The organism is Bacillus sp. 1021 (assembly GCF_014534735.1).
GTDB classification, from domain to species: Bacteria; Bacillota; Bacilli; order Bacillales; family Bacillaceae; genus Bacillus; species Bacillus siamensis.
This window is the reverse complement of record NZ_JACVSR010000007.1, coordinates 1-54,679: the sequence shown is the minus strand read 5'-3', so window position 1 is coordinate 54,679 and position 54,679 is coordinate 1. Positions and strand designations below refer to the sequence as shown.

Genomic DNA, 54,679 nt, shown 5'->3' with positions numbered 1-54,679 from the left:
ATTATGCCAGCATACAGGATCTCCGGAAGCTCTCTGAACAGTATCGGGAGGATGTCATTCAAGCGGTCTCCGGCAAAGGAGCGGATCTTGTTAAGCCGGGCTGGATGGACCAAACCTTTCATAAAGATGATATTCTCCGCCACATCCTTGCGCATGAGATTCACCATATGGGACAACTATCGGTTTGGGCCAGAGAAATTGGAATAGAACCGGTTTCAGCTAATGTGATCAGCCGCCCGCAGTAAAAAGCCGCAAAAAAACAGCACCGGTGACGGGATGCTGTTTTTATATTTTGATGCTTCTGGTTACGGAGTATGTATTAATGTATTCATCCAGAACGAGGCCGCCCTTGTCCTCATAAAAGCCGGCAACCATGAAGCCTGCGTCAATCTGGCCTTTAATTTGATCCTCTAACGTATGGCCGAATTCAAATGCTTCATGATTCTCAATGAGTTCCTGTACTTTTTTCTTGCTCAGATCTTTTTCATCCGAAAACGGAATGGAATACTTTACTTTTAGGACGCCCTCCTGCTCTAAATCCATATCAAATAAGAACACGACGGGATTTACAAAACCGGAGACTAACGATCCGCCCTTTTTTAATACGCGATAGGCTTCTTTCCATACCGGAAGAACTGAATCAACAAAGCAATTCGATACCGGATGCACGATAAAATCAAATGACTCATCATCAAAACAGCTCAGATCATTCATGCTGCCTTTGACAGTCTGAAGTGTAAGGTGATCCCGTTCGGCAACCATTCTGTCTTGCGCAAGCTGCTTTTCCGAATTGTCAAAGACGGTGACATCAGCTCCTGCAGCAGCCAGCACCGGGCCTTGCTGTCCTCCTCCTGAAGCGAGACAAAGAACCTTCAAACCGTCTATGGACGGGAACCAATCCTCCGGCACGTCTTTTGCGGGGGTCATTTTGATGCTCCAATTGCCTTTTTTCGCTTCACCAATCGTATGGGAATCAACCGCTACCGTCCATTCATTGCCCGTTTCGACTTTTTTATCCCATGCCTTGCTGTTATGTATGGCTAACTGATTCATTATAACTGCGCTCCTTATTGGTAATGAATAGAGTATAACAAAACAATTCTAGAAAAACATTGGATAACCTCTTCGATATGAGAAAAAAATACAAAAAAACCACAACCAAGAAGTTGTGGTTTTTGCAATCCAAAACGATTAACGTTTTGAGAACTGAGGTGCACGACGAGCGCCTTTAAGACCGTATTTTTTACGTTCTTTCATACGAGCGTCACGAGTCAGAAGACCAGCACGTTTAAGTGTTGCACGGTATTCTGGATCTGCTTCAAGCAAAGCACGAGCGATACCATGACGGATTGCTCCAGATTGACCAGATAAGCCGCCTCCATGTACGTTTACTAAAACATCATAAGTACCAGCTGTTTCAGTTAAAGTTAATGGTTGTTTGATATCTTCGATTAGAGCTGGAGATGGAATGTGCTCGCTGATTTCACGATTATTAACGACGATACGACCTTCTCCTGGAACTAAGCGCACACGCGCTACAGAACTTTTACGACGGCCAGTACCGTAATATTGAACCTGTGCCAAATTGGTAACCTCCTTTTTAATTAACCGCGAAGTTCGTAAACTTCAGGTTTTTGTGCTTCATGTGGATGCTCAGAACCACGGTATACGTTCAATTTTTTGAACATTTGACGACCTAGAGAACCTTTTGGAAGCATGCCTTTGATAGCAAGCTCAAGCATTTTCTCAGGGTAGTTTGTACGCATTTCAAGAGCAGTTCTTGATTTCAGACCGCCTGGGTGCATTGTGTGACGGTAGTAGATTTTATCAGTTAACTTTTTACCAGTTAACTCGATTTTTTCAGCGTTGATGATGATCACATGATCTCCTGTATCAACGTGCGGTGTATAAGTCGGTTTGTGTTTTCCGCGAAGGATAGATGCAACTTCTGTAGAAAGACGTCCTAGAGTCTTGCCAGCAGCATCAACAACTAACCACTTGCGTTCAATAGTACTTGCGTTAGCCATAGGTGTTGTACGCATTGAATTTCCCTCCTAAATGATCTGTCATTTTCAATAAACTTCTGTTACGTTCTATTTCACAACACAATAAGTTCCGGGGCTTATCGTGGGGTTGAAATACATACCATATGATATCTTATAACTTTATGCAGACTCTGTCAAGAAAATGTTACACCTGGTTTAGTTGTCATAGCAAACGCTCCATAAATACAGCCCGTGCCCCGGTGCGGTGCGCCCCGCGGCTTCGCGATCCTTCGCTTCCAGCATTGCTTTTAGATCATCAGGAGAAAATTTTCCAGTTCCTGTGTCCAATAACGTTCCGGCAATGATTCTGACCATATTATACAGAAATCCGTTTCCGGTGATCCGCATTTGCAGGCCGTCTCCGGTCTCAGTCCAATCCAGTTCGTAAACTGTTCTGACTTTATCCTGAACCGCGGTATCAGCCGCGCAAAAACTTGTGAAATCATGTGTCCCAATAAGGTGCCTTGAAGCTTCCCTCATTTTCTGCACATTAAGCTGATATGCAAAATGGTAAGCGTAATGTCGTTTAAATACGTCCGGGTGTTTCTCCGTATATACAAAGTAGCGATATTCCTTTTGGACTGCGCTAAATCGTGCATGGAACCCATCATCCGCAATCTCTGCTGTTTTGACGGCAATATCATCAGGCAGCAGGGCATTGAGCGCAAACGGCCATTTTTCAGCCGGAATGGACAGCGGCGTATCAAAATGAATGACCTGCCCGGCAGCATGAACATCGCTGTCAGTGCGGCCCGATGAAATGACAGGCACCCTGCCGTCCGTTTTGTGGATGACGGCGAGCGCCTTTTCCAATTCACTTTGAACGGTCCGTTTTCCAGGCTGAACCTGATATCCGTTAAACAAATGCCCGTCATAAGCAATGGTACATTTCATTCTCATTCAGCAGCACCTCTAACTTCTTAAGAAAAACAATAATACGGCTAATACGATGATGAGCAGAATAGCTCCGGTATCCTTGCCGGTCCAGACAAGCTTTCTGTATTTCGTTCTCCCCTCACCGCCCTGGTAGCCTCTCGCCTCCATGGCGACCGCGAGCTCTTCCGCGCGTTTAAAGGCGCTGACAAACAGCGGAACAAGCAGCGGAACAACAGCTTTGATTCTGTCTTTCACCGGACCGCTTGTAAAATCCGCCCCCCTCGCCATTTGCGCCTTCATGATTTTATCCGTCTCCTCCATCAGCGTCGGAATAAAGCGCAGCGAAATCGACATCATCAACGCGAGTTCGTGTACGGGCAGCTTCACCTTTTTAAATGGATTCAAGAGCTGCTCCATTCCATCCGTTATTTCAATCGGCGTTGTCGTCAGCGTCAGCAGCGTCGTCATAAAGATGAGGTAGACGAAACGGAGAGAGATAAAAATCCCTTGTACAAGTCCGCCCTCATATACTTTAAACCAGCCAAGCTGAAAAATGACAGACCCTTCATGCGTCATGAAGATGTGCAGTAAAAACGTAAACGCCACAATCCAGATAATCGGCTTAAGCCCCTTCAGTAAAAAGCTGAAAGGCACTCGCGTTAAGGCGATCACCCCGAATGTAAATAAACCGAGCAAAGCGTACGTCTGCACGTTGTTTGCCAAAAAGACGATACATACAAAAAGAAAGATGCTGACAAGTTTTGTTCGCGGGTCCAATCGGTGAATAAGCGATGAACCGGGAACATACTTTCCGATAATCATGCTGTCCATCATTGGTCCTTTTCCTCCTGAAAGAAAGCCTTAATTTCGCTGGCGGCATCCTGCAGGGTCAGCATGGGTTTCTCATACTTGACGCCGAGAGCCGCCTCAAGCCGTCTCTGAAACTTCACCGATTCAGGAAGATCCAGGCCCATTTCGGCCATCTCTTCACCTTTTGCAAACAAGTCGCGCGGACTCCCCGTCGCTTTAATGGTTCCTTTGTGCATGACGATCATCTCGTCGGCATAGCGGGCGGCATCCTCCATACTGTGGGTGACGAGAACGGTAGTCAGGTTCCCGCGCTTATGAAGCGCATAGAACATGTCCATAATGTCCTGGCGCCCTCTGGGATCAAGGCCGGCCGTCGGTTCATCCAAAACCAGCACTTCCGGCTCCATCGCGAGAACGCCGGCAATCGCCACTCTGCGCATCTGACCGCCGCTGAGCTCAAACGGCGAACGATCCAAAATGTCTTCCGGGAGGCCCACAAGCTCCAGCATCTCTTTCGCCTTTCGTTCAGCGTCTTCTTTTTTCACACCGAAATTCATCGGTCCGAATGAGATGTCCTTCAGCACAGTCTCCTCAAACAGCTGATGTTCGGGAAATTGGAAAACGATTCCGACTTTTTTCCGCAAAGTCTTAAGATTTTTATTCTTTTTACCGGCTGCCAAAATCGTGCTGCCGAGTTCCAGCTGTCCTTTAGTAGGTCTCAGCAAACCGTTTAAATGCTGTAAGAGCGTGGATTTGCCCGACCCTGTATGTCCGATGACGGCCACATAGCTGCCCTCTTTTATCACTGCATTGATATCATACAGAGCAAGCCGTTCAAACGGTGTCTTCATTTGATAGCGATGTTCTACATCTTTGATTTTAATGTCCACAGCTCATTCACCAGCCCTTCCTGAGTCAGATGGTTTTTCGTTAACGCCAGTCCGCTTTCTTTCAAAAGCAGGCTGAGCTGGAATGAGAAAGGCAAATCAAGACCGATGCGAACCAAGTCTTCATTTAATTTAAAGATCTCTTCAGGCGGGCCTTCTGCATACTTCCTGCCGCCGTTCATTACAATGATTCTGTCCGCCCTTGCGGCTTCTTCCAGGTCATGTGTAATCGAAATGACGGTGGCCGTGCCCTGATCTTTTAAGCGTCTGACAGTATCAAGGACTTCTTCTCTCCCGATTGGGTCAAGCATGGATGTCGCTTCATCCAAAATCATAATATCAGGACGCGCAGCAATAATCCCTGCGATCGCCACTCTTTGTTTTTGACCTCCGGAGAGATGGTGCGGCTCTTGATCAAGAAAATCCTGCATATTGACTTGTTTGACAGCCCAATCTACTCTCTCGATCATTTCTTCGCGCGGAACACCATTGTTTTCTAAACCAAAAGCCACATCATCGCGAACCGTTGTTCCGACAAATTGGTTATCGGGATTCTGAAAGACCATCCCTATTTTTTTTCGCACATCCCACACGGTATCTTCAGTCAGTTTGATGCCGCCGACTTCAATATCTCCGGCCTCAGGCAAAATCAGTCCGTTCAGCGCTCTGGCCAAAGTCGACTTCCCTGAACCATTGTGGCCTACGATAGCAAGCCATTCTCCTTCGTATACCTCCAGACTCACACCGTCCAGCGCCGGCCTTTCTGCATCTTTGCGGTATCGAAATAAGATGTCTTTTACGGATATAAGCTGTTTTTGATCCACGGGTGCCTGGCCTCCTCTCAGCTATAGCTCTGCTTTTCTGTCTCATAATAAAAAGTTCTGGTATCTAAAAAAAGGGCATAGATCCAGTTAGAAACTGTCCCGCCCTTCTTTAGATACACAAAAATATGTGATTAAACCAATTCGATGATTGCCATTGGTGCACCGTCACCACGGCGAGGACCAAGCTTCATAATACGTGTGTATCCGCCTTGGCGCTCCTCGTAACGAGTTGCAATGTCAGAGAATAATTTTTGAAGTGCATCTTGGTTATTTTCTTCATTTGCAACCTCGTTGCGAATGTATGCAGCAGCTTGACGACGAGCATGCAAGTCACCGCGCTTACCAAGAGTGATCATCTTTTCAACAACAGAGCGAAGTTCTTTCGCACGTGTTTCAGTTGTTTCAATTCTTTCGTTGATGATCAAATCTGTTGTAAGATCACGAAGCATAGCTTTACGCTGTGAACTCGTACGTCCTAGTTTTCTGTATGACATGTGATGTCCCCTCCTTTAATGGAATGCTGTTTCTAAATAAAAAACACACGAAAATCCTAGTTCACATGGAAACTAGATCAATCGTCTTTGCGAAGGCCGAGTCCAAGTTCTTCTAGTTTCGCTTTCACTTCTTCAAGTGATTTGCGTCCCAGGTTGCGAACTTTCATCATATCTTCTTCCGTCTTGTTCGCAAGTTCTTGAACCGTGTTAATGCCCGCACGCTTCAAGCAGTTGTAAGAACGGACAGAAAGATCAAGTTCCTCAATCGTCATTTCAAGAACTTTTTCTTTTTGATCCTCTTCTTTTTCAACCATGATTTCAGCATGCTGAGCTTCGTCAGTTAAACCAACGAATATATTAAGGTGTTCAGTTAAAATCTTAGAACCGAGAGCAATTGCTTCCTTCGGTCCAGTGCTTCCGTCAGTCCAAACATCAAGTGTAAGTTTGTCATAGTTTGCAACCTGGCCTACACGAGTGTTTTCTACCTGATAAGATAAACGAGAAACTGGCGTAAAGATTGAATCGATCGGAATCACGCCGATTGGCTGATCGTCTCTTTTGTTCGAATCAGCAGGTGTATACCCACGTCCTCTTTGTGCAGTAAGGCGAACTCGGAAACTCGCATTCTCACCAAGAGTCGCGATATGAAGATCCGGATTAAGGATTTCAACATCGCTGTCGTGTGTAATATCAGCTGCTGTGACAGTTCCTTCACCCTGTACATCAATTTCGAGCGTCTTCTCTTCATCAGAGTAGATTTTCAATGCAAGCTTTTTAATGTGCAAGATTATCGTTGTAACATCTTCCACAACGCCTTCGATTGTCGAGAATTCGTGCAGTACACCATCTATCTGGATCGATGTTACAGCGGCACCAGGGAGTGAGGATAAGAGGATACGACGTAAGGAGTTACCCAGAGTTGTACCATATCCACGCTCAAGCGGCTCTACGACAAACTTACCAAATTTGGCATCGTCGCTGATTTCAACCGTTTCGATTTTTGGTTTTTCAATCTCGATCATTACTTAAAACCCTCCTTCAAAACGTCGAAACCTCGAATAGAATCATATGAGATTCCATCCGAAATTCCCCATTGTTTAGTCCCGTATGTGCTCAGGCAACGAGTCGGTGCATTCGTTTCATAAATAACTGTATCATAACCCATTATTGACAGGGACACAAAATCTATACAAACAAATTACACGCGGCGACGTTTTGGTGGACGGCATCCATTATGAGGAACAGGAGTTACGTCTCTGATAGCTGTAACTTCAAGTCCGGCAGCTTGTAAAGCGCGGATTGCAGCTTCACGGCCAGAACCTGGTCCTTTAACAGTTACTTCAAGAGTTTTAAGTCCGTGTTCAATTGAACCTTTAGCAGCTGTTTCAGCAGCCATTTGCGCAGCAAAAGGAGTAGATTTACGAGAACCTCTGAATCCTAGAGCTCCGGCACTTGACCAAGAAAGAGCATTACCATGAGTATCAGTGATCGTAACGATCGTGTTATTGAAAGTTGAACGAATATGAGCGATTCCTGACTCAATATTCTTTTTCACGCGACGTTTACGCGTGTTTTGTTTACGAGCAGCAGCCATTGTTTAGGTACCTCCCTTACTTACTTATTTTTTCTTGTTAGCTACAGTACGACGCGGACCTTTACGAGTACGCGCATTGTTTTTAGAGTTTTGTCCGCGAACAGGCAAACCTCTGCGATGGCGGATTCCGCGGTAGCTTCCGATTTCGATCAGACGCTTGATGTTAAGAGAAACTTCACGGCGAAGGTCACCTTCTACTTTCAGTTTGTCAATAACATCACGGATTTTACCAAGTTCTTCTTCAGTAAGATCACGCACACGAGTATCTTCAGAAACACCAGCCTCTTTCAAGACTTGCTGAGCCGTTGTGCGGCCAATTCCGAAGACATATGTTAAAGAAATAACAACACGTTTGTCACGTGGGATATCTACACCAGCAATACGAGCCATTCTCTGGGCACCTCCTTATTAATTATCCTTGTTTTTGTTTATGCTTTGGATTTTCACAGATCACCATTACTTTTCCTTTTCTGCGAATAACTTTACATTTCTCGCAGATTGGTTTAACTGATGGTCTCACTTTCATGTGTTTCCAACCTCCTTCAGTTTCCGGAGTGCTTTATTTGTAACGGTACGTAATCCTGCCACGAGTTAAGTCATATGGAGATAATTCTACCGTAACTTTGTCTCCAGGTAAAATGCGAATGAAGTGCATGCGGATTTTACCAGATACGTGAGCCAAAACCGTATGGCCATTTTCGAGTTCAACTTTGAACATCGCGTTTGGCAGAGTTTCGACTATCGTACCTTCCACTTCAATTACATCGTCTTTCGCCATTCAAGTGTTCTCCCTTCTTCAAATCAGTAACTTGCTCTCTGACAAATTTCAAAAGAGAAAATCTCAGTTATCCGTTTGTCACACGCCCTGTTTCGTTTATACTGTTCTGAACTTCCGGAGATACGCAATCATAAAGGGTGAATGATTGATATTCTTTTTCTAAGGAGAATGAAATGTACGCTTTTCTCCGTCTGCTTTAGTACATGATGATGAATCGTCATTCCGATAACAGCAGCTAGCCGGTTTTTCCTCCGACCAATTGTAAACCTACAATCTGCCCAGGTGCGGAATGAAAAACATGTGTCACGGAATTCATTTCATCATCTAGACTTTTGTCAGTATATCAAAACCCGTTTCCGTAATCGCAATCGTATGTTCAAAATGAGCACACTTTTTCCCATCTACCGTTACAACCGTCCAGTTATCAGCCAATGTTTTCACATACCGGCTGCCAGCGTTAACCATCGGTTCTATAGCGAGAACCATACCAGGCTTCAGCCTAGGTCCTTTGTTTGGCGGACCATAATGAGGAATTTGCGGATCCTCATGCAAGTCTTGACCAACACCATGTCCGACATACTCCCTAACAACTGAAAACTGCTCATTTTCGACATACGTTTGTATTGCGTGGGAAATATTCGACAAACGTTCACCTGGTTTTGCTTCCTTCAAGCCTTTATATAAAGACTCCTCTGTCACTTCCAGCAGTCGTTTATCATCATCACTGATGTTTCCTACCGGATATGTCCAAGCAGAGTCACCATGATAACCATTTAATTTAGCACCGATATCAATGCTGATAATGTCACCGTCACGCAAAACCCTTTTACCGGGAATTCCGTGAACGAGTTCTTCATTAACTGATACACAAATGCTCCCGCGAAACCCATTATACCCCTTAAAAGATGGGATTGCACCCTGCTTCTCAATAAAACGTTCGGCAATTTGATCCAATTCTTTTGTCGAGATTCCTGGTTTAATGTGCTTTTTCATCTCTTCATGAGTCAAAGCCACGATTCGCCCTGCTTCCCGCATGATGCTAAGCTCACGAGGGGTCTTACAGATAATCATTTGCTCAATCCTCCAAGAAGCTCTTTCACATCTTTGTACACGTCATTAATGTCCTGCTGGCCATTGACGTTGACAAGATATCCTTTCCCGGAATAAAAATCCAGTAAAGGCTGAGTCTGCTTCATGTTGACCTCAAGCCGTTTTGAGACGGTTTCCTCATTATCATCTGCCCGTTGATAAAGGTCTCCTCCGTCTTTATCACAAACACCCGGCGTTTTCGGCGGATTGAAAACCAAATGATAGGTTGTGCCGCAAACACTGCAAATTCTGCGTCCAGTCAAACGTTCCATTAAAGAGTCTTTGTCTACTTTAATGTTGATGACATAATCAATCGGCTTGCCGTATTCCTCAAGAATGTTTTCAAGAGCTTCAGCCTGAGCGACTGTTCGCGGAAATCCGTCCAGAAGAAAACCTCTTTCACAATCATCTTTGCCGAGTCTTTCTTTGACAATGCCGATTGTGACTTCGTCCGGTACGAGCTCGCCTTTATCGATATAAGACTTTGCTTCGAGTCCGAGTGGTGTTTCTTCTTTCATAGCAGCACGGAACATATCTCCCGTTGAGATATGAGGTATCCCATAATCCTCAACAATTCGTTCTCCCTGTGTGCCTTTACCGGCTCCAGGAAGTCCCATTAAGACTAAGTTCATTCGGATTTCCCCCGTCCTCTCTTATTTAGAGGAATGGTTAAAACCAGTCCTCTAATTTTTCATAAATCCTCGGTAATTACGTTTCACTAACTGGCTCTCCAGCTGCTTCATTGTCTCCAAGGCTACCCCCACGACAATTAACAAAGATGTTCCGCCAATCTGTGCACTTTGAGGCAATCCAGCGAATTGAATGAAAAAGATAGGAAGAATGGAAATCACGGCTAAGAATATAGAACCCACAAACGTAAGTCGATACAAAATGCTCGTAATTCTATCTTGAGTCATTTTCCCTGGACGAACCCCCGGGATATAGCCACCCTGTTTTTTAAGGTTATCTGCCATTTGTTCAGGGTTTACCTGCACAAAAGCATAGAAGTACGTAAAGGCGATAATTAATGCGACATAAACCGTCATGCCCACCGGATGTGTATTGTCAAAGTTGGCTTGAATCCACTTTGTCACATCGTTTGTTCCGAAAAATGACGCGATAGTACGCGGCGTTATAAGAAACGCAACCGCAAAGATTACCGGAATAACCCCTGCCGGATTCACTTTAAGCGGAAGGTGAGTTGACTGGCCTCCCCCAGCAGGTGAACGACCTTGCCCTTTTGCATATTGAATCGCGATTTTGCGTACGGCCTGCTGAATGAAAATAACACCAACAATTACGGCTAAAATCGCAATCACCAGTAAGGCGATTTTTACAATATGAATAAACAGCTGATCGCTGCTGCCGACAAATTGAGTCTCATAAATCTGCCCAACAGTTTTCGGAATACTAGCCACAATCCCCGCGAAGATGATGATCGAAATTCCGTTTCCTACTCCATTGGAAGTAATTTGTTCTCCCAGCCACATTAAAAAAGCAGTTCCTCCAGTGAGTACTAAAGCAATAATCAGATATGTCGATATGCCGGATTTCTCAATCAGCATACCGTTTGCCAGGTTGTTAAACCCGTAAGACATACCTAATGCCTGGATAAAACCAAGCACAATCGTAGAATATCTCGTGAACTGAGCTAATTTACGGCGGCCGACTTCACCTTGCTTAGACCACTCGGTAAACTTCGGCACAACATCCATCTGAAGCAGCTGAATGATGATCGAAGCAGTGATGTAAGGCGTAATTCCCATCGCAAAGATGGAGAACTGATAAAGCGCACCGCCGCCAAATGTATTAAGGAGATCAAAAACCCCCATCGAACTTTGTGTCTGCAACGCCTGAGCATTAACATATGGCACAGGGATAAACGCACCTATGCGAAAGACGATAAGCATGAGTAATGTGAAAATGATTTTATTCCGAATATCACTCACACGCATAAAGTTGGAGATTGTCTTAAACAAGTTAGATCACCTCAGCTGTACCGCCAGCAGCTTCAACAGCTTCTTTCGCAGAAGCAGAGAATTTATTGGCTTTTACAGTTAATTTTTTCTCTAATTTACCGTTGCCAAGAATCTTTACTCCTGCATTTAGTTTGCTAATAACACCAGTCTCAAGAAGAAGTTCAGGAGTGACTTCCGTTCCTTCCGCAAAACCGTTCAATTTGTCTACGTTCACAATAGCGTATTCCTTGCGGTTGATGTTTGTAAAACCACGCTTAGGAAGACGTTGGAATAAAGGCATTTGTCCCCCCTCGAATCCAGGGCGCACACCGCCGCCGGAACGAGCGTTTTGACCTTTGTGACCTTTACCAGCTGTTTTACCGTTACCAGAACCAATACCACGACCTACGCGATTGCGCACTTTGCGTGAACCTTCTGAAGGCTTTAATTCATGAAGTTTCATTAGGACACCTCCTTAGCCTATAATTTATTTTTATTGTTCTTTAACAGAAACTAGATGAGATACTTTATTAATCATACCGCGGATCGCAGCGTTATCTTCATGAACGACAGTTTGGTTCGTTTTCTTTAAACCAAGTGTTCTGACAGTAACGCGCTGATCTTCCGGGCGACCGATTACACTGCGTTTGAGGGTAATTTCTAATTTAGCCATTAATGTTCCCTCCTTATCCTAACAGTTCTTCTACAGATTTTCCACGAAGCTTCGCAACATCTTCGGCACGTTTAAGCTCACTTAAACCTTGAAGTGTTGCACGGATCATGTTGATCGGTGTGTTAGAACCTAAAGACTTAGAAAGGATATCAGCAACGCCAGCAAGCTCAAGTACCGCACGTACAGGGCCTCCAGCGATAACTCCAGTACCTTCAGAAGCAGGTTTCAACAAGATATTGCCTGCACCGAAACGTCCGATGATTTCGTGTGGAATCGTAGTTCCAACCATTGGTACTTCAATCAAATTCTTTTTCGCATCTTCAACAGCTTTGCGGATTGCTTCAGGTACTTCTTGTGCTTTACCAGTACCGAAACCTACGTGACCGTTTTTGTCACCGACAACGACTAGAGCTGCGAAACGGAAACGACGACCACCTTTAACAACTTTCGCTACGCGGTTAACCGTAACTAAGCGTTCTTCTAACTCTAATTTGCTTGGGTCAATACGACGCATAATCATGTGTCCCTCCTTTTTTTATTAAAATTTCAGTCCGGCTTCACGAGCTGCATCGGCCAGAGCTTTTACACGTCCATGGTATAAGTATCCGCCGCGGTCAAATACTACGTCAGAAACACCTTTCTCAGAAGCGCGTTTCGCAACGAGTTCACCGACTTTAGCAGCAGCAGCGCTGTCACCAGTGCTTTCCACGTTCAAATCTTTGTCGAGAGTAGAGGCACTAACAAGTGTAACGCCATTTACATCATCGATGATTTGAGCATAAATGTGTTTGTTTGAACGGAACACATTCAGACGAGGTCTTTCAGCTGTGCCTGAAAGTTTAGCACGAACACGAGCATGTCTTTTTTGACGAGCAGCATTTTTGCTAGTTTTCGTAATCATCCTTGGTCACTCCTTTCTTCACTTTAAGCGGTCTTACTTAGCAGATTTACCTTCTTTACGGCGAACAACTTCACCTTCGTAGCGGATTCCTTTACCTTTGTAAGGCTCTGGAGAACGTACAGCGCGGATGTTAGCAGCAGTAGCTCCTACACGCTCCTTGTCTGTACCTTTTACAACTACTTTCGTTTGAGAAGGAACTTCGATTTCGATGCCCTCTTCAGGAACCATCTCAACAGGGTGAGAGTATCCAACGTTTAAAACAAGTTTGTTACCGGATTTAGCCGCACGATAACCGACACCGACTAATTCCAAACCTCTTTCAAATCCTTTAGATACGCCTTCAACCATGTTTCCAAGCAGACTGCGAGTCGTACCATGCAATGCACGGTGCTCTTTATGATCAGATGGACGAGTGACTGTAAGCACGTTGTCCTCAATTTTGATTTCCATATCAGGATGGAAAGTACGAGTTAATTCTCCTTTTGGTCCTTTTACAGATACAGTGTTGCCTTCGTTCAGCGTTACTGTAACTCCAGAAGGAATCTCAAGCAGTTTTTTACCTACACGAGACATACTAAAACACCTCCATTCTTGTTAAACTTCTTACCAAACGTATGCTAGAACTTCTCCACCAGCTTGTTTTGCACGGGCTTCTTTGTCCGTTAAAACACCTTGTGATGTAGAAATAATCGCGATTCCAAGACCGTTAAGTACGCGAGGTACTTCATTTGATTTAGCGTATACACGCAAACCTGGTTTGCTGATTCTTTTAAGACCAGTGATAACGCGCTCGTTGTTTTGTCCGTATTTCAAGAAAACGCGGATGATACCTTGTTTGCTGTCTTCTACGAACTCAACGTCACGAATGAAACCTTCACGCTTTAAAATGTCAGCAATTTCTCTTTTCAATTTAGAAGCAGGAATTTCAAGCTTCTCATGACGTACCATGTTTGCATTGCGAATACGAGTCAGCATATCTGCAATTGGATCTGTCATAACCATTATATAATTACCTCCTTCCCATTCTTGGGGATTACCAGCTGGCTTTTTTCACGCCAGGAATTTGTCCTTTATATGCAAGCTCACGGAAACAAATACGGCAAAGTTTAAATTTACGAATGACTGAGTGCGGACGTCCGCAGCGTTCACAGCGAGTGTACTCTTGCACTTTAAACTTTGGTGTACGTTGTTGTTTCGCAATCATTGACTTTTTAGCCACGATTTCGCCTCCCTTTCATTGATTATTTCTGGAACGGCATACCTACTTGAGTTAATAGCTCACGAGCCTCTTCGTCAGAGTTAGCAGTCGTTACGATAACGATGTCCATTCCGCGAACCTTTGTTACTTTATCGTAGTCAATTTCAGGGAAGATTAACTGTTCTTTGATACCAAGAGTGTAGTTTCCGCGACCGTCGAAAGATTTCTTAGAAATCCCGCGGAAGTCACGTACACGCGGTAAAGATACAGAAATAAGTTTATCAAGGAAATCATACATGCGCTCTCCGCGAAGAGTTACTTTCGCACCGATAGGCATTCCCTCACGAAGACGGAATCCAGCAATTGATTTCTTCGCACGAGTAACGACAGGTTTTTGACCTGCGATAAACGTTAATTCTTCAACAGCACTGTCAATTGCTTTCGCATTTTGAACAGCATCACCAACACCCATGTTGATTACGATTTTTTCGATTTTCGGCACCTGCATAACAGAGTCGTAGTTGAACTTCGTCATTAAAGCAGGTGAAATTTCTTTATTGTACTTTTCTTTAAGGCGGTTCATGAGATAGACCTCCCTTCCTTTAATTACTATTTATCTAAAACTTGCCCAGATTTTTTAGCAATACGAACTTTTTTGCCATCTTCCACTTTGTATCCTACGCGAGTCACTTCACCTGTTTTAGGATCGAGCGGCATAACGTTTGATACATGAATTGGCGCCTCTTGATTAGAAATACCGCCTTGAGGGTTTGTTTGAGTCGGTTTAGAGTGTTTCTTCACCATGTTTACGCCCTCAACTAGAACGCGGTCCTTTTTAGGGAAAGCAGCAAGGATCGTACCTTGTTTGCCTTTATCTTTACCAGAGATAACCATAACTTTATCGCCTTTTTTCACATGCATCCTGATCGCACCTCCTTGAGTAAGGCATTTATTTCATTAGATAACTTCTGGAGCCAGAGAAACAATTTTCATGAAGTTGTTTTCACGTAATTCACGAGCAACCGGTCCGAAGATACGAGTTCCACGCGGGCTCTTGTCGTCACGGATGATAACACATGCATTCTCATCGAAGCTGATGTATGATCCGTCAGTTCTGCGTGCTCCGCTTTTTGTGCGAACGATAACAGCTCTTACGACTTCACCTTTTTTGACAACGCCTCCTGGTGTTGCTTGTTTAACCGTGCAAACAATTACATCACCAATGTTAGCCGTTTTACGTCCAGAACCGCCAAGAACTTTAATAGTAAGTACCTCACGCGCACCGGAGTTGTCAGCAACTTTTAAACGAGTCTCTTGTTGAATCATTATTTGTTACCTCCCTTCGGAAAAAGAATTCCGAACTTTATTAGATAATAACAGCTTCTTCGACAACTTCTACTAGACGAAAACGTTTAGTTGCAGATAATGGACGAGTTTCCATGATCTTCACGATGTCTCCGATTTTAGCTTGATTATTTTCATCATGTGCTTTTAATTTCTTTGAGTATTTTACGCGTTTACCGTAAATAGGATCCTTTTTGTATGTTTCAACAACAACAGTGATGGTTTTATCCATTTTGTCAGAAACAACACGGCCTTGGTAAACCTTGCGTTGGTTACGTTCGCTCATGCTCACGACCTCCCCTCAGTGATTATTTGTTAGCAGCAATTTCTCTTTCACGAATCACAGTTTTCATGCGCGCGATAGCTTTGCGCACTTCACGAATGCGAGCAGTATTTTCAAGTTGTCCTGTCGCTAATTGAAAGCGAAGATTGAAAAGTTCTTCTTTAAGAGACTTTACTTTTTGTTCAATTTCAGCAGTGGTAAGGTCACGAATTTCATTAGCTTTCATTTGATTCACCACCAATTTCTTCACGTTTTACGAACTTCGTTTTAATTGGCAATTTGTGAGATGCAAGACGAAGCGCTTCACGAGCTACCTCTTCAGACACACCAGAAATCTCAAATAAAACTTTGCCCGGTTTTACAACAGCTACCCAGCCTTCAGGAGCCCCTTTACCGGAACCCATCCGTACCTCAAGCGGTTTAGCAGTGTAAGGTTTTGAAGGGAAAATTTTAATCCAAACTTTACCGCCACGTTTCATGTAACGAGTCATCGCAATACGTGCAGCTTCGATTTGGCGGTTCGTGATCCAAGAAGCTTCAAGAGCCTGGATACCGTACTCACCAAAATGTACTTCAGTACCGCCTTTAGCGCGACCGCGCATTTTTCCGCGATGCTCTCTGCGATATTTAACGCGTTTTGGTAATAACATATTATTTTCCTCCTTCCTCAGTTTTCTTCTTAGTAGGAAGAACCTCTCCACGATAGATCCAGACTTTCACACCGAGCTTACCGTAAGTTGTGTCAGCTTCAGATGTTGCATAGTCGATGTCAGCACGTAAAGTGTGCAATGGAACAGTTCCTTCACTGTAGTATTCAGAACGAGCGATGTCAGCTCCGCCAAGACGGCCGGAAACCATTGTTTTCACACCTTGTGCTCCAGCACGCATAGTGCGTTGGATTTGTTGTTTCTGCGCACGGCGGAAAGAAATACGGTTTTCTAGTTGACGAGCGATGTTGTCAGCTACAAGCTGAGCATCAAGATCTGCTCTTTTGATTTCAAGAATGTTAATGTGTACACGCTTGCCAGTTAGGCTGTTAAGGGCTTTACGAAGTGCTTCAACTTCAGATCCGCCTTTACCGATTACCATACCAGGCTTAGCAGTGTGGATCGTAATGTTAACACGGTTTGCTGCGCGCTCGATTTCTACTTTAGAAACAGAAGCGTCAGAAAGGCGTTTGCTAATGAATTCACGAATTTTTAAATCTTCGTGCAGGAAGTCAGCGTAATCTTTACCAGCGTACCACTTAGATTCCCAATCACGAATGACTCCGATACGAAGACCGACTGGATTTACCTTTTGACCCACTACTTATCCCTCCTTCTTTTCTGATACAACGATTGTAATGTGGCTCGTACGTTTGTTGATTTGGCTCGCACGTCCCATAGCACGCGGGCGGAATCTTTTTAACGTTGGGCCTTCGTCAACAAATGCCTGAGAAATAACCAGATTGTTAGCGTCCATCTCGTAGTTGTGCTCAGCATTTGCGATAGCAGATTTTAAAACTTTTTCGATGATTGGAGAAGCAGCTCTCGGTGTTAGGTTCAAGATAGATACTGCTTCGCCTACTTGCTTACCTCGAATCAGGTCCATTACTAGACGTGCTTTACGAGGAGCAATACGGACTGTTCTTGCAACAGCTTTAGCTTGCATTTAAAAGCCTCCTCTCTTAGCGTCTTGTTTTTTTATCGTCACTGGCGTGGCCTTTGTAAGTACGAGTCGGTGCGAATTCGCCCAACTTGTGGCCTACCATGTCTTCAGAAATGAATACAGGCACGTGTTTACGTCCGTCATATACTGCGATTGTGTGACCGATAAATTGTGGGAAAATAGTTGAACGGCGAGACCAAGTTTTTACAACTTGTTTCTTGTCCGTTTCATTTAATTTCTCGATTTTTGTCATCAAGTGTCCATCGACAAATGGTCCTTTTTTCAAGCTGCGAGCCATTTTGGAACCTCCCTTCGTGATTGCACTACGGTCCGAAATGAACCGTAGACAACCCCGTTATTTATTTTTACGACGACGTACGATAAATTTATCAGATTTGTTCTTTTTCTTACGTGTCTTGAATCCAAGAGTCGGTTTGCCCCAAGGAGACATTGGTGATTTACGTCCGATTGGCGCGCGACCTTCACCACCACCGTGCGGGTGATCGTTAGGGTTCATTACAGAACCGCGGACTGTAGGGCGGATGCCTTTCCAGCGAGAGCGTCCTGCTTTACCAACGTTGATAAGTTCGTGCTGCTCGTTACCTACTTGACCGATAGAAGCGCGGCAAGCAGAAAGGATCATGCGAACTTCACCAGAGTTAAGACGTACAAGAACGTATTTGCCTTCTTTACCAAGAACCTGAGCAGATGTACCAGCTGAACGTACAAGCTGTCCGCCTTTACCAGGTTTTAATTCAATGTTATGCACAACAGTACCAACAGGGATGTTGATAAGTGGAAGTGCGTTACCTACTTTGATGTCAGCTTCAGGGCCGGACATGATTTCAGTACCTACTTGAATTCCTTTTGGTGCAAGAATGTAACGTTTTTCTCCGTCTACATAGTTGATTAGTGCGATGTTAGCTGAACGGTTTGGATCGTATTCAACTGTAGCAACGCGTCCAGGTATACCATCTTTATCGCGTTTGAAGTCGATAACACGGTATTGGCGTTTGTGTCCGCCACCTTGGTGACGTACAGTCAATTTACCTTGGTTGTTACGTCCGCCTTTTTTGTGAAGGGGAGCAAGCAAGGATTTTTCCGGCTGGTCAGTCGTGATTTCAGCAAAATCTGAAGTTGTCATGCCACGACGTCCGTTAGAGGTCGGTTTATACTTTTTAATCGCCATTTTGAATTTCCCTCCTTCTTTTTACAGATAATTAAGCTTCAAAAATTTCGATTTCTTTGCTGTCTGCAGTAAGTTTTACGATCGCTTTTCTGCGACGGCTAGTCATACCAGTATAGCGGCCGACACGTTTTGATTTCCCTTTGTAGTTCATGATGTTGACTTTGTCAACTTTCACTCCAAAGATACTTTCAACTGCATCTTTCACTTCTGTTTTATTAGCTCTTACATCAACTTCAAAAGTATATTTCTTTTCAGTCATTAAATCAGCAGAACGTTCAGTAATGACGGGGCGCTTAAGAACATCACGAGGATCTTTCATTATGCAAGCACCTCCTCTACTTTTTCAACCGCAGCTTTTGTAATCAGAAGCTTCTCGTGGTTGACAACGTCTAACACGTTGATTCCGTTAGCTTGAACAACTGTAACTCCAGGGATGTTGCGTGCAGAAAGAGATACTGCTTCGTTTGCATCCGCAGTTACGATTAAAGCTTTTTTCTCAACAGACAATCCTTTAAGGATAGCTGTCATTTCTTTTGTTTTAACCGTATCAAGAGTAAGATCTTCAAGAACAATAATGTTGTTGTCGTTCACTTTAGAAGACAATACTGATTTGATTGCCAAGCGGCGAACTTTTTTAGGTAATTTGTAAGAATAGCTGCGTGGTGTTGGGCCGAATACGACACCACCTCCGCGCCATTGCGGTGAACGGATTGAACCTTGACGGGCACGACCTGTACCTTTTTGACGCCATGGTTTGCGACCTCCGCCGCGTACTTCAGAACGATTTTTTACTTTGTGAGATCCTTGACGTAAGGAAGCTCTTTGCATAAGAATAGCGTCGAATACTACGCTCTCATTTGGCTCAATTCCAAATACAGAAGCGTTTAATTCGATATCACCAGCAGTAGAACCGTTTTGGTTGTATAATGCTACTTTTGGCATGATCAATTTCCTCCTTTCCTAAGAGACTTATTTAGATTTAACAGCACTTTTTACAGTGATTAAAGTTTTTCTCGCACCAGGTACGTTACCTTTAATCAAAAGAAGATTGCGCTCAGCATCAACTTTTACGATTTCAAGGTTTTGGACAGTGATTTGATCTCCGCCCATGCGTCCAGGTAATAGTTTACCTTTGAATACACGGTTAGGATCTACAGGTCCCATTGAACCAGGACGACGGTGGTAGCGTGAACCGTGAGACATAGGTCCGCGAGATTGTCCGTGGCGCTTGATTGCACCTTGGAAACCTTTACCTTTAGATACTCCTGTTACATCTACGATTTCTCCTGCAGAGAAAATTTCAACCTTGACTTCCTGACCAATTTCATACGCATCCATATCCACGCCGCGTAATTCTTTAACGAAGCGCTTAGGAGCAGTTTCCGCTTTTGCAACGTGTCCTTTTTCCGGTTTGTTTGAAAGCTTTTCACGCTTATCGTCAAAACCAAGCTGGATCGCTTCATAGCCATCGTTTTCAGCTGTTTTCTTTTGAAGAACAACGTTTGGAGCTGCTTCAATAACAGTTACCGGGATAAGATCACCGTTCTCTGCGAATACTTGCGTCATACCAATTTTTCTTCCTAAGATTCCTTTGGTCATTCGTCACACCTCCTATTAAGATCATTCTATATTTTTGAATTAAAGTTTGATTTCGATATCGACACCAGATGGTAAGTCTAATCGCATGAGAGCATCAACAGTTTGTGGTGTTGGGTTCACAATGTCGATTAAACGTTTATGTGTACGCATTTCAAATTGCTCACGAGAATCTTTGTATTTGTGCACCGCACGAAGGATTGTGTAAACTGATTTTTCAGTTGGCAACGGAATCGGACCAGATACGCTGGCACCAGAACGTTTTGCCGTTTCAACAATCTTCTCTGCAGATTGATCAAGGATTCTATGATCATATGCTTTTAAACGAATACGAATTTTTTGTTTTGCCATTATTTTCCCTCCTTTTCGCCTACATCACGTTAGACAGTTCTCCGTGAGAAAAACCTGATCACCTTGCCATGGCAAAGCGGCCGGGTGTGTCAGCAACCTCTCACTTCATCGCAGTCAAAGACCAACATACACTATTATACAGAAAATAGACGTATGTTGCAAGGTTTATTTGAAGAACCTTGTGGTTTTCACACTTTGATTATTATACAGGTGATGTCTTGATTAATCAAGGATATGCCTGTTTTCTTTCAGAGATGGAAAGATGCGAACCGGCTGACAACTTCGGCAAAGCGCTCAGGCTCCTCCAAGTGAGGCGAATGGGCTGAGTTTTCAAACCAGTGCCATTCTTTATACGGCGCTTCAACCTTCTGATAATATTCGTAAGATGTCGTTCCCGGAACCGTCAAATCGAATTTGCCTGACATAAAACAGCATGGTATTTCAATAGAAGAAACTGATTCCCCGGCATCAAAGAAAATGAGATCCTCCCACAGATGTTTCAGGCTGAACATTTGTCCCCGCGCAGCCAAAAAGCTCCCTCTCACACCGTACGGTTCCCCAAACAGCATTCGTCCGCCTGCTTTGAGAGCGCCGATCGGATTGTGGGTGAAGCCTCCTCCCTTCATCTCGATACAAAGCAGAAACAGCGACCGCTGCAGCTGTCCGTTCCATGGAGGGGCACCGATAAATTCCAGTGTCTTTTGCATCAGGCGGTGTTTACGCTCCCTGCTCCATGCTGCCAGCTGCCGGTAAGCTTCTGCTTCCTCTTTTTGAATATTAACCACTTGACTGATACCGATATACGCATAATACAAATCAGATCTCTTTTGGAGAGCGTGAAGCGCCAAAACTGATCCCCACGAGTAGCCTGCGATATATACTTTTTGCCTGCCGAATTGCTTACATAAACGTTCGGTCAAATGAATGGTGTCGGCCGTCAGCTGATCCAAAGTCATAGATGATTCCGGAATATCTTTTGAATACGAGAGTCCCGCCCCTCTCTGATCCCAGTTCACAACAGTGAAATGCTTTTCCAGCTTGTTTTGGTATTTTCTCGCATAGCCGATTTGAGGGGTGCCGGGGCCGCCATGCAAAAACAGAAGCAGCGGATTATCCCTGTCGTCGCCATTAATCATAATGGTCTGTTCGCTGTCGTTAATCAGCAATTGCTGAAGCATTGAAATCCGTTTGTTTGTCTTGAAGTTATCATTCATCGCACTGCTCCTAAAATTTGTATAATCTCTATTATACATTGAATCAGCCGGGAAACAAAAAAACGAGGCCCCATAAGGGACCCCGCATGTATGAACGAGTCGATTACTCAGTGATTGTAGAAACAACGCCTGAACCAACTGTACGTCCGCCTTCACGAATAGAGAAACGAGTTCCTTCTTCGATAGCGATTGTAGAGATAAGTTCAACGATCATTTCAGTGTTATCTCCAGGCATAACCATTTCTACGCCTTCTGGAAGATTGATGATACCAGTTACGTCAGTTGTACGGAAGTAGAACTGAGGACGGTAGTTAGAGAAGAATGGAGTATGACGTCCACCCTCTTCTTTAGAAAGAACGTAAACTTCAGCTTTGAATTTGCTGTGTGGAGTGATTGTACCTGGTTTAGCAAGTACTTGCCCACGTTGGATGTCTTCACGAGCTACACCGCGAAGAAGTGCACCGATGTTGTCTCCAGCTTCAGCGTAATCAAGAAGCTTACGGAACATTTCAACACCTGTAACAGTTGTTTTGCTGTTTTCTTCTTGAAGACCGATGATTTCAACTTCGTCACCGACTTTAACTTGTCCGCGTTCTACACGGCCAGTAGCAACTGTACCACGACCAGTGATTGAGAATACGTCCTCAACTGGCATCATGAATGGTTTTTCAGTGTCGCGTTCTGGAGTTGGGATGTACTCGTCAACTGCAGCCATAAGTTCAAGAATTTTTTCTTCGTACTCAGCGTCGCCTTCAAGAGCTTTAAGAGCAGAACCTTTAACAACTGGTACATCGTCACCAGGGAAGTCGTATTCGCTAAGAAGATCGCGAACTTCCATTTCAACAAGCTCAAGAAGCTCTTCGTCGTCTACCATGTCGCATTTGTTAAGGAATACAACGATGTATGGTACACCAACGTTTTTAGAAAGAAGGATGTGCTCACGAGTTTGTGGCATTGGGCCATCAGCAGCAGATACTACAAGGATAGCTCCGTCCATTTGCGCAGCACCAGTGATCATGTTTTTAACATAGTCAGCGTGTCCTGGGCAGTCAACGTGTGCATAGTGACGAGTGTCAGTTTCGTACTCAACGTGTGCAGTAGAGATTGTGATACCGCGCTCACGTTCTTCTGGAGCACCATCAATTTGATCGTACGCCATAGCTGTACCTTTACCAGATTTCTTATGAAGTACTGTTGAGATAGCAGCAGTTAATGTTGTTTTACCATGGTCAACGTGTCCAATTGTACCGATATTGGCATGTGATTTGGAACGGTCGAATTTTTCTTTAGCCATTCTAAAATCCTCCTTAAGAGCTTTTAATTAGTGATGTATAGAGTGATAGAAAGTGAAAGCAAGCTTTCACTTCCTCATCTTACAATAGTAGTTATACTTGAGTTAAGTGGCAAAATCAATTATTCGCCTTTATTTTTTTTGATAATTTCTTCAGCAATGCTCTTCGGCACTTCTTCGTAGTGATCCATGAACATAGTGAACGTACCGCGACCTTGCGTGTTAGAACGAAGGGCAGTAGCGTAACCGAACATTTCAGCAAGAGGTACCATCGCACGCACAACTTGAGCGTTACCGCGCGCTTCCATACCTTCTACGCGTCCGCGGCGAGAAGTAATATCGCCCATGATGTCTCCCATGTATTCTTCAGGAATAACCACTTCAACTTTCATGACTGGTTCAAGAAGAACTGGGTTACATTTGCTGACTGCATTTTTCAATGCCATAGAAGCAGCGACTTTAAACGCCATTTCGTTTGAGTCAACATCATGGTAAGATCCATCAAAAAGTTTCGCCTTGATGTCGATTAGCGGGAATCCTGCTAGGACACCATTTTCAAGAGAGTCTTCGAGACCTGCTTGTACGGCTGGGATGTATTCACGAGGAACAACACCACCGACGATTGCGTTTTCGAATTCAAAGCCTGCGCCTTCTTCGTTCGGTTCAAATTCGATCCAAACGTGACCGAACTGACCGCGTCCGCCTGATTGACGTACGAATTTACCTTCAACTTTTGCACCGCTACGGAATGTCTCACGGTACGCAACTTGAGGAGCACCAACGTTAGCTTCAACTTTGAACTCACGCTTCATACGATCAACAATGATATCAAGGTGAAGCTCACCCATACCAGAGATGATTGTTTGACCCGTTTCAGGGTTTGTTTGTGTACGGAATGTAGGATCTTCTTCAGCAAGTTTTGCTAAAGCGATACCCATTTTATCTTGGTCAGCTTTTGATTTAGGCTCAATCGCTACGTCGATAACTGGCTCTGGGAATTCCATGGATTCAAGGATTACAAGATCCTTCTCATCACAAAGAGTATCTCCAGTAGAAGTATCTTTTAGACCTACAGCAGCTGCGATGTCTCCAGCGTAAACAGTAGAGATCTCTTCACGGCTGTTAGCGTGCATTTGAAGGATACGTCCTACGCGCTCACGCTTGCCTTTTGTAGAGTTCTTTACATATGAACCGGAATCAAGTGTACCGGAATATACGCGGAAGAACGTCAGCTTACCGACATAAGGGTCAGTCATAACTTTAAATGCAAGTGCAGAGAATGGCTCTTCATCAGAAGAATGACGAACGATCTCTTCATCTGTATCAGGACGTACACCTTTGATTGCAGCAACATCAGTTGGCGCAGGAAGGTAGTCAAGAACAGCATCAAGTACAAGCTGAACACCTTTGTTTTTGAAAGCAGAACCAACAAGTACAGGGTAGAATTCAACATTCAGTGTACCTTTACGGATTGCAGCTTTCAGTTCAGGGATAGTGATTTCTTCACCTTCAAGGTACTTTTCCATAAGCTCTTCATCAAGCTCAGCTACAGCTTCAATCAGGCTGTTGCGAAGCTCTTCAGCTTGTTCTTTGTACTCTTCAGGGATTTCTTTCGCATCTGAACGAGTTCCAAGGTCATCTTCGTAGAAATACGCAACGTTTTCTACTAAGTCGATGATACCTTCGAAGTTGTCTTCAGCACCGATCGGCAATTGAATTGCGTGAGCGTTAGCTTGAAGACGGTCTCTTAAAGTTCCTACAGAGTAAAGGAAGTCTGCGCCGATTTTGTCCATTTTGTTGACAAATACAACACGCGGCACTCCGTAAGTTGTTGCTTGGCGCCATACAGTTTCTGTCTGAGGCTCAACACCTGATTGAGCATCAAGTACAGCAACCGCACCATCAAGTACACGGAGTGAACGTTCAACTTCAACTGTGAAGTCCACGTGTCCCGGTGTATCGATGATGTTTACACGGTAACCTTTCCACTGTGCAGTTGTTGCTGCAGAAGTGATTGTGATACCGCGTTCTTGTTCCTGCTCCATCCAGTCCATTTGCGAAGCACCTTCGTGAGTTTCGCCAATTTTGTGGATACGGCCTGTGTAGAACAAGATCCGTTCTGTAGTCGTCGTTTTACCGGCATCGATGTGAGCCATGATCCCGATATTACGAGTTTTTTCTAAGGAGAACTCTCTTGCCATTGGGTAATTTCTCCTTCCTTATTAGGGAATTATTATTTTGATTATATGAATCCTACCAGCGGTAGTGAGCAAATGCTTTGTTCGCTTCTGCCATCTTGTGAGTGTCTTCACGTTTCTTAACGGCAGCACCAGTGTTGTTAGCTGCATCAAGAATTTCGTTAGCCAGGCGCTCTTCCATTGTTTTTTCTCCGCGAAGACGCGCATAGTTAACCAACCAGCGAAGACCAAGAGTTGTACGGCGTTCTGGACGAACTTCTACAGGCACTTGGTAGTTAGCTCCACCTACACGGCGTGCTTTTACTTCAAGTACAGGCATGATGTTTTTCAATGCTTGTTCGAAAACCTCCATTGCATCATTGCCAGTGCGTTCTTTAATGATATCGAATGACTTGTATAGGATTGTTTGAGATTTACCTTTTTTACCGTCGATCATCATTTTGTTGATCAGGCGGGATACCAGCTTAGAGTTGTAAAGCGGATCAGGTAAAACATCTCTTTTTGCTACAGGACCTTTACGTGGCATCTGAATATCCTCCCTTCATAGTTTTAATGATTTATTTAATTACTTTGCTTTAGGGCGTTTCGTACCGTACTTAGAACGGCCTTGCGCACGGTTTTCAACTCCGGCAGTATCAAGCGCACCACGAACGATGTGGTAGCGTACCCCCGGTAAGTCTTTTACACGTCCGCCGCGGATCAGTACAACGCTGTGCTCTTGCAGGTTGTGGCCGATACCAGGAATGTAGGCAGTAACCTCGATTCCGTTAGTCAAACGAACACGAGCATATTTACGAAGTGCTGAGTTCGGTTTTTTCGGTGTCATTGTACCCACACGAGTACATACCCCGCGTTTTTGTGGAGAAGATACGTTAGTGTGCTCTTTTTTAAAGCTGTTGTATCCTTTGTTTAGTGCAGGTGACTTAGAGTTTTCAACTTTGCTCACGCGTCCCTTGCGAATTAGCTGATTAATTGTAGGCATGTTGTGTTCCTCCCTTCATTACGTTTTATAACCCACATACCCAGGTGGTTCATCATTAGGCAAAAAACAATGTCTTTACACAAGATCGAAATCTTATATAAAAACAAAAAGTACGCTATAACATAATGGCAACAGCTGCTGCTCCCACTTCAATTCCGCAGGCTTTGCCGAGCTTTTTCATGGAATCTACCATACAGACGTCGATGTCCCGGTTCTTTGCAAGCTGGATAACGCCAGCCGTAAGAACTGTATCCGCGTCTTTTGCCACGACGACTTCCTTTACTGAACCTCGTTTCAGAGCTTTCACTGTTTGCTTCGTACCAATAATAATTGATTTGGCCTGTGATACTTTATCATAAGACATAAACATATCCTCCAAAGTAACAGGTTTTATTTCGAGCACCTTGGTTATATTATCACTCCGCGGAACGGATGTCAACATCGTATGACATTTTTTAGTGCGGTCCGCCGCCAGAATAATTGTAATACTGAGGAAAAGCTGTCGAGACAGCCTTTCCTGCAGCAGTTTCCATTATTCAGCCGGAACCATATCTTCCGAAGGCTGAACGTTTGAAACAGGTTTTACTTTTCTGTAATTCATCATACCGGTACCGGCCGGAACCAGTTTACCGATGATAACATTTTCTTTCAGGCCGAGAAGCTCATCGCGCTTGCCTTTAATCGCAGCATCCGTAAGAACGCGTGTTGTTTCTTGGAATGATGCGGCAGACAAGAATGAATCTGTCTCGAGTGAAGCTTTCGTGATACCGAGAAGGACAGGACGCCCTGTAGCAGGCCGGTTGCCTTCAAGCAGCACTTTTTTGTTCGCTTCTGTGAATTGGTGAATATCAAGCAATGTGCCAGGAAGAACATCAGTATCTCCGGCATCGATCACACGGACTTTGCGAAGCATCTGGCGAACCATTACTTCTACGTGTTTATCGCCGATTTCAACCCCCTGCATACGGTAAACCTTCTGAACCTCGTGCAGAAGATATTCTTGAACCGTTGTCAGGTCAGTGACTTTCAGAAGTTCTTTCGGATCGATAGAACCTTCTGTCAGCACTTGACCGCGGGTAATCTGATCACCCTCAGCCACTTTCAAGCGTGAGTTGTAAGGTGCTGTGTATGAACGTGTCTCAACAGCGCCTTGAACAACAATTTCCTGCTGTTTGTCGCGGACTTCATTGATTTCGGCAATTGTACCGTCAATCTCAGAAATCGTCGCTTGACCTTTAGGATTACGCGCTTCGAAAAGCTCTTGGATACGCGGAAGACCTTGTGTGATATCGTCTCCGGCAACCCCGCCTGTGTGGAACGTACGCATTGTTAACTGTGTTCCAGGCTCACCGATAGATTGGGCAGCGATAATACCTACTGCTTCGCCGACTTCAACATCAGTTCCGGTTGCAAGGTTTCGTCCGTAGCATCGTTTACATACACCATGAGGAGTGTTACATGTGAACGCAGAACGGATCCACACTTCTTCGATTCCGGCTTCAACGATTTCCAGCGCTTTATCTTCATCGATCAATTCGTTTTCGTTAATGAGCACAGCACCCGTTTCAGGATGTTTGATCTGTTTTCTGGCGAAACGTCCGATCAGACGCTCTTCCAGACGCTCGATGATTTCCGTACCTTCTTTAAGCGGTTTTGCAAGAATACCGCGGTCAGTTCCGCAATCTGTTTCACGAATGATAACATCCTGCGCAACATCAACAAGACGGCGTGTAAGGTAACCTGAGTCAGCTGTTTTCAGGGCGGTATCGGCAAGACCTTTACGCGCACCGTGAGTGGAGATAAAGTACTCCAATACCGTCAGACCTTCACGGAAACTTGATTTGATAGGCAATTCAATGATTCGTCCAGCCGGGTTGGCCATCAGACCGCGCATACCCGCAAGCTGCGTAAAGTTAGATGCGTTACCACGGGCTCCTGAGTCACTCATCATGTAGATCGGGTTGACTTCGTCTAATGATTTCATCAGTTTGCCTTGGATAACATCTTTCGCTGAACTCCAAATTGAAATGACTCTTTCATAACGTTCTTCTTCGGTGATTAAACCGCGTCTGAACTGTTTCAAGACATTATCAACTTTGCTTTGTGCTTCTTCGAGGATTTCCTGCTTATCATCGAGAACGACGATATCAGAAACCCCTACCGTGATACCAGCTTTCGTTGAATATCTGAAACCGAGGTTTTTCATGCGGTCAAGCATCTTAGACGTTTCCGTGATATGGAATCGTTTAAAGATTTCCGCGATGATTTTACCCAAAATACCTTTTTTAAACGGTGCGTTGATCGGCTGCTCTGCAATCACAGCTTTTACGTCAGCACCTTTATCTAAGAAGAAACGGTCAGGTGTTTTCTCTTCAATGTTGCTCTTCGTAGGTTCATTCATGTAAGGGAATGACTCAGGAAGAATTTCATTGAAGACCAACTTACCGACTGTTGTAATTAACAGTTTTGAACGCTGCTCATCCGTAAATGTCACATTCTTCAGGGAGTTCGCTGCAACAGCTACTCTCGTATGAAGGTGGACATAACCGTTTTGATAAGCAAGAAGCGCTTCGTCCGTATTTTTGAAGACCATACCCTCGCCGACTGCTCCGGCGCGCTCAAGTGTCAGGTAGTAGTTTCCTAATACCATATCCTGAGACGGCGTAACAACCGGTTTACCATCTTTAGGGTTCAAGATGTTTTGGGCCGCAAGCATCAGAATGCGGGCCTCAGCTTGAGCCTCAGCTGATAAAGGTACGTGAACCGCCATTTGGTCACCGTCAAAGTCAGCGTTATAAGCTGTACATACTAACGGGTGAAGACGGATGGCGCGTCCTTCAACAAGCGTAGGTTCGAAAGCCTGGATACCTAATCTGTGAAGCGTAGGGGCACGGTTCAGTAAGACCGGATGCTCCTTAATGACAGATTCAAGTACATCCCATACTTCTGGCTGCACACGTTCGATTTTGCGTTTTGCGCTCTTGATGTTGTGAGCGAGACCTTTTTCAACAAGCTCTTTCATAACGAATGGCTTGAAGAGCTCAAGCGCCATTTCCTTCGGCAATCCGCACTGATACATTTTCAGATGCGGACCTACGACGATAACGGAACGCCCTGAGTAGTCTACACGTTTACCAAGAAGGTTTTGACGGAAACGTCCTTGTTTCCCTTTCAGCATGTGAGAAAGAGATTTTAACGGTCTGTTACCAGGACCTGTTACAGGACGTCCGCGCCGGCCGTTGTCAATTAAAGCATCGACAGCCTCTTGAAGCATACGTTTCTCGTTCTGAACGATGATGCTTGGCGCACCAAGGTCCAAAAGGCGTTTCAAACGGTTGTTACGGTTGATGACACGACGGTAAAGGTCATTCAGGTCAGACGTTGCGAAACGTCCGCCGTCAAGCTGAACCATCGGTCTTAATTCAGGCGGAATAACCGGAAGCACGTCGAGAATCATCCAAGACGGCTTGTTTCCTGAATTACGGAAGGCTTCAAGCACTTCAAGGCGTTTGATCGCACGTGTGCGGCGCTGGCCTTGAGAAGTTTTCAGCTCTTCTTTTAACATATCAACTTCTTTGACAAGGTCGATGTCCTGCAGAAGTTTATTAATGGCTTCCGCACCCATAGAGGCTTGGAATTTGTTTCCGTACTTATCCAGATACGCACGGTATTCCTTTTCGGATAAAAGCTGTTTCTTTTCGAGCGGTGTATTGGCCGGGTCAGTTACGACGTAAGAAGCAAAGTAGATGACTTCTTCCAGCGCACGCGGTGACATATCCAATACAAGACCCATACGGCTCGGAATACCTTTGAAATACCAAATGTGAGAAACCGGGGCAGCCAGTTCAATATGCCCCATTCTCTCACGACGGACTTTAGCCCGCGTTACTTCAACTCCGCAACGGTCACAAACTACGCCTTTATAACGAACCCGCTTGTACTTGCCGCAATGACATTCCCAGTCCTTAGTCGGTCCGAAAATGCGTTCGCAGAACAGGCCGTCCTTTTCAGGTTTCAATGTACGATAGTTTATCGTTTCAGGCTTTTTCACTTCACCAAAAGACCATGAACGGATTTTATCCGGTGAAGCAAGACCGATGTTCATATACTCAAAATTGTTCACATCTAGCAAGGGGCCTACCTCCCTTTTTATCTTCGGATTAACCGATGTCACTTGCCTTTATCAATCACAGACTATTCTTTCGTTACTGCGTCACGTTCAACGTCTGGAGATGCTGTTTCTTCCGGCGCTTCATCACCTGATAATGCAAGGCCGTCAGCTTGTTTCGCATCTTCCTCGTCTTCTAGATCTCTCATTTCTATTTCTTCTTCATCGCCTGAAAGGATTTTCACGTCCATACCTAAGCTTTGAAGCTCTTTGATCAATACTTTGAATGATTCCGGAACACCAGGCTCTGGAACATTATCGCCTTTGACGATGGCTTCATATGTTTTCACACGTCCGACCACGTCATCGGACTTCACAGTCAGGATTTCTTGAAGCGTGTAAGCTGCGCCGTAAGCTTCAAGCGCCCAAACCTCCATCTCACCGAAACGCTGTCCGCCGAATTGGGCTTTACCGCCGAGAGGCTGCTGCGTAACAAGTGAGTAAGGACCTGTAGAACGGGCATGAAGTTTATCATCAACCATGTGTGCCAGTTTGATCATGTACATGATTCCGACAGATACACGGTTGTCGAACGGTTCTCCCGTACGGCCGTCATAAAGAACTGTTTTAGCGTCTCTTGACATGCCTGCTTCTTCAAGTGTTTCCCACACATCTTCTTCACGCGCGCCGTCAAATACAGGTGACGCGATGTGAATGCCGAGGTAGCGGGCAGCCATACCCATGTGAAGTTCTAATACCTGACCGATATTCATACGTGATGGTACACCCAGCGGGTTAAGCATGATATCGATCGGCGTGCCGTCAGGAAGGTAAGGCATATCTTCTTCAGGAAGAATCTTCGAGATAACCCCTTTGTTTCCGTGACGTCCGGCCATTTTATCACCTTCAGAAATCTTACGTTTCTGAACGATATATACGCGTACAAGCTGGTTCACTCCCGGAGGAAGTTCGTCTCCGTCTTCACGGTTGAAGACTTTTACGTCGTGGATAATTCCGCCGCCGCCATGAGGCACACGGAGGGAAGTATCACGGACTTCACGCGCTTTTTCTCCAAAGATTGCGTGCAGAAGGCGTTCTTCAGCCGTAAGCTCAGTTACACCTTTAGGCGTTACTTTACCCACGAGAAGGTCTCCGTCGTTGACTTCCGCGCCGATACGGATAATTCCGCGGTCATCAAGGTTGCGAAGCGCGTCTTCCCCTACGTTTGGAATATCGCGGGTGATCTCTTCCGGTCCAAGCTTTGTATCACGTGCTTCTGATTCATATTCTTCAATGTGAATTGATGTGTATACATCATCTTTCACAAGGCGTTCACTCATGATGATGGCATCCTCATAGTTGTAGCCATCCCATGTCATGAAGCCGACCATTACGTTGCGGCCGAGAGCAAGTTCACCAAGCTCCATTGAAGGGCCGTCAGCAAGGATTTCTCCTTTTACTACTTCATCGCCGACACTGACGATCGGACGCTGGTTGTAGCACGTACCTTGGTTGGAGCGGACAAATTTCAGCAAGCTGTACTTATCCAGGTTGCCTTTTACTTTTTGGCCGTCAATTTCTTCATAGCGGCGCACCCATACGTTTTTCGCTTCCACCCGTTCAACGATACCAGGGTGTTTACAAATAACGGCTGCACCGGAGTCTTTACCGGATACGTATTCCATACCCGTTCCGACGATCGGAGCTTCCGGCTGCATCAAAGGCACAGCCTGACGCTGCATGTTCGCTCCCATAAGGGCACGGTTCGAGTCATCGTTTTCCAAGAACGGAATACATGCTGTCGCAGCAGATACAACCTGTTTAGGAGATACGTCCATGTAATCCACGCGGTTGCGGGCTACAACGGTGTTTTCCCCTCTGAAACGGGCTACGATGCTGTCATCCAAGAAAGAACCGTCATCGCTCAGCTTAGCGTTCGCTTGGGCTACGACATAGTTATCCTCTTCATCAGCAGTCAGGTAGTCGATTCTAGGCGTTACTTTTCCTGTTTCAGGATCAACGCGGCGGTATGGCGTCTCAATGAAACCAAAGCGGTTTACTTTCGCAAATGATGACAATGAGTTGATCAAACCGATGTTCGGGCCCTCAGGCGTTTCGATCGGACACATACGGCCATAGTGAGAGTAGTGAACGTCACGTACTTCCATACCTGCACGCTCACGCGTCAAACCGCCCGGTCCGAGAGCTGACAGACGGCGTTTGTGCGTCAATTCAGCAAGCGGGTTCGTCTGGTCCATGAATTGAGAAAGCTGTGAGCTTCCGAAGAACTCTTTAATAGACGCAATAACAGGTCTGATGTTAATCAGCTGCTGTGGCGTGATTGTATTTGTGTCTTGAATAGACATTCTTTCACGTACGACACGTTCCATCCGGCTTAAACCGATACGGAATTGGTTTTGCAGGAGCTCACCTACAGAACGCAGGCGGCGGTTTCCGAGATGGTCGATATCATCAGTGTCGCCCACTCCGTGCAGCAGGTTGAAGAAGTAGCTGATAGAAGAAATAATATCAGCAGGCGTAATGTTTTTAATCGCCTCTTCAATGTAAGCATTGCCGATCACATTGATCGTCTGCTCTCCTTCTGCATCAGTAGGAGCATAGATTTTAATGGATTGAAGCATCACTTCATCCTCGACAACGCCGCCGTTAGGATAAAGTTTTCTGAAGCCGATTCCATTTTCTAAGTATGGCAGTACTTTATCAAGTGTTCTTCTGTCAAGAATCTGCCCTTTTTCAGCAAGGATTTCACCTGTTTCAGGATCCACCAGTGTTTCTGCAAGGCGCTGGTTAAACAGACGGTTCTTGATATGAAGCTTTTTATTAATTTTATAGCGTCCTACATTCGCAAGGTCGTATCGCTTAGGATCAAAGAAACGAGAATCCAGCAAACTTTTTGCGTTTTCTACTGTAGGCGGCTCTCCCGGACGAAGGCGCTCATAGATTTCAAGAAGCGCTTTGTCACTGTTTTCAGTGTTGTCCTTATCCAGTGTATTGCGGAGATATTCGTTCTCACCAATGAGATCGAGAATCTCTTGATCGGAACCGAAGCCGAGAGCACGCAAAAGAACCGTAACCGGCAACTTACGTGTGCGATCAATGCGGACATACACAACATCTTTCGCATCAGTTTCGTATTCTAACCATGCGCCACGGTTTGGAATGACAGTCGCGGTAAAACCTTTCTTACCGTTTTTGTCTACTTTACCACTGAAATATACACTTGGAGACCGAACAAGCTGAGATACGATAACACGTTCTGCACCGTTGATGATAAAAGTACCGGTATCTGTCATAATAGGGAAATCACCCATGAAGACATCCTGGTCTTTTACCTCTCCAGTTTCTTTGTTAATTAAACGAACCTTCACTCTTAGCGGAGCTGAGTAAGTCACATCACGTTCTTTTGACTCTTCAACGGGATACTTAGGATCTCCTAAACTGTAGTCAATGAACTCAAGAGAGAGGTTACCAGTGAAATCCTCAATTGGTGATATGTCTTGAAACATCTCTCTAAGACCCTCATCAAGAAACCACTGATAAGAAGAGGTTTGAATTTCAATGAGATTTGGTAATTCTAACACTTCGCTAATGCGAGCATAGCTTCTGCGCTGGCGGTGTCGTCCATACTGAACTAGTTGACCTGTCAACTGATTCACCCCTCAAATCATGCGTATTATATGTGTAATAAGCATTCCTTACGATGAAGAAATACTTTTACAAGACAAAAGAAAAAAGGGTTTCTAATTAAGAAAACCACATCCAAAAACAAATACCGATTTTATTAGCATTTCCATGTTTGTATAATTTATACATGCACTATGATTATTCAGCATATCATGCAAAATATATACATTGGCATTTTACAATATTAACATAGCTGAAAATTCAAGTCAAACTTTTTTTGCTTTTATGATATAATAGCCTTTCTTTTTTTGAACGACGGAAACTTCGTCAAAAAGCTCCTTCAGTTTTTCAATGGCAGAAGGCCCGCCCTGTTTTTTCTGTATAACGATCCACAACTCACCTGAAGCCCTTAAATGCTCAGCGCTTTTTTCAAAAATGGCATGGACAACTTTTTTTCCGGCGCGGATTGGGGGGTTTGTAATAATAGAAGCAAATGTTTGAGCAGAATCAATATTTGAAAATAAATCACTCTGATAAATCCGAACGTTTTTTATTCCGTTTTTTTCTGCATTTTCATTTGACAGCTCTACGGCTCTTTCATTCACGTCAATCATGTGCACGGTCCGGTCTGTAAATTCACCGGCGAGCGACAGACCGATCGGGCCGTAGCCGCAGCCTGCATCCAGGAAGTCACCATCAACCTCAGGCTCTTCAAACGCTTCAATTAAGACACGCGAACCGAAATCAACTTCCTTTTTTGAGAAAACGCCGCTGTCACTTGTGAATGTATAAGATCTGTTCCGCAGTGTAAATGACCATGTCTGTTTATCGCTTTTGACTGAAGGTTTTTCTGAATAATAGTGTTCACTCATTATTAGAACCTCCTTTTTTAATGGCGCTTAAAGAAAAGCAAAGAAAAAGCCCGCCTCATAAAAGCGAGCTTCCCCTACAGGCAAGTGAAGATTACTTAACTTCTACAGAAGCGCCAACTTCTTCAAGTTTAGCTTTAAGCTCTTCAGCTTCTTCTTTCGCAATACCTTCTTTAAGTGGTTTTGGAGTGTTGTCAACAAGTTCTTTAGCTTCTTTCAAGCCAAGACCAGTGATTTCACGAACAACTTTGATAACTTTGATTTTCTGAGAACCTGCACCAGCAAGGATAAGGTCGAATTCGCTTTGCTCTTCAGCAGCGCCGCCAGCAGCAGCTCCGCCAGCTACAGCTACAGGAGCAGCAGCAGTTACGCCAAATTCTTCTTCGATTGCTTTTACTAGGTCGTTCAATTCAAGTACAGTTGCTTCTTTAACGGAAGCAATGATTTCTTCGATATTTAAAGCCATTTGAAATTCCTCCATTTGTTTTATTTTAGGGTAAAATCAGATTAAGCGCCTTGTTCTTCCTTTTGGTCTGCAACTGCTTTAGCTGCAAGTGCAAGGTTGCGAACTGGAGCTTGAAGTACGCTAAGCAACATAGAAAGTAAGCCATCGCGTGAAGGAAGTTCAGCAAGAGCTTTCACTTCTTCAACAGAAGATACTTTACCTTCGATAACGCCCGCTTTGATTTCCAGAGCTTCGTGGTTTTTCGCGAACTCGTTAAGAACTTTCGCCGGAGCGACAACATCTTCAGTACTGAATGCGATCGCATTCGGTCCAGTTAAGACATCATTCAAACCATCAAGTTCAGCTTGTTCAACCGCACGGCGAGTCATTGTGTTTTTGTACACTTTGAACTCTACGTTAGCTTCGCGAAGCTGTTTACGGAGTTCAGTTACTTCAGAAACGTTAAGTCCGCGGTAGTCAACGATGATCGTTGATTTGCTTTCTTTCAGTTTAGAAGCAATCTCTTCAACAACAACTTTTTTTGTATCAATTGCGCTGCTCATGGTTACACCTCCTGTAGATTTTGTGTAACACTTATACCGCTAGGTGATCACGACTGTGACGACGATTTCATATAAAAAGCCTCCATGTGGACATGGAGGCTGTATATACAAGCATACGTAACGTAATAGCTGTGATATATATACACCTCGGCAGGATATTAAGCCTCAGCGGCCCCTGCTGTCTACGGTATAAATGACATATTATATTTTACAACATTTTGAATCATATCAGAATGCTGATCTAAAGTCAAATATTATTTTACGTTGAAAGTTGAAGCGTCTACTTTGACACCAGGTCCCATAGTAGATGTTACAGCAACGTTTTTCACGTAAACGCCTTTAGCTGCAGCAGGTTTAGCTTTCAGGATTGTATCGTACATTGTTGTGAAGTTCTCAACAAGTTTTTCGTCCTCGAAAGAAACTTTACCGATAGGAACATGGATGTTACCAGCTTTATCAGCACGGTATTCAACTTTACCAGCTTTGATTTCGCCGATTGCTTTTTCAACTTCGAAAGTAACTGTACCAGTTTTAGGGTTTGGCATTAAACCTTTTGGTCCAAGTACACGACCGATTTTACCAACCTCACCCATCATGTCAGGTGTAGCTACGATTACATCGAAATCGAACCAGCCTTGTTGAATTTTGTTGATGTAGTCAGTATCCCCAACGAAATCTGCACCGGCAGCTTCAGCTTCTTTTGCTTTTTCGCCTTTAGCGAATACAAGCACGCGCTGAGTTTTACCAGTTCCGTTAGGAAGCACGACTGCTCCGCGGATTTGCTGATCGTTTTTACGAGTGTCAACCCCTAAACGGAAAGCAACTTCAACTGTAGCGTCGAATTTAGCTGTGTTTGTTTTTTTAGTAAGCGCCACTGCTTCAGCGACGTCGTAAGCTTTTGCACGGTCTACAAGCTTCGCAGCTTCAACGTACTTTTTACCTTTTTTAGCCATTTTAAAATTTCCTCCTTATGTGGTTATAGCGGAATAACCTCCCACGAATAAGGGTTGCGAACTTGTGAAAACTCGCAACCCGACAAGAAACAAATTAATCCTCGATAACGATACCCATACTGCGGGCAGTACCTTCAACCATGCGCATTGCCGCTTCAACGTCTGCTGCGTTTAAGTCAGGCATTTTCGTTTCAGCGATTTCGCGAACCTTATCGCGCTTAACGGTTGCCACTTTATTACGGTTTGGTTCACCAGAACCAGACTCAATTCCAGCTGCTTTTTTAAGCAATACTGCAGCAGGCGGAGTTTTTGTAATAAATGTAAATGAACGGTCTTCGTAAACCGAAATTTCAACAGGAATGATTAAACCAGCTTGGTCAGCTGTACGAGCGTTAAACTCCTTACAGAATCCCATGATATTTACACCGGCTTGACCTAGTGCAGGTCCAACTGGCGGCGCTGGGTTAGCTTTTCCAGCAGGAATTTGCAATTTTACAACTTTTACTACTTTTTTAGCCACGAGACACACCTCCTTAAGTCCGTGATGTGGTAATAGGGTAAACCCTCCCACTCAAGGTTTCATTCTTTATATGAATGACGAAATATCAAGCTAGCTGCCTTGGATTAGTCCAAGACGTACCTTTGCTATATTATCATTAATATATAGCAATTTCAAGTTTTTTCACATTACAATTTGTCGATCTGGGTAAATTCCAGTTCAACCGGCGTTTCACGGCCGAACATGTTAACGAATACCTTCACTTTGCTCTTATCATAATCAATCTCTTCAATTGATCCTGTAAAGTTGGCGAATGGCCCGTCTATGACTTTGACTGTCTCATTCAATTCAAAATCAATGTCGGTTTTCCGCTCATCCATGCCCATCCGTTTTAAAATGGTTTCCGCTTCGCCAGGAAGAAGCGGAGTCGGCTTTGAGCCTGAACCGGCTGATCCGACGAAACCGGTAACGCCCGGCGTGTTGCGGACTACATACCAAGAATCATCAGTCATGACGATTTCAACAAGCACATAACCCGGGAACACTTTCTTTTTGACTACTTTTTTCTTGCCGTTCTTAATATCAGTCTCTTCTTCTTCAGGAACGACCACGCGGAAAATTTTATCCTGCATTCCCATTGATTCCACACGTTTTTCAAGGTTTGCTTTTACTTTGTTTTCATAACCGGAATACGTATGAACAACATACCAATTCTTTTCCATTCTATCAGGACTCTGCAGTCCTTCCCTCCCCGCATTTAAAAATGAAGTGTAAAACAAAAAATAGGCTCAGAGCCTATGAATCCTTTTTTCAACACAATAAAAAACCCGCTGAACGGGTTTTGGCAAACGATATTATGATCTATTATAGCACGTATTGCTGATCATTATTCAACTATTAAACGAATTAATTGAGAAATTCCTGTATCAAGGAGGGCAAAAAAGATAACAAAAAAGATAACCGTTGAAATCACCGTGATCGTATAGCGCGTTAACTCTTTGCCTTTAGGCCAGCTAACCTTTTTCATTTCTTTCCCAACATCTTTAAAGAAACTCATCATGCGCATGTAAAAGACCTCCACAATTTAAAAAGCGAACACTATTTTGTTTCTAAATGAGCTGTATGTGAATTGCAAGTGCTGCAGTACTTCTTAACTTCTAACCGCTCAGCCGCTGATGCAGAGCTTTTCATTGTCGTATAATTACGATTTCCGCATGTTTTGCATGCCAGCGTAATCTTTTTTCTCATGTCGATACACCTTTTCCTAAATAGACATTCATTTATCTTAATAAAATAGCACAGTCAGAAAAATTCTGTCAATATGACATAGAAACCCGCTACAGGCTGATTTCTCTTATTTCTAAATACTTCTCAAGCTTGCGCTTCACGCGCTGCAGGGCATTATCAATTGATTTTACGTGTCGGTTTAAGTCATCTGAAATTTCTTGGTAACTTCTTCCGTCCAAGTACAAAACAAGCACCTTTCTCTCCAGATCACTCAGCAGTTCTCCCATTTTCATCTCAATATCATCGAATTCTTCCTGATTAATAATCATTTCTTCAGGGTTTAACGTTTTTGCGCCTGAAATGACATCAAGCAGTGTTCTGTCTGATTCTTCATCAAAAATTGGCTTGTCTAAAGAAACATAAGAATTTAAAGGAATGTGTTTCTGACGGGTAGCTGTCTTTATTGCGGTAATAATCTGGCGGGTAATGCATAATTCTGCAAAAGCTTTAAATGAAGTAAGCTTGTCCTCCCTAAAGTCTCGGATAGACTTATATAAGCCTATCATCCCTTCCTGTACAATATCTTCTCTGTCGGCCCCTATTAAAAAATAAGACCTGGCTTTCGCCCGTACAAAATTACGGTACTTCGTAATCAAGTAATCTAACGCATCACTATCCCCAACATGAACCTTTTCAATGACCTGCTCGTCCTCCAACTGGCAAAACTGCACTTTGTTGAATTTTCCCTTGCTGTTCTGTAGATTCACTGCGATCCCCCCGGCGCACGTAGATAGAAATATTATACATTAATGGGCGAAAAAGCGTCAACCTAATCCAGGCCGCCGCGCCGCCACTTTTCAAACGTTTTCAAAACCTCTTCGGACAGCTCGATTTTACCCGGGGGTTTTTCGGAAGTGATCTTTGAAACCCGTCTTTGAATCCGTCGTTCTATCGCATCCACTTCCCTCAGCAGCTCCCGGGCGGATTTGCGGAGAGCCCCTTGTCCGAAAATCGCCCACTGCTCCGTGTAATCAGAGGTTGCGACATGAATCTGTGTCGCAATATTATTCAGCGCCTGTGCAAGCTTCTCAATCCGCTCATCCGCCGTTTCATTCTCCCGTGTGAAAATCACTTCGACTCTGTGATTCGTGTGTTTTTTCTCTATGCCTTTTACCAGATGTGCGTCAAACACCACAATGACTTTAATTCCCGTGTACGACTGATACTCCGCCATCTTCTGAATCAGCACATCTCTCGCTTCTTCAAAACTGTTCGCTTTTAAATCCTTTAGCTGCGGCCAAGCTCCTATCATGTTGTATCCGTCTACTAATAGGATGTCCATTTGTCTTTATTCCCCTAAAGGATTGCGTTTCCGATAGACTTCATACATCAGAAGGCCGGCCGCTACCGATGCATTCAGAGACGTGACTTTTCCGGCCATCGGAAGTTTAATGAGAAAATCACATTTCTCTTTCACAAGACGGCCCATTCCTTTGCCTTCGCTTCCGATAACGAGCGCCAAAGGCATGTTGCCGTCCATAGAGCGGTAGTCTTCCCGGGCGGATGCATCCGTTCCCACGACCCAAATGCCCCGCTCCTTCATTTCATCAAGTGTCCGGGCAAGATTGGTCACCTTCACGACGGGAATATGTTCAATGGCACCGGTCGATGCTTTTGCGACCGTCGAAGTCAGTCCGACCGCTCTGCGTTTCGGAATCACGATGCCGTGCGCGCCGACAGCGTCAGCCGTTCTCATGATGGAACCGAGATTATGAGGGTCTTCCAGCTCGTCCAATATGAGAAAGAAAGGCTGTTCGTTTCTCTGTTCCGCTCTTTTATATAATTCGTCTAATTGTGCATATTCATATGCCGCCACCTGAGCGACAACTCCCTGATGCTGCCCCTCCACCATCTGATCGAGTTTTTTTCTCGGCACAAATTGAATGGTGACGCCGCGCTTTTTAGCAAGTTCCATAACTTGCTGCGCCTGTCCTTTTACTGTGTTTTCCGCCATCCATAACTTATAGAGTTTGCGATCCGACTTTAACGTCTCAATTACCGCGTTTTTTCCTATGACGTAATCATGTTGCTGACTCATTTGTTTTCCTCCCTGACGTCCCGACTTGTATAGCTTCTGTAATCAGCTGATTCAGTCTTTCTTCTCTTTTCTCAAGAAAAAGATATCCGAGCAAAGCCTCAAAAGCTGTACTATGGCGGTACGTCTGTACATCTGTGTTTTTAGGCGTCGTCCCTGATTTCGCGTTTCTTCCCCTTCTCACCACGGCTTCCTCTTCCTCCGTGAAAAAGGATTCTTCCTGAAGGCGGAACAGAATGTCTGCCTGTGATTTTGCCGATACGATCCGGCTTGCCTTCTTATGAAGGTCATTCGGTTTCGTATGGCCCTGCTTAAGCAGGTGATGCCGGACATATATTTCAAAAATGGCATCACCCATATAAGCGAGCGCAAGACCGTTTAACTGCTTTGAATCTTTGATTTGTTCAAATTGAAGCATCCGCTTACTCTCCCCGCTTCCAGCGAGTTCCCTGAGCCGTATCTTCAAGAATGATATTCATGCTTTTCAGCTGATCGCGAATTTGGTCTGACAAAGCAAAATCGCGATTACGGCGGGCTTCATTTCTCTTCTCGATCAATTCTTCTATCTCTTCATCGACAAGCTCTTCTTCGCCGAGCGTAAGTCCGAGAACGGATCCGATTCGGTCAAACATGCTGATGAAGGCTTTAATGACGTGATCCGCCGTATTGTCCTCCTGCATGTAGTAGTTGGCAAGCTTCGCCAAATCAAACCAAACGGAAATCGCATTCGCCGTATTAAAATCATCATCCATCGCTTCTTCAAATGCAGCGCGGTGCTCTTCGATTTTAGCGAGCCATTCATCATCATTGTCAGTCAGATTCGTGCTGCTAATCAAACGATGGTTTAAATTGCTGTAGGCCGTCTTCAGGCGGTTAAACGCGTTTTTTGTTTTCTCAAGCAGCTCTTCCGAATAGTTGATCGGGTGGCGGTAATGAACGGACAGCATGAAAAATCTCAAAAGCTGCGGGTCATACTGCTTAATGATATCGTGCACCAAAACAAAGTTGCCGAGCGATTTTGACATTTTTTCATTATCTATATTGATGTAACCGTTGTGAAGCCAGTATTTTGCGAATGTCTTGCCTGTTAATGCTTCAGATTGGGCGATTTCGTTCTCATGGTGCGGGAATGTCAGGTCCTGACCGCCGGCATGAATATCGATTTCGTCACCCAAATATTTTTTCACCATTGCAGAGCATTCAATGTGCCAGCCCGGGCGGCCTTTTCCCCAAGGGCTATCCCATGAAATTTCTCCGTCTTTTGCGGCTTTCCAAAGAGCAAAGTCCAGCGCATCCTCTTTCTTCTCACCGACACGGATACGAGCGCCCGATCTGAGTTCATCAATTGATTGCTGTGAAAGCTTGCCGTAGCCTTCGAAGGCTCTTGTTTTGAAATAGACGTCGCCTTCCGATTCATAAGCGTAGCCTTTTTTAATCAGCTCGCTGACAAATTCAATAATGGCGTCCATGTTCTCCATGACTCGAGGGTGAAGATCCGCTTTCCGGCATCCGAGGGCGCCCACATCTTCAAAATAAGCTTTAATAAACCGCTCAGAAACGGTCGGAACGTCCTCGCCGAGCTCATTAGCCGCCTTAATCAATTTGTCATCAACATCTGTGAAATTCGATACGTATTGAACATCGTATCCCTTATACTCCAAATAGTTGCGTACGGTATCATACACAATCGCCGGACGGGCGTTTCCGATATGAATATAGTTGTATACAGTGGGTCCGCACACGTACATTTTTACTTTTCCTTCCTCAAGAGGAACGAATGTTTCCTTTTTCCGTGTCAATGTATTATAAAGTGTAATGGTCATTTTTGGTTGATCCTTTCTTTTTTATCTTCCAGTTCAGCCTGCAGCTCAAAAATCTGCTGCTCCAATGCTCTTAACCGGTCAGCAACCGGATCGGGCAAGTCTTGGTGATTGAGATCGCGTTTGATCTTTCTTCCGTTCTGAATGACGACTTTTCCAGGTATGCCGACAACGGTTGAAAAGTCGGGAACATCACGCAGCACAACGGAGCCGGCCCCTACTTTAGAGCCTTGCCCGACTGTTATAGAGCCGAGCACCTTCGCCCCCGTTGCAATTAAAGCATCATCTTTAATGGTCGGATGCCGCTTTCCCTTTTCTTTTCCCGTTCCCCCGAGAGTGACACCTTGGAATACCGTCACGTTATTGCCGATTTCACATGTTTCCCCTATGACGACCCCCATACCGTGATCAATGAAAAACCTTCTCCCGATGGTCGCGCCGGGATGGATTTCGATTCCGGTAAAGAAACGGGCAATCTGTGATATCAGGCGCGCAAGGAAGAAAAATCTCCGTTTATATAAAGCATGTGCAATCCGATGCGCCCATATAGCATGTAAACCAGAATAAGTTAAAACAACTTCAAAATAGCTTCTTGCTGCCGGATCTTGATCGAACACTGTATCTATGTCTTCTTTTAGCATTTTAAAAAACACATGCTTCCCCCCATTCTCTCCCCGCTCCAGTCTGTTTTTCCGCCTATAAAAAAAGCGCCTCTGCATGTAAACATGACAGAGACGCTTTTACCGCGCGGTTCCACTCTGTTTGAAAAACAAGACGCTGTTTTCCCAACTTTAAAGCCGGTAACGGCGGCGGCCGCCTTTAAATACTGATTTCCGCAGAAATGTTCTTCAAAGGTCTTAAGGGCGCACTTCTAAAACATAACGCATGAATCTCTCTCAGCCGATGAAGATTCTTTCTGTAATGGTCATTGTTTTATACTCTTCCCTGTCAACAATCGTATATTTAAATGCTTTTCAGGCGTTTTACGGCTGTTTCTCTGCCGATCAGCTCAATAGCCTGCGGAAGCTCCGGACCGTGCGTCTGGCCGGTAACCGCTACACGAATCGGCATGAACAGCTTTTTGCCTTTATGGCCAGTTTCTTTCTGAACGGCTTTAATTGAGGCTTTGATCTGCTCTGGCGTGAATTCTTCAAGCTCTTCAAGCTTCGCAGCAAATGCGCTGAGCACTTCAGGCACCTGTTCTTCCGCCAGAACGGCTTTTGCCTCTTGATTATACTCGATCTCATCCTTAAAGAACAAATCAGTCAGCTCGACAATTTCAGCACCGTAGCTCAATTGCTCATGGTAAAGAGAGATTAACTTACGCACCCATTCCCGCTCTTCGGCAGAAAGCTCAGTGCCGACTTTTCCTGCTTTTTGCAGGTGAGGCAGGGTCAGTTCAACAACTTGATCAAGATCTAGCGCTTTGACATATTGGTTGTTGACCCATTTCAGTTTATGCATATCAAACAGAGCCGGTGACTTAGATAAACGATTCACATCAAAAATTTCAATAAATTGTTCTCTTGTGAAGAGCTCTTCTTCACCGACAGGAGACCAGCCGAGAAGTCCGATAAAGTTAAACAGCGCTTCAGGCAGGTAACCCAGCTCATCATACTGCTCAATAAACTGAATAATTGATTCATCACGTTTACTTAATTTTTTGCGGCTTTCGTTCACGATAAGCGTCATATGTCCGAATTCAGGAATATCCCAGCCGAACGCCTGGAAAATCATGATTTGTTTCGGTGTATTTGAAATATGGTCCTCACCGCGGAGCACGTGTGTCATTTTCATTAGATAATCGTCAATTGCGACGGCAAAGTTATACGTCGGTGTACCGTCTTTTTTAACGATGACGAAGTCGCCGATACCGTCTGATTCAAAAGAAATCTCGCCTTTTACGATATCGTTAAAAGTGATGATTTTCCCTTCCGGCACGCGGAAACGGATGCTCGGCTGTCTTCCTTCGGCTAAAAACTGCTCCTGCTCTTCCTGAGTCAGGTTTCTGTGTTTGCCTGAATAGCGCGGCATTTCACCGCGGGCGATCTGCTCTTCACGTTCTTTCTCAAGTTCTTCTTCCGTACAGAAGCATTTATAAGCAAGCCCTTTTTCAAGAAGCGCTTCATAGTACTCTTTGTAAATGTCATTCCGTTCAGACTGGCGGTACGGGCCGTATTCTCCGCCGACATCCACACTTTCATCCCAGTCTATGCCGAGCCATTTCAGATAGTTAAGCTGGCTTTGCTCTCCGCCTTCAATATTTCGCTTTTTGTCCGTATCCTCAATCCGGATAATAAACTTTCCGCCTTGGCTGCGGGCAAATAAATAGTTAAAAAGCGCCGTTCTGGCGTTACCGATATGCAAATGTCCGGTCGGACTCGGTGCATAGCGGACGCGTACTTCATTTCCCATGTTCAAATACTTCCTTTCATCTCGTCTGTAGCCTCTAGCCGAATATATGTATCTATTCTACCACCAAATAGACCGGGCATCAAAATAATGATCAGGCTTTTTGGATCAGAACGGTCGCCTGAGCGGCAATTCCTTCGGCTCTTCCGGTAAACCCGAGCTTTTCTGTCGTTGTTGCTTTTACATTTACTTGAGAGACGTCTGCCTCAAGGCCTTCCGCTATTCGTTTTCTCATCGCATCAATATGCGGCGCCATTTTCGGCTTTTGCGCAATAATCGTGCAGTCTATATTTCCGAGTACGTACCCTTTTTCTTTGACAATGTTCCAGACATGCTGAAGCAGCTTAAAAGAATCCGCATCCTTGAATTCCGGATCAGTATCCGGGAAATGCTTGCCGATATCTCCTTCACCCACCGCTCCGAGGCACGCATCTGCAACCGTGTGCAGCAATACATCCGCATCGGAATGCCCGAGCAGCCCTTTTTCATAAGGAATTTCAATTCCGCCGATGATAAGAGGACGGCCCTCCGTTAGTTGATGCACGTCAAATCCTTGTCCGATTCTAAACATTATGATTCCCACTTTCCGCTTTCATGATTGCTTCCGCTGATATCAGATCATCCGGCGTTGTCAGCTTAATATTGGTATAGCTGCCTTCAACGATATTCACCTGATAGCCATCAAGACGCTCGACGAGACTGGCGTCATCTGTACCTAAGAAGCCTTTGTTTTCCGCTTCCCTATGCGCCTTTTTCAATAAAGAAAGACGAAAAGCCTGCGGCGTTTGAACGGCCCACAAGCTTGAACGGTCAAAGGTCTCCGCAACCCGGGAGCCTTCCGCCCGTTTTATCGTGTCTTTCACAGGAACAGCCAGGACAGCCGCTCCCGTCTCTTCTGCTGTTTCAACGAGTTTATCGATATGCTGATGCGTGACAAACGGGCGCGCCCCGTCATGAACAAGGACGACGGACTCCTCATCAATCACTTTCAATCCTTCGTATACACTATGCTGACGCTCCGCTCCGCCGATGACAAGCTCAATTTCCGCTTTAACCGGAAACTGGGCAAGCAGCTGGTGAAAATCTTCCCGTTCACTCTCGTTTATCACCAGGATTATTTTCTGACAAGGCGCGTGGCTTTCAAAAACCCGCAGTGTGTGTATAATAACAGGCGCACCCTTTAAGCCGATGAACAGCTTATTTTTCCCGGCTTTCATCCGTTTCCCTTGTCCGGCAGCCGGAATGACTACGACATACTCCATCATTAACTCCCTCTTAAAGAGCCTTCTCAAGCAGCTTAGGCTTGGCAAAAATCATTCGCCCCGCCGCTGTCTGCAGCACGCTGGTTACGAGCACATCAATATGTTTCCCTATATAATTGCGGCCTTCTTCCACAACGATCATTGTTCCGTCATCCAAGTAAGCCACACCTTGATTATGCTCTTTCCCGTCCTTAATCACCTGCACATTCATTTCTTCACCCGGGAGCACAACCGGCTTCACCGCGTTCGCAAGGTCATTAATATTCAGTACCGCAACCTTCTGAAGCTCACATACTTTATTTAAATTAAAATCATTCGTCACAACGACACCGGATGTCAGCTTCGCAAGTTTGACAAGCTTGCTGTCAACCTCTTGAATGTCTTCGAAGTCGCCTTCATAAATTTCAACCGTAATATCCAGTTCCTTTTGAATGCGATTCAAAATATCCAGTCCGCGGCGTCCTCTGTTGCGTTTTAAAACATCTGAAGAATCAGCGATATGCTGTAATTCCTCAAGCACAAATTGAGGAATGACAATGACTCCTTCTAAAAAGCCCGTCTGACAAATATCTGCAATTCTCCCATCAATAATAACACTTGTATCCAAGATTTTCAGCCTTTTCTCCTGTTCCTCCTGCTCCTCATCGGCACTTCCTTTTTTCTTCTGCATTCTTGCAGAAATGGAGAATAGACCGATCAGTTCATCCTTTTTCTTAAATCCGACCTGGAAGCCCAGATAACCGAGAAAGAAAGCCAAAAAGACCGGGATGATGGTGCTGAATATACGGTACGGAATATTGTCCAGCGGAATCACGTTTACAATGAGATATGCGATGATAAGTCCAAAAACCAATCCGAGACTTCCGAATAACAGATCCGGCACCGGAGCTCTCAGCAAAGAATCTTCAATCCATTTCACCCAATTAATCACATATTCTGTCGTCCATATACTGATGAGAAAAAAGATAATAGCACCAATTGCAGCAGACGTATATGCGTTTGTTATTAAAGGTATGTCCTGTATATTTGACAGTACAAACAATTCAGGTATTAAAAAGATACCGACAACGCCGCCCACAATAATGAAGAACGCCTGAACTATTCGTTTTAACATACCTCCACCTCCTTTTAAGTAACATTTTTCAGCAGGCTGTCAAAGCCTACAAATATCAGAATAAACAAAAACTAACAATAATATACCCGGATTCTGACAGGTTTAAGCGATACTTAAAGCTGTCTATCTATATAGTGTTTTTCTTGAAGACGTTTTAAACCTTTTTTGATTTTTTGGGCGCGCACCTCGCCGATGCCTTCAACATCATCCAGCTCTTCAACAGTGGCTTCCGTTATGCTTGGCAAAAATCCGAACGCCTCAACCACATTTTCAACAATCGGCATCGGCAGACGCGGAATTTTATTCAGCAGTCTGTACCCTCTCGGCAGCACATAATCATCAAGGTTGGTAGAAGCGGGATATCCAAGCAGCTTAAACAGAATGGAATCATCAAGCAGATCATAGCTGGACATATCCTGAAGCTCTTTTAACAGCACGAACGGATCTTTGATTTTTTCTTTCACATAGTCTTTGATGAAAAGAGCCGCTTCTTCTTCCATATCCGTAATCAGCTCAATCACCTGCAGACGGATTAAGTGGCCTTCCGTTCCGAGTTCTTTAATATACATGTTGATTTCATTTTTTATACGGAGCACCATTTCATAGCGGTGCATAACGGACAGCACGTCACTGAATGTCACGAGCTCCTCAAACTCTAAAGCGTTTAAAGCAGTAATCGTTTTGTCTAAAATGGTTTTATACTTCTCAAGCGTTTGAATGGCCTGGTTTGCTTTTGTTAAAATAAATCCTATGTCCTTCAGTGTGTATTTCATGCTGTCCTGGTATAACGTAATGACATTTCTGCGTTCAGAAATGGCGATGACGAGACAGCCGGTCTGCTTCGCCACCCGTTCCGCCGTACGGTGCCTCATTCCTGTTTCTGAAGAAGAAATGGTCGCTTCCGGCATAAGCTGTGTATTCGCATAAAGAATTTTCTGGCCGGAATCGCTTAAAATAATGGCACCGTCCATTTTGGCCAGCTCGTATAGGTGAGCGGGCGCAAATGATGTATTAATATGAAAACCGCCATCCACGACTTGCTTTACCTTATCATTGTATCCGACAACAATCAGGCCGCCTGTATTTGCCCGCAGTACATTCTCTATCCCGGCTCTGAGCGGCGTGCCCGGTGCAACGAACTGCAGAATTGCAGACAGGTCAAGCTCTTGTTTCGCCCCTTTTTTCTCTTTTTCCATCTATTATGATCCTCCTAATGAAGTACGAAGCGCTTCTGCAACATTTGCTACTCCGACAACCTCAATCCCTTTTGGTATTGTCCATCCGCCTGCATTCGCCTCAGGTATGACCATACGCTTGAAGCCGAGTTTCGCCGCTTCTTTTACGCGCTGTTCGATTCTTGACACCCTGCGGACTTCTCCTGTCAGACCCACTTCACCGATAAAGCAATCTGCAGGATTCGGCGGTGTATCTCTGAAGCTTGAAGCAATGCTGACGGCTACTGCCAAATCAATCGCCGGTTCATCCAGTTTGACCCCGCCGGCGACTTTCAAATACGCATCTTGATTCTGAAGCAATAGCCCCACCCGCTTCTCAAGCACAGCCATGATTAACGACACCCTATTGTGGTCAATCCCTGTAGCCATGCGGCGCGGGTTTCCAAAGCTGGTCGGTGATATGAGCGCCTGAATTTCAACCAGGATCGGTCTCGTTCCTTCCATTGACGCAACGATACTCGAACCCGAAGCCCCGGCAGAACGCTCTTCCAAGAAAATTTCCGAAGGGTTCAGCACTTCTGTAAGCCCCTCTTCCCGCATTTCAAAGATGCCCATTTCATTTGTTGAGCCGAAACGGTTTTTTACAGCCCGCAAAATACGGAATGTATGGTGCCGCTCTCCTTCAAAGTATAGAACGGTATCGACCATATGCTCAAGCAATCTCGGCCCTGCGATCGATCCTTCTTTTGTGACGTGTCCGACGATAAAAATCGGAATGCCGTTTGTTTTCGCGATTTTCATCAATTCAGCCGTACACTCTCTTACTTGTGATACACTGCCGGGAGCTGAGGTGATGTCGCTTTGGTAAACGGTCTGAATGGAGTCTACGACAACAAATGCGGGTTTCATCTCTTGTATAGCAGACGAAATATACTCCATATCGGTTTCAGATAAAACATGTAACAATTGGCTGTTGATTCCAAGCCTGTCAGCGCGCAGCTTCGTTTGCTTCACGGATTCCTCCCCGGAAATGTAAAGCACGCTGCCGGCCGTGTCTGCTAATTGTGCGGATACTTGAAGAAGGAGCGTTGACTTCCCGATGCCGGGGTCGCCGCCGATTAATACTAACGAGCCCTTCACAACGCCGCCGCCAAGCACTCTGTTAAATTCTTCGAGCTTGGTTTGAACACGGGGTTCTTCTGATGTTTCAATTGATGTAATGGGTGATGGTTTCTGGACGGTTTGAACGGAGTGGGAGAAAGCCGCCCGCCGATTCGCCGGCGCTTTTTTGATGGTTTCTTCCACCATTGTATTCCAAGCCCCGCAACCTGGGCATTTCCCCATCCATTTTGCGGATTCATAACCGCATGAGTGGCAGATGAATTTTGTTTTTGATTTAGCCATATATGCTGTAAGACCTCTTCCTTATCAAATATTTCTCTATATAACAAAGTGAGGCATACACTTGCTTACGTATGCCTCATGTTTGTCACTATATTAGTTCGTTTTAGCAGTTGTTTTTACGACAAATTCGCCGTCTTCAACATCAAGAACGATGTGCTGACCTTTATCAATATTGCCTCTGAGGAGCTCTTCTGATAACCGGTCCTCCACATGCTTTTGAATCGCTCTTCTTAACGGACGTGCGCCATATTCCAAATCGACGCCCTCGTCTGCTACTTTTGCTTTTGCAGCATCCGTCAGCTCTATAGAGAGATCTTGTTCTTTCAGACGTTTTGTTAACTGGTCAGACATAAGCGACACGATGTCTGTAAGATGTTTTTTCTCAAGGGAGTGGAAGACGATAATTTCGTCAATCCGGTTGATAAATTCAGGTCTGAAGGCACGCTTCAGCTCTCCCATGACTTTGTCTTTCATGTCTTTATGGTTTTGTGATTCATCCTGCACATTGAAGCCCACATATTTGTTGCGTTTCAGCTCGCTCGCTCCGACGTTTGACGTCATAATCAGGATCGTGTTGCGGAAATCAACAGTGCGTCCTTTTGAATCAGTCAAGCGTCCGTCTTCAAGCACTTGCAGGAGAATGTTAAACACATCAGGATGCGCTTTTTCAATTTCATCAAGCAGTACGACAGAGTAAGGTTTTCTTCTCACTTTTTCCGTCAGCTGGCCGCCTTCATCATAACCGACATATCCCGGAGGAGAACCGACAAGACGCGAAGTCGAATGTTTCTCCATATATTCGGACATATCCACTCTGATCATCGCTTCTTCATCACCGAAAATGGATTCCGCCAGCGCTCTTGCCAGCTCTGTCTTCCCTACGCCTGTAGGGCCTAAGAAGATGAATGAACCGATCGGACGTTTCGGATCCTTCAAACCGGCTCTTGCACGTCTGACAGCCTTCGCAACGGCTACAACGGCTTCATCCTGGCCAATGACGCGGGAGTGCAGAATGCTTTCCATATTGAGAAGCTTATCTGTTTCCGTTTGCGCAATTTTAGATACAGGCACCCCGGTCCAGCTGGATACCACCATTGCGATATCCTCTACAGAAACTTCGGAGTTCTCCTGGCCTTGTTTTTCTTTCCACGTTTTTTTCGTATCTTCCACCTGTTCTCTCAAGCGCTGCTCCGTATCACGAAGAGAAGCCGCTTTTTCAAACTCCTGGCTTTGAACGGCAGCGTCTTTTTCCTTGCGAACTTCATCGAGTTTCTGCTCAAGCTCTTTTAAGTTCGGAGGCGTTGTGAAGGAACGGAGACGTACTTTTGAACCGGCCTCGTCAATTAAATCGATCGCTTTATCCGGAAGGAAGCGGTCAGAAATATAACGGTCAGACAATTTAACCGCCGCTTCGATCGCTTCATCGGTAATGGATACGCGGTGATGCGCTTCATAGCGGTCACGAAGGCCTTTTAAGATCTGAATGCTTTCATCGACTGACGGCTCATCCACCTGAATCGGCTGGAAGCGGCGCTCCAGTGCTGCGTCTTTTTCGATATATTTGCGGTATTCATCAAGCGTTGTCGCACCGATGCACTGAAGCTCTCCGCGAGCGAGTGAAGGTTTTAAAATATTCGACGCGTCAATCGCGCCTTCTGCTCCTCCAGCTCCGATCAGGGTGTGCAATTCGTCAATGAATAAAATAATATTGCCGGCCTGACGTATTTCATCCATTACTTTTTTCAGACGGTCTTCAAATTCTCCGCGGTATTTCGTGCCTGCTACAACCGTTCCCATGTCTAATGTCATTACGCGTTTATCACGTAAAATTTCCGGCACTTCATTGTTGATGATCTGCTGTGCGAGACCTTCAGCAATCGCAGTTTTACCTACACCCGGTTCTCCAATCAGAACGGGATTATTCTTTGTTCTGCGGCTTAATACCTCAATAACACGCTGAATTTCTTTGCTTCGGCCGATAACCGGATCAAGGCTGTCTTCCCTCGCAATCGCGGTTAAATCACGCGCCAGACTGTCAAGCGTCGGCGTGTTTGCGCTGCTATTTGTTCCCGCTCCGGATGCCCCTGTCTCATTGCTTCCGAGAAGCTGCAGAACCTGCTGTCTCGCCTTATTGAGACTGACACCCAGATTATTCAGTACTCTCGCGGCGACTCCCTCACCTTCACGAATCAGCCCAAGAAGTATGTGCTCTGTTCCTACATAAGAATGACCGAGCTTTCTGGCTTCATCCATTGATAGTTCTATTACCTTTTTGGCTCTAGGCGTGTAATGAGGGACAGAGGTGGTGCTTTCCTGCCCTCGGCCAATCAAACTTTCCACTTCTTTCTGCATTTTATCTGAATTGAGGCCAAGCGCTTCTAAAGCTTTAAATGCTATCCCTTCACCTTCACGGACTAACCCCAATAATATATGTTCAGTTCCGATATTTGTATGGCCTAAGCGCAGTGCTTCTTCCTGTGCCAGTGCCAATACCTTTTGAGCCCGCTCTGTAAATCTTCCAAACATCATATCGAATCATCCTCCTGTCTATTTGCACTCATTTCTAAATGCAGCCTTTCCCTGATAAGAGCCGCTCTTCTCACGTCTCTTTCGTTCGGCCGTAATGCGCCGCCCGAATATTGCTGGAGAAAACCGGGCTGTGTCAAAATCATCAGTTCATTAAGTATATTGCTTGATAGCCCTTTAATGATCCCCAGGTCTATCCCCAGTCGAACGTCAGAAAGGCATTTCGCCGTTTCCTTCGATTCAATCATTCGGCAGTTGGATAAAACGCCGTAAGATCTGAATACCCGGTCCTCTAATTCAATTTTCGAGGTTTGATAAAGCGCTTCTCGGGCTGAGCGTTCCTGCTCAATCAGCTGGGCAGCCACACTGTTCAAATCATCGACGATGTCCTGTTCTGATTTTCCAAGTGTGATTTGATTTGAAATTTGAAAGATATTTCCTAATGCTTCGCTGCCTTCCCCGTAAATTCCTCTAACAACTAAACCTAATTGGTTAATTGCCGGTATAATTCGATTCAATTGCCTAGTTAGTACAAGACCCGGCAAATGCATCATGACCGAAGCCCTTAGTCCCGTCCCTACATTTGTAGGACAGCTTGTTAAGTATCCTCTCTTCTCCCCAAAAGCGTAATCCACTTTCTCCTCAATCCAGTCATCAACCTGGTTTGCCGCTTTTATGGCGTTGAGAAGCTGGAAGCCGGGGAAGAGACATTGAATTCTGATATGATCTTCTTCATTTAACATAATGCTGACTTCTTCATTTTCAGAAAGCAGACAGCCGCCAAACGGTGATTCCGTTAAATTCGGGCTGATCAGATGCTTTTCCATCAGCACCCGTTTTTCCAAAGGCTGAGCTTCACTCATTCTGATTAAATGAAATTGACCGATATCAGGCAGTTCTTTCCCTGAAAAATGATCTTCGAATTGCTGAATAATGGATGAGGCTTCTTCATTCGTATACCGGGCAGGAAACTTTATATTTTCAAAGTTTCTGGCCAATCGTATACGGCTGCTGAGTACAATGTCACTTTCAGGTCCCTTTTGCTTCATCCAATTGCTTAATGCGTCCTGAATAAAATGCTTGAGCGACATTACCCTTGTTCCTCCTCACTATCTGTGCCTTTTAATTTCTGCTCTAACGACCGGATCTGATCCCTGACCTGCGCCGCCTTTTCAAACTCTTCCTGGTGTATTAAAGATTCAAGTTCCTTTTTTAACATTTCCATTTGCCGTCTTACATGCAAGTTTCCGCCTATGCGTTTCGGAATTTTCCCGGCATGCACCGTATTCCCGCTGTGGACTTTTCGCAAGATCGGCGTAATTTGGCTGTGAAATGTATCGTAACACTCCGCACAGCCGAACCGCCCTGTTTTTCTCAGCTGTTGAAACGTCATGCCGCATTTCTTACAGGCCGTGCCTTGCTCTGAATAGCCGAACATTTGAGAACCCGTGTTTTGAAATGAAGACTCCATATTCAGCAGCCCTGATAATAAATTATGAATCGAGAACCCTTGGTTTCCACTTATACCGTATGAATCACTATTTTCTTTTGCACATTGTTCACAAATATGAACTTCTTGCTTTTCTCCATTAACAACTTTCGTAAAGTGAAAAGTGGCCGGTCTCTCATTGCACTCTTGACAAATCAATCTTTTCACCCGCTTACTTTAGTTTTAAAGATGTGAGCATCGCCTTCATCATTCTGGCTCTTAGTTCATCCCGTTCAGGCAAATCAATATATAGAACTGAACGATCCATTACACTCACCATCATTTTAGCTTCTCTTTCCGAAATAACCCCGTCCTCTAACAGTCTGAGAATAATGTCATCAGAGGCTGCCTGGGACAAGTGGGTATGAATCTGCGAAATAATATTATTGATGAGGATGACTTCGTTATTCATTTTAACTTTGATAATACGAATATAACCGCCGCCTCCCCGTTTACTTTCAACAATATATCCTCTTTCGCTTGTGAATCTGGTGTTGATGACATAATTTATTTGGGAAGGAACACACTGAAATTTATCAGCAATTTCACTGCGTTTGATCTCTAAAATTTCTTTGCCATTTTGATCTAATACTTGTTTTAAGTACTGTTCAATGATGTCAGAAATATTATGTCCCACTCAACCCCCTCCTTTATTGACTTTGACTATATTTGACTTTAATCTTACTATAAGGTGTTTCGCAAAATTTTTCAACTGTATCGCTCTATCTCTATTATTTCCACTTTGCACAAGCATAAAACCTGCTTTTACAAAAAGGTATATCGTTACTTTTCTCATATTATATAACCTATGCAGAAAAACACAAAAAAGACAGCTCATGATGAGCTGT

General features: G+C 44.6%; 71 protein-coding genes, 1 pseudogene and 2 other annotated features (1 of these 74 cut by a window edge). Of the genes and pseudogenes, 1 reads left to right on the top strand and 71 read right to left on the bottom strand.

Features of this window, described 5'->3' with window-relative positions:
* A protein-coding gene (locus ICW23_RS18190; protein WP_016935891.1) for a DinB family protein crosses the window boundary here: on the top strand, nucleotides 1-245 show its 3' portion. 202 nt of this gene lie to the left of the window's left edge; only the last 245 of its 447 coding nucleotides appear in the window; the start codon falls outside the window, past its left edge; its stop codon occupies nucleotides 243-245.
* A 40-nt stretch (nucleotides 246-285) separates the two neighbouring features.
* Here ICW23_RS18190 and ICW23_RS18185 read toward each other — a convergent pair whose 3' ends face one another.
* The 71 genes and pseudogenes from ICW23_RS18185 to ICW23_RS19055 all read right to left on the bottom strand — a co-directional run.
* The gene (locus ICW23_RS18185) at nucleotides 286-1,053 is read right to left on the bottom strand and encodes a class I SAM-dependent methyltransferase (RefSeq protein WP_188154896.1); all 768 of its coding nucleotides are present in this window, start codon (nucleotides 1,051-1,053) and stop codon (nucleotides 286-288) included.
* A 138-nt stretch (nucleotides 1,054-1,191) separates the two neighbouring features.
* Complete coding sequence (gene rpsI, locus ICW23_RS18180) at nucleotides 1,192-1,584, bottom strand: 30S ribosomal protein S9 (protein WP_188154895.1); 393 nt, start codon at nucleotides 1,582-1,584, stop codon at nucleotides 1,192-1,194.
* Nucleotides 1,585-1,604: 20 nt separating this feature from the next.
* A complete protein-coding gene (gene rplM, locus ICW23_RS18175) occupies nucleotides 1,605-2,042 on the bottom strand; it encodes a 50S ribosomal protein L13 (protein ID WP_003156556.1) in 438 nt (145 codons plus the stop codon).
* Between the two features lie 159 nt (nucleotides 2,043-2,201).
* On the bottom strand, nucleotides 2,202-2,945 hold the full coding sequence (gene truA, locus ICW23_RS18170) for a tRNA pseudouridine(38-40) synthase TruA (protein WP_188154894.1): 744 nt from the start codon (nucleotides 2,943-2,945) through the stop codon (nucleotides 2,202-2,204).
* Nucleotides 2,946-2,957: 12 nt separating this feature from the next.
* Nucleotides 2,958-3,755, bottom strand: coding sequence for an energy-coupling factor transporter transmembrane component T family protein (locus tag ICW23_RS18165; protein WP_016935894.1), 798 nt, complete (start codon nucleotides 3,753-3,755; stop codon nucleotides 2,958-2,960).
* Nucleotides 3,752-4,621, bottom strand: coding sequence for an energy-coupling factor ABC transporter ATP-binding protein (locus ICW23_RS18160; protein WP_045927000.1), 870 nt, complete (start codon nucleotides 4,619-4,621; stop codon nucleotides 3,752-3,754). Before ICW23_RS18160 ends, ICW23_RS18165 begins: the two co-directional genes overlap by 4 nt.
* Nucleotides 4,597-5,442 carry an energy-coupling factor ABC transporter ATP-binding protein gene (locus ICW23_RS18155; RefSeq protein WP_016935896.1) on the bottom strand — a complete coding sequence of 282 codons (846 nt, stop codon included), beginning with the start codon at nucleotides 5,440-5,442 and terminating at the stop codon, nucleotides 4,597-4,599. Before ICW23_RS18155 ends, ICW23_RS18160 begins: the two co-directional genes overlap by 25 nt.
* 131 nt (nucleotides 5,443-5,573) lie before the next feature.
* Nucleotides 5,574-5,936: a 50S ribosomal protein L17 gene (gene rplQ, locus ICW23_RS18150; protein ID WP_003156550.1), complete on the bottom strand. Its 363-nt coding sequence runs from the start codon at nucleotides 5,934-5,936 to the stop codon at nucleotides 5,574-5,576.
* 77 nt (nucleotides 5,937-6,013) lie between these two features.
* Complete coding sequence (locus ICW23_RS18145) at nucleotides 6,014-6,958, bottom strand: DNA-directed RNA polymerase subunit alpha (protein ID WP_003156549.1); 945 nt, start codon at nucleotides 6,956-6,958, stop codon at nucleotides 6,014-6,016.
* Between the two features lie 176 nt (nucleotides 6,959-7,134).
* Nucleotides 7,135-7,530 carry a 30S ribosomal protein S11 gene (rpsK, locus tag ICW23_RS18140; protein WP_007410409.1) on the bottom strand — a complete coding sequence of 132 codons (396 nt, stop codon included), beginning with the start codon at nucleotides 7,528-7,530 and terminating at the stop codon, nucleotides 7,135-7,137.
* A gap of 24 nt (nucleotides 7,531-7,554) precedes the next feature.
* Nucleotides 7,555-7,920 (bottom strand): 30S ribosomal protein S13, encoded by a 366-nt coding sequence (gene rpsM / locus ICW23_RS18135; RefSeq protein WP_003156545.1) that lies wholly within the window; start codon nucleotides 7,918-7,920, stop codon nucleotides 7,555-7,557.
* A 22-nt stretch (nucleotides 7,921-7,942) separates the two neighbouring features.
* Nucleotides 7,943-8,056 (bottom strand): 50S ribosomal protein L36, encoded by a 114-nt coding sequence (gene rpmJ / locus ICW23_RS18130; protein ID WP_003156543.1) that lies wholly within the window; start codon nucleotides 8,054-8,056, stop codon nucleotides 7,943-7,945.
* Nucleotides 8,057-8,089: 33 nt separating this feature from the next.
* On the bottom strand, nucleotides 8,090-8,308 hold the full coding sequence (infA, locus tag ICW23_RS18125) for a translation initiation factor IF-1 (protein ID WP_003156508.1): 219 nt from the start codon (nucleotides 8,306-8,308) through the stop codon (nucleotides 8,090-8,092).
* Nucleotides 8,286-8,568 (bottom strand): annotated as a pseudogene (locus ICW23_RS19060) (KOW domain-containing RNA-binding protein). Before ICW23_RS19060 ends, infA begins: the two are co-directional and overlap by 23 nt.
* A gap of 64 nt (nucleotides 8,569-8,632) precedes the next feature.
* The gene (gene map / locus ICW23_RS18120; RefSeq protein ID WP_003156505.1) at nucleotides 8,633-9,379 is read right to left on the bottom strand and encodes a type I methionyl aminopeptidase; all 747 of its coding nucleotides are present in this window, start codon (nucleotides 9,377-9,379) and stop codon (nucleotides 8,633-8,635) included.
* Nucleotides 9,376-10,029, bottom strand: coding sequence for an adenylate kinase (locus ICW23_RS18115; RefSeq protein ID WP_045927001.1), 654 nt, complete (start codon nucleotides 10,027-10,029; stop codon nucleotides 9,376-9,378). The genes map and ICW23_RS18115 overlap by 4 nt, the downstream gene beginning before the upstream one ends.
* Before the next feature lie 51 nt (nucleotides 10,030-10,080).
* Nucleotides 10,081-11,376, bottom strand: a complete 1,296-nt coding sequence (gene secY, locus ICW23_RS18110; RefSeq protein WP_016935898.1) for a preprotein translocase subunit SecY — start codon at nucleotides 11,374-11,376, stop codon at nucleotides 10,081-10,083.
* A gap of 1 nt (nucleotide 11,377) precedes the next feature.
* Nucleotides 11,378-11,818, bottom strand: a complete 441-nt coding sequence (gene rplO / locus ICW23_RS18105) for a 50S ribosomal protein L15 (protein ID WP_003156499.1) — start codon at nucleotides 11,816-11,818, stop codon at nucleotides 11,378-11,380.
* 30 nt (nucleotides 11,819-11,848) lie between these two features.
* Nucleotides 11,849-12,028 carry a 50S ribosomal protein L30 gene (rpmD, locus tag ICW23_RS18100; RefSeq protein WP_003156497.1) on the bottom strand — a complete coding sequence of 60 codons (180 nt, stop codon included), beginning with the start codon at nucleotides 12,026-12,028 and terminating at the stop codon, nucleotides 11,849-11,851.
* Nucleotides 12,029-12,041: 13 nt separating this feature from the next.
* Entirely contained in the window at nucleotides 12,042-12,542 is a 501-nt protein-coding gene (rpsE, locus tag ICW23_RS18095; protein WP_003328273.1) for a 30S ribosomal protein S5, read from the bottom strand.
* Nucleotides 12,543-12,566: 24 nt separating this feature from the next.
* Nucleotides 12,567-12,929 carry a 50S ribosomal protein L18 gene (gene rplR, locus ICW23_RS18090; RefSeq protein ID WP_013350816.1) on the bottom strand — a complete coding sequence of 121 codons (363 nt, stop codon included), beginning with the start codon at nucleotides 12,927-12,929 and terminating at the stop codon, nucleotides 12,567-12,569.
* Between the two features lie 33 nt (nucleotides 12,930-12,962).
* Nucleotides 12,963-13,502, bottom strand: coding sequence for a 50S ribosomal protein L6 (gene rplF, locus ICW23_RS18085; RefSeq protein WP_016935899.1), 540 nt, complete (start codon nucleotides 13,500-13,502; stop codon nucleotides 12,963-12,965).
* 30 nt (nucleotides 13,503-13,532) lie between these two features.
* The gene (rpsH, locus tag ICW23_RS18080; protein WP_003156489.1) at nucleotides 13,533-13,931 is read right to left on the bottom strand and encodes a 30S ribosomal protein S8; all 399 of its coding nucleotides are present in this window, start codon (nucleotides 13,929-13,931) and stop codon (nucleotides 13,533-13,535) included.
* Between the two features lie 31 nt (nucleotides 13,932-13,962).
* Nucleotides 13,963-14,148 carry a 30S ribosomal protein S14 gene (gene rpsN, locus ICW23_RS18075; protein WP_003156488.1) on the bottom strand — a complete coding sequence of 62 codons (186 nt, stop codon included), beginning with the start codon at nucleotides 14,146-14,148 and terminating at the stop codon, nucleotides 13,963-13,965.
* Between the two features lie 22 nt (nucleotides 14,149-14,170).
* Nucleotides 14,171-14,710, bottom strand: a complete 540-nt coding sequence (gene rplE, locus ICW23_RS18070) for a 50S ribosomal protein L5 (protein WP_003156487.1) — start codon at nucleotides 14,708-14,710, stop codon at nucleotides 14,171-14,173.
* Between the two features lie 26 nt (nucleotides 14,711-14,736).
* On the bottom strand, nucleotides 14,737-15,048 hold the full coding sequence (gene rplX / locus ICW23_RS18065) for a 50S ribosomal protein L24 (protein ID WP_014469620.1): 312 nt from the start codon (nucleotides 15,046-15,048) through the stop codon (nucleotides 14,737-14,739).
* Between the two features lie 36 nt (nucleotides 15,049-15,084).
* A complete protein-coding gene (gene rplN, locus ICW23_RS18060; RefSeq protein WP_007410404.1) occupies nucleotides 15,085-15,453 on the bottom strand; it encodes a 50S ribosomal protein L14 in 369 nt (122 codons plus the stop codon).
* Nucleotides 15,454-15,493: 40 nt separating this feature from the next.
* On the bottom strand, nucleotides 15,494-15,757 hold the full coding sequence (gene rpsQ, locus ICW23_RS18055) for a 30S ribosomal protein S17 (RefSeq protein WP_016935900.1): 264 nt from the start codon (nucleotides 15,755-15,757) through the stop codon (nucleotides 15,494-15,496).
* Between the two features lie 22 nt (nucleotides 15,758-15,779).
* Nucleotides 15,780-15,980, bottom strand: coding sequence for a 50S ribosomal protein L29 (rpmC, locus tag ICW23_RS18050; RefSeq protein ID WP_003156482.1), 201 nt, complete (start codon nucleotides 15,978-15,980; stop codon nucleotides 15,780-15,782).
* Nucleotides 15,970-16,404, bottom strand: a complete 435-nt coding sequence (gene rplP / locus ICW23_RS18045; RefSeq protein ID WP_003156478.1) for a 50S ribosomal protein L16 — start codon at nucleotides 16,402-16,404, stop codon at nucleotides 15,970-15,972. The genes rpmC and rplP overlap by 11 nt, the downstream gene beginning before the upstream one ends.
* Before the next feature lies 1 nt (nucleotide 16,405).
* Nucleotides 16,406-17,062, bottom strand: coding sequence for a 30S ribosomal protein S3 (gene rpsC / locus ICW23_RS18040; protein WP_003156476.1), 657 nt, complete (start codon nucleotides 17,060-17,062; stop codon nucleotides 16,406-16,408).
* Between the two features lie 3 nt (nucleotides 17,063-17,065).
* Nucleotides 17,066-17,407 (bottom strand): 50S ribosomal protein L22, encoded by a 342-nt coding sequence (rplV, locus tag ICW23_RS18035; RefSeq protein WP_003156475.1) that lies wholly within the window; start codon nucleotides 17,405-17,407, stop codon nucleotides 17,066-17,068.
* Between the two features lie 16 nt (nucleotides 17,408-17,423).
* Nucleotides 17,424-17,702, bottom strand: coding sequence for a 30S ribosomal protein S19 (gene rpsS / locus ICW23_RS18030; RefSeq protein ID WP_003156472.1), 279 nt, complete (start codon nucleotides 17,700-17,702; stop codon nucleotides 17,424-17,426).
* A 57-nt stretch (nucleotides 17,703-17,759) separates the two neighbouring features.
* On the bottom strand, nucleotides 17,760-18,593 hold the full coding sequence (gene rplB / locus ICW23_RS18025; RefSeq protein WP_003156470.1) for a 50S ribosomal protein L2: 834 nt from the start codon (nucleotides 18,591-18,593) through the stop codon (nucleotides 17,760-17,762).
* Nucleotides 18,594-18,624: 31 nt separating this feature from the next.
* Nucleotides 18,625-18,912: a 50S ribosomal protein L23 gene (rplW, locus tag ICW23_RS18020; protein ID WP_003156467.1), complete on the bottom strand. Its 288-nt coding sequence runs from the start codon at nucleotides 18,910-18,912 to the stop codon at nucleotides 18,625-18,627.
* Entirely contained in the window at nucleotides 18,912-19,535 is a 624-nt protein-coding gene (gene rplD / locus ICW23_RS18015) for a 50S ribosomal protein L4 (RefSeq protein WP_016935901.1), read from the bottom strand. Before rplD ends, rplW begins: the two co-directional genes overlap by 1 nt.
* Nucleotides 19,536-19,562: 27 nt before the next feature.
* The gene (gene rplC / locus ICW23_RS18010) at nucleotides 19,563-20,192 is read right to left on the bottom strand and encodes a 50S ribosomal protein L3 (RefSeq protein WP_007410402.1); all 630 of its coding nucleotides are present in this window, start codon (nucleotides 20,190-20,192) and stop codon (nucleotides 19,563-19,565) included.
* Between the two features lie 39 nt (nucleotides 20,193-20,231).
* The gene (gene rpsJ / locus ICW23_RS18005; RefSeq protein WP_003156464.1) at nucleotides 20,232-20,540 is read right to left on the bottom strand and encodes a 30S ribosomal protein S10; all 309 of its coding nucleotides are present in this window, start codon (nucleotides 20,538-20,540) and stop codon (nucleotides 20,232-20,234) included.
* A gap of 248 nt (nucleotides 20,541-20,788) precedes the next feature.
* Entirely contained in the window at nucleotides 20,789-21,754 is a 966-nt protein-coding gene (locus ICW23_RS18000; RefSeq protein ID WP_188154893.1) for an alpha/beta fold hydrolase, read from the bottom strand.
* Between the two features lie 103 nt (nucleotides 21,755-21,857).
* A complete protein-coding gene (gene tuf, locus ICW23_RS17995) occupies nucleotides 21,858-23,048 on the bottom strand; it encodes an elongation factor Tu (RefSeq protein WP_003156451.1) in 1,191 nt (396 codons plus the stop codon).
* Between the two features lie 119 nt (nucleotides 23,049-23,167).
* The gene (fusA, locus tag ICW23_RS17990) at nucleotides 23,168-25,246 is read right to left on the bottom strand and encodes an elongation factor G (protein WP_016935903.1); all 2,079 of its coding nucleotides are present in this window, start codon (nucleotides 25,244-25,246) and stop codon (nucleotides 23,168-23,170) included.
* Between the two features lie 52 nt (nucleotides 25,247-25,298).
* Entirely contained in the window at nucleotides 25,299-25,769 is a 471-nt protein-coding gene (gene rpsG, locus ICW23_RS17985) for a 30S ribosomal protein S7 (RefSeq protein ID WP_003156447.1), read from the bottom strand.
* A gap of 39 nt (nucleotides 25,770-25,808) precedes the next feature.
* Entirely contained in the window at nucleotides 25,809-26,225 is a 417-nt protein-coding gene (gene rpsL, locus ICW23_RS17980) for a 30S ribosomal protein S12 (protein WP_003156445.1), read from the bottom strand.
* Nucleotides 26,226-26,340: 115 nt separating this feature from the next.
* Nucleotides 26,341-26,589, bottom strand: coding sequence for a 50S ribosomal protein L7ae-like protein (locus ICW23_RS17975; protein ID WP_045927004.1), 249 nt, complete (start codon nucleotides 26,587-26,589; stop codon nucleotides 26,341-26,343).
* A gap of 168 nt (nucleotides 26,590-26,757) precedes the next feature.
* Nucleotides 26,758-30,357, bottom strand: a complete 3,600-nt coding sequence (gene rpoC, locus ICW23_RS17970; RefSeq protein WP_016935905.1) for a DNA-directed RNA polymerase subunit beta' — start codon at nucleotides 30,355-30,357, stop codon at nucleotides 26,758-26,760.
* Between the two features lie 62 nt (nucleotides 30,358-30,419).
* Nucleotides 30,420-34,001 carry a DNA-directed RNA polymerase subunit beta gene (rpoB, locus tag ICW23_RS17965; protein WP_003156440.1) on the bottom strand — a complete coding sequence of 1,194 codons (3,582 nt, stop codon included), beginning with the start codon at nucleotides 33,999-34,001 and terminating at the stop codon, nucleotides 30,420-30,422.
* Between the two features lie 243 nt (nucleotides 34,002-34,244).
* Complete coding sequence (locus tag ICW23_RS17960) at nucleotides 34,245-34,850, bottom strand: class I SAM-dependent methyltransferase (RefSeq protein WP_016935906.1); 606 nt, start codon at nucleotides 34,848-34,850, stop codon at nucleotides 34,245-34,247.
* A 91-nt stretch (nucleotides 34,851-34,941) separates the two neighbouring features.
* Nucleotides 34,942-35,313: a 50S ribosomal protein L7/L12 gene (gene rplL / locus ICW23_RS17955; protein ID WP_003156436.1), complete on the bottom strand. Its 372-nt coding sequence runs from the start codon at nucleotides 35,311-35,313 to the stop codon at nucleotides 34,942-34,944.
* Between the two features lie 41 nt (nucleotides 35,314-35,354).
* Nucleotides 35,355-35,855, bottom strand: coding sequence for a 50S ribosomal protein L10 (rplJ, locus tag ICW23_RS17950; protein WP_003156433.1), 501 nt, complete (start codon nucleotides 35,853-35,855; stop codon nucleotides 35,355-35,357).
* 63 nt (nucleotides 35,856-35,918) lie between these two features.
* Nucleotides 35,919-36,061 (bottom strand) — a sequence feature (ribosomal protein L10 leader region).
* A 48-nt stretch (nucleotides 36,062-36,109) separates the two neighbouring features.
* Entirely contained in the window at nucleotides 36,110-36,808 is a 699-nt protein-coding gene (rplA, locus tag ICW23_RS17945) for a 50S ribosomal protein L1 (RefSeq protein WP_016935907.1), read from the bottom strand.
* Between the two features lie 94 nt (nucleotides 36,809-36,902).
* Nucleotides 36,903-37,328, bottom strand: coding sequence for a 50S ribosomal protein L11 (gene rplK / locus ICW23_RS17940; RefSeq protein ID WP_003156430.1), 426 nt, complete (start codon nucleotides 37,326-37,328; stop codon nucleotides 36,903-36,905).
* 167 nt (nucleotides 37,329-37,495) lie between these two features.
* On the bottom strand, nucleotides 37,496-38,029 hold the full coding sequence (gene nusG / locus ICW23_RS17935) for a transcription termination/antitermination protein NusG (RefSeq protein ID WP_003156423.1): 534 nt from the start codon (nucleotides 38,027-38,029) through the stop codon (nucleotides 37,496-37,498).
* 164 nt (nucleotides 38,030-38,193) lie between these two features.
* Nucleotides 38,194-38,373, bottom strand: a complete 180-nt coding sequence (gene secE, locus ICW23_RS17930; RefSeq protein ID WP_003156422.1) for a preprotein translocase subunit SecE — start codon at nucleotides 38,371-38,373, stop codon at nucleotides 38,194-38,196.
* Between the two features lie 32 nt (nucleotides 38,374-38,405).
* Nucleotides 38,406-38,555, bottom strand: a complete 150-nt coding sequence (gene rpmG, locus ICW23_RS17925) for a 50S ribosomal protein L33 (protein WP_003156421.1) — start codon at nucleotides 38,553-38,555, stop codon at nucleotides 38,406-38,408.
* A gap of 89 nt (nucleotides 38,556-38,644) precedes the next feature.
* Entirely contained in the window at nucleotides 38,645-39,301 is a 657-nt protein-coding gene (gene sigH / locus ICW23_RS17920) for an RNA polymerase sporulation sigma factor SigH (protein ID WP_003156415.1), read from the bottom strand.
* A gap of 62 nt (nucleotides 39,302-39,363) precedes the next feature.
* Nucleotides 39,364-39,876, bottom strand: coding sequence for a ribosome-dependent mRNA decay endonuclease Rae1/YacP (gene rae1 / locus ICW23_RS17915; protein WP_013350802.1), 513 nt, complete (start codon nucleotides 39,874-39,876; stop codon nucleotides 39,364-39,366).
* Nucleotides 39,877-39,882: 6 nt separating this feature from the next.
* Entirely contained in the window at nucleotides 39,883-40,632 is a 750-nt protein-coding gene (gene rlmB / locus ICW23_RS17910; RefSeq protein WP_016935908.1) for a 23S rRNA (guanosine(2251)-2'-O)-methyltransferase RlmB, read from the bottom strand.
* Complete coding sequence (locus ICW23_RS17905) at nucleotides 40,616-41,047, bottom strand: Mini-ribonuclease 3 (protein WP_016935909.1); 432 nt, start codon at nucleotides 41,045-41,047, stop codon at nucleotides 40,616-40,618. The genes rlmB and ICW23_RS17905 overlap by 17 nt, the downstream gene beginning before the upstream one ends.
* Before the next feature lie 4 nt (nucleotides 41,048-41,051).
* Nucleotides 41,052-42,452: a cysteine--tRNA ligase gene (gene cysS, locus ICW23_RS17900; RefSeq protein WP_016935910.1), complete on the bottom strand. Its 1,401-nt coding sequence runs from the start codon at nucleotides 42,450-42,452 to the stop codon at nucleotides 41,052-41,054.
* Entirely contained in the window at nucleotides 42,449-43,102 is a 654-nt protein-coding gene (gene cysE / locus ICW23_RS17895; protein ID WP_007410393.1) for a serine O-acetyltransferase, read from the bottom strand. Before cysE ends, cysS begins: the two co-directional genes overlap by 4 nt.
* Before the next feature lie 74 nt (nucleotides 43,103-43,176).
* Nucleotides 43,177-43,410, bottom strand: a binding site (T-box leader).
* Nucleotides 43,411-43,412: 2 nt separating this feature from the next.
* Nucleotides 43,413-44,864 carry a glutamate--tRNA ligase gene (gene gltX / locus ICW23_RS17890; protein WP_049627779.1) on the bottom strand — a complete coding sequence of 484 codons (1,452 nt, stop codon included), beginning with the start codon at nucleotides 44,862-44,864 and terminating at the stop codon, nucleotides 43,413-43,415.
* 91 nt (nucleotides 44,865-44,955) lie between these two features.
* On the bottom strand, nucleotides 44,956-45,432 hold the full coding sequence (gene ispF / locus ICW23_RS17885) for a 2-C-methyl-D-erythritol 2,4-cyclodiphosphate synthase (protein WP_016935912.1): 477 nt from the start codon (nucleotides 45,430-45,432) through the stop codon (nucleotides 44,956-44,958).
* Nucleotides 45,425-46,123: a 2-C-methyl-D-erythritol 4-phosphate cytidylyltransferase gene (gene ispD / locus ICW23_RS17880; RefSeq protein WP_188154892.1), complete on the bottom strand. Its 699-nt coding sequence runs from the start codon at nucleotides 46,121-46,123 to the stop codon at nucleotides 45,425-45,427. Before ispD ends, ispF begins: the two co-directional genes overlap by 8 nt.
* Before the next feature lie 13 nt (nucleotides 46,124-46,136).
* Nucleotides 46,137-47,237 (bottom strand): PIN/TRAM domain-containing protein, encoded by a 1,101-nt coding sequence (locus tag ICW23_RS17875; protein ID WP_016935914.1) that lies wholly within the window; start codon nucleotides 47,235-47,237, stop codon nucleotides 46,137-46,139.
* Between the two features lie 113 nt (nucleotides 47,238-47,350).
* A complete protein-coding gene (gene disA, locus ICW23_RS17870) occupies nucleotides 47,351-48,433 on the bottom strand; it encodes a DNA integrity scanning diadenylate cyclase DisA (RefSeq protein ID WP_003156401.1) in 1,083 nt (360 codons plus the stop codon).
* A 3-nt stretch (nucleotides 48,434-48,436) separates the two neighbouring features.
* Nucleotides 48,437-49,816, bottom strand: coding sequence for a DNA repair protein RadA (gene radA / locus ICW23_RS17865; protein ID WP_016935915.1), 1,380 nt, complete (start codon nucleotides 49,814-49,816; stop codon nucleotides 48,437-48,439).
* Nucleotides 49,817-49,909: 93 nt separating this feature from the next.
* Nucleotides 49,910-52,345 (bottom strand): ATP-dependent protease ATP-binding subunit ClpC, encoded by a 2,436-nt coding sequence (gene clpC / locus ICW23_RS17860; protein ID WP_016935916.1) that lies wholly within the window; start codon nucleotides 52,343-52,345, stop codon nucleotides 49,910-49,912.
* Entirely contained in the window at nucleotides 52,342-53,433 is a 1,092-nt protein-coding gene (mcsB, locus tag ICW23_RS17855; protein WP_016935917.1) for a protein-arginine kinase McsB, read from the bottom strand. Before mcsB ends, clpC begins: the two co-directional genes overlap by 4 nt.
* The gene (mcsA, locus tag ICW23_RS17850; RefSeq protein WP_016935918.1) at nucleotides 53,433-53,990 is read right to left on the bottom strand and encodes a protein-arginine kinase activator protein McsA; all 558 of its coding nucleotides are present in this window, start codon (nucleotides 53,988-53,990) and stop codon (nucleotides 53,433-53,435) included. The genes mcsB and mcsA overlap by 1 nt, the downstream gene beginning before the upstream one ends.
* 13 nt (nucleotides 53,991-54,003) lie before the next feature.
* Nucleotides 54,004-54,468: a transcriptional regulator CtsR gene (ctsR, locus tag ICW23_RS17845; protein WP_188154891.1), complete on the bottom strand. Its 465-nt coding sequence runs from the start codon at nucleotides 54,466-54,468 to the stop codon at nucleotides 54,004-54,006.
* Nucleotides 54,469-54,679 (bottom strand): hypothetical protein (locus ICW23_RS19055; protein WP_316936491.1); only part of this gene is annotated, 211 nt, incomplete at its 5' end. It abuts the gene before it with no gap.

What these genes read in the sequence shown, in the direction of transcription:
- disA (WP_003156401.1), bottom strand. Translation starts at nt 48,433, where the DNA reads ATGGAAAAAGAGAAAAAAGGGGCGAAACAAGAGCTTGACCTGTCTGCA.
- ICW23_RS17875 (WP_016935914.1), bottom strand. Translation starts at nt 47,237, where the DNA reads ATGTTAAAACGAATAGTTCAGGCGTTCTTCATTATTGTGGGCGGCGTT.
- fusA (WP_016935903.1), bottom strand. Translation starts at nt 25,246, where the DNA reads ATGGCAAGAGAGTTCTCCTTAGAAAAAACTCGTAATATCGGGATCATG.
- rplE (WP_003156487.1), bottom strand. Translation starts at nt 14,710, where the DNA reads ATGAACCGCCTTAAAGAAAAGTACAATAAAGAAATTTCACCTGCTTTA.
- rpsE (WP_003328273.1), bottom strand. Translation starts at nt 12,542, where the DNA reads ATGCGTCGTATTGACCCAAGCAAATTAGAGTTAGAAGAACGCTTAGTT.
- rpsH (WP_003156489.1), bottom strand. Translation starts at nt 13,931, where the DNA reads ATGGTTATGACAGATCCAATTGCAGATATGCTGACTCGTATTCGCAAT.
- rplC (WP_007410402.1), bottom strand. Translation starts at nt 20,192, where the DNA reads ATGACCAAAGGAATCTTAGGAAGAAAAATTGGTATGACGCAAGTATTC.
- infA (WP_003156508.1), bottom strand. Translation starts at nt 8,308, where the DNA reads ATGGCGAAAGACGATGTAATTGAAGTGGAAGGTACGATAGTCGAAACT.
- rplN (WP_007410404.1), bottom strand. Translation starts at nt 15,453, where the DNA reads ATGATTCAACAAGAGACTCGTTTAAAAGTTGCTGACAACTCCGGTGCG.
- gltX (WP_049627779.1), bottom strand. Translation starts at nt 44,864, where the DNA reads ATGGGAAATGAAGTACGCGTCCGCTATGCACCGAGTCCGACCGGACAT.
- rpmG (WP_003156421.1), bottom strand. Translation starts at nt 38,555, where the DNA reads ATGAGAAAAAAGATTACGCTGGCATGCAAAACATGCGGAAATCGTAAT.
- rplQ (WP_003156550.1), bottom strand. Translation starts at nt 5,936, where the DNA reads ATGTCATACAGAAAACTAGGACGTACGAGTTCACAGCGTAAAGCTATG.
- clpC (WP_016935916.1), bottom strand. Translation starts at nt 52,345, where the DNA reads ATGATGTTTGGAAGATTTACAGAGCGGGCTCAAAAGGTATTGGCACTG.
- rplB (WP_003156470.1), bottom strand. Translation starts at nt 18,593, where the DNA reads ATGGCGATTAAAAAGTATAAACCGACCTCTAACGGACGTCGTGGCATG.
- rplV (WP_003156475.1), bottom strand. Translation starts at nt 17,407, where the DNA reads ATGCAAGCTAAAGCTGTTGCAAGAACAGTCCGTATTGCTCCTCGTAAA.
- tuf (WP_003156451.1), bottom strand. Translation starts at nt 23,048, where the DNA reads ATGGCTAAAGAAAAATTCGACCGTTCCAAATCACATGCCAATATCGGT.
- rpmD (WP_003156497.1), bottom strand. Translation starts at nt 12,028, where the DNA reads ATGGCTAAATTAGAAATTACCCTCAAACGCAGTGTAATCGGTCGCCCG.
- ICW23_RS18145 (WP_003156549.1), bottom strand. Translation starts at nt 6,958, where the DNA reads ATGATCGAGATTGAAAAACCAAAAATCGAAACGGTTGAAATCAGCGAC.
- rpsM (WP_003156545.1), bottom strand. Translation starts at nt 7,920, where the DNA reads ATGGCTCGTATTGCTGGTGTAGATATCCCACGTGACAAACGTGTTGTT.
- rpsL (WP_003156445.1), bottom strand. Translation starts at nt 26,225, where the DNA reads ATGCCTACAATTAATCAGCTAATTCGCAAGGGACGCGTGAGCAAAGTT.
- rpsJ (WP_003156464.1), bottom strand. Translation starts at nt 20,540, where the DNA reads ATGGCAAAACAAAAAATTCGTATTCGTTTAAAAGCATATGATCATAGA.
- ICW23_RS17960 (WP_016935906.1), bottom strand. Translation starts at nt 34,850, where the DNA reads ATGAGTGAACACTATTATTCAGAAAAACCTTCAGTCAAAAGCGATAAA.
- truA (WP_188154894.1), bottom strand. Translation starts at nt 2,945, where the DNA reads ATGAGAATGAAATGTACCATTGCTTATGACGGGCATTTGTTTAACGGA.
- cysS (WP_016935910.1), bottom strand. Translation starts at nt 42,452, where the DNA reads ATGACCATTACACTTTATAATACATTGACACGGAAAAAGGAAACATTC.
- rplL (WP_003156436.1), bottom strand. Translation starts at nt 35,313, where the DNA reads ATGGCTTTAAATATCGAAGAAATCATTGCTTCCGTTAAAGAAGCAACT.
- ICW23_RS18115 (WP_045927001.1), bottom strand. Translation starts at nt 10,029, where the DNA reads ATGAACTTAGTCTTAATGGGACTTCCTGGAGCCGGTAAAGGCACACAG.
- rpsQ (WP_016935900.1), bottom strand. Translation starts at nt 15,757, where the DNA reads ATGAGCGAACGTAACCAACGCAAGGTTTACCAAGGCCGTGTTGTTTCT.
- rplM (WP_003156556.1), bottom strand. Translation starts at nt 2,042, where the DNA reads ATGCGTACAACACCTATGGCTAACGCAAGTACTATTGAACGCAAGTGG.
- radA (WP_016935915.1), bottom strand. Translation starts at nt 49,816, where the DNA reads ATGGCTAAATCAAAAACAAAATTCATCTGCCACTCATGCGGTTATGAA.
- rplA (WP_016935907.1), bottom strand. Translation starts at nt 36,808, where the DNA reads ATGGCTAAAAAAGGTAAAAAGTACGTTGAAGCTGCGAAGCTTGTAGAC.
- rplO (WP_003156499.1), bottom strand. Translation starts at nt 11,818, where the DNA reads ATGAAACTTCATGAATTAAAGCCTTCAGAAGGTTCACGCAAAGTGCGC.
- nusG (WP_003156423.1), bottom strand. Translation starts at nt 38,029, where the DNA reads ATGGAAAAGAATTGGTATGTTGTTCATACGTATTCCGGTTATGAAAAC.
- ispD (WP_188154892.1), bottom strand. Translation starts at nt 46,123, where the DNA reads ATGGAGTATGTCGTAGTCATTCCGGCTGCCGGACAAGGGAAACGGATG.
- rplP (WP_003156478.1), bottom strand. Translation starts at nt 16,404, where the DNA reads ATGTTATTACCAAAACGCGTTAAATATCGCAGAGAGCATCGCGGAAAA.
- map (WP_003156505.1), bottom strand. Translation starts at nt 9,379, where the DNA reads ATGATTATCTGTAAGACCCCTCGTGAGCTTAGCATCATGCGGGAAGCA.
- ICW23_RS18000 (WP_188154893.1), bottom strand. Translation starts at nt 21,754, where the DNA reads ATGAATGATAACTTCAAGACAAACAAACGGATTTCAATGCTTCAGCAA.
- rplR (WP_013350816.1), bottom strand. Translation starts at nt 12,929, where the DNA reads ATGATTACGAAAACTAGCAAAAATGCTGCTCGTCAAAAAAGACATGCT.
- rplW (WP_003156467.1), bottom strand. Translation starts at nt 18,912, where the DNA reads ATGAAAGATCCTCGTGATGTTCTTAAGCGCCCCGTCATTACTGAACGT.
- rpsG (WP_003156447.1), bottom strand. Translation starts at nt 25,769, where the DNA reads ATGCCACGTAAAGGTCCTGTAGCAAAAAGAGATGTTTTACCTGATCCG.
- rpsS (WP_003156472.1), bottom strand. Translation starts at nt 17,702, where the DNA reads ATGGCTCGCAGCTTGAAAAAAGGACCATTTGTCGATGGACACTTGATG.
- rplX (WP_014469620.1), bottom strand. Translation starts at nt 15,048, where the DNA reads ATGCATGTGAAAAAAGGCGATAAAGTTATGGTTATCTCTGGTAAAGAT.
- rpmJ (WP_003156543.1), bottom strand. Translation starts at nt 8,056, where the DNA reads ATGAAAGTGAGACCATCAGTTAAACCAATCTGCGAGAAATGTAAAGTT.
- secE (WP_003156422.1), bottom strand. Translation starts at nt 38,373, where the DNA reads ATGCGCATGATGAGTTTCTTTAAAGATGTTGGGAAAGAAATGAAAAAG.
- rpsK (WP_007410409.1), bottom strand. Translation starts at nt 7,530, where the DNA reads ATGGCTGCTGCTCGTAAACAAAACACGCGTAAACGTCGCGTGAAAAAG.
- rpmC (WP_003156482.1), bottom strand. Translation starts at nt 15,980, where the DNA reads ATGAAAGCTAATGAAATTCGTGACCTTACCACTGCTGAAATTGAACAA.
- rlmB (WP_016935908.1), bottom strand. Translation starts at nt 40,632, where the DNA reads ATGAGTCAGCAACATGATTACGTCATAGGAAAAAACGCGGTAATTGAG.
- ICW23_RS17905 (WP_016935909.1), bottom strand. Translation starts at nt 41,047, where the DNA reads ATGCTTCAATTTGAACAAATCAAAGATTCAAAGCAGTTAAACGGTCTT.
- rplD (WP_016935901.1), bottom strand. Translation starts at nt 19,535, where the DNA reads ATGCCAAAAGTAGCATTATACAACCAAAACGGTTCTACTGCTGGTGAT.
- rplF (WP_016935899.1), bottom strand. Translation starts at nt 13,502, where the DNA reads ATGTCTCGTGTAGGTAAAAAACTGCTTGAGATTCCTTCTGGAGTTACA.
- rplJ (WP_003156433.1), bottom strand. Translation starts at nt 35,855, where the DNA reads ATGAGCAGCGCAATTGATACAAAAAAAGTTGTTGTTGAAGAGATTGCT.
- ICW23_RS18185 (WP_188154896.1), bottom strand. Translation starts at nt 1,053, where the DNA reads ATGAATCAGTTAGCCATACATAACAGCAAGGCATGGGATAAAAAAGTC.
- ispF (WP_016935912.1), bottom strand. Translation starts at nt 45,432, where the DNA reads ATGTTTAGAATCGGACAAGGATTTGACGTGCATCAACTAACGGAGGGC.
- ICW23_RS18165 (WP_016935894.1), bottom strand. Translation starts at nt 3,755, where the DNA reads ATGATGGACAGCATGATTATCGGAAAGTATGTTCCCGGTTCATCGCTT.
- mcsB (WP_016935917.1), bottom strand. Translation starts at nt 53,433, where the DNA reads ATGTCGCTCAAGCATTTTATTCAGGACGCATTAAGCAATTGGATGAAG.
- rae1 (WP_013350802.1), bottom strand. Translation starts at nt 39,876, where the DNA reads ATGGACATCCTATTAGTAGACGGATACAACATGATAGGAGCTTGGCCG.
- ICW23_RS17975 (WP_045927004.1), bottom strand. Translation starts at nt 26,589, where the DNA reads ATGTCTTATGATAAAGTATCACAGGCCAAATCAATTATTATTGGTACG.